The following is a 50,585-nucleotide window of genomic DNA, read 5'->3' as shown; positions in this document are numbered from 1 at the left end:
ACAGGAAAAACCGGATGTCATCATTTTGGATATCATGATGCCCGATATCTCCGGCCTTGAAGTTTTGCGTTATATGCGCCGCGAACCCGACCTCGCCTCCATTCCCGTGATCGTCGTCTCAGCCAAAAGTATGCCGGGCGATATCAAAAATGGGCTGGAAGCAGGCGCCTCCATGTATCTGACCAAGCCGGTTGGATTCCTCGATCTCAAACACGCCGTGGAACAAGTTCTCGAAAAGGCATAAGCACATCGCATGAGTCTGCTGCGCGCCTTCATCGCCATCGAACTTTCCCAAATAATCCTCGAAACGATCGAAAGACAAACTACACGTCTGCGGCAAACAGTGGGAGACGACATCATCCGCTGGGTTCCCCCGCAAAACATGCATCTGACCTTGAAATTTATCGGAGGAATCGCCGCCTCTCATCTGGATTTTCTAAAGCAGATGCTCACCCGTGAAGCATCCACCCACCCGCAATTTGACATGCAGATCGGCGGACTCGGATCTTTCCCAAGCTCACGCATGCCACGCATCCTATGGGTCGGACTCCACGCCCCGGCAGTTTTAACATCTCTGCATAAAAGCATTGAAACTGGCGCATCCCGTTTGGGTTATGAAAAAGAAGAACGCGCCTTCTCCCCGCATCTCACCATTGGCCGCGCCCGCCAAAACATTACACCCGCAGAATTGTCAAAAGTCCGCGCGGCGTTGGACACAATTCAACTTGGCAATATTGCCATAGCCAGAGTAGACTCTGTGCATCTTTTCAAAAGCGACTTACAATCCGGCGGATCTATATACACAAAATTATTTTCCGCACCATTATCCAAATCATGAGGTGAAACCTGAACGCACTAGAACTCGCACGTGAAATCGTAAACTCCCTTGAAGACAAAAAAGGCGAAGATATCGTCCTGATCGACCTGAAAGATATTGTCTCTTTTACCGACTACTTCATCATCTGCACCGGCACCAGTGACCGCATGTTAGATGCACTCGCCAAAGCCACCATCGAAGACATCCGCTCCAAACACGAAAAAAAAGGAAAACAGCAGGGACTCTCCCGTGACGGCTGGGTTATTGTTGATTATGGCGATGTGGTTCTACACCTCTTCTCCCCCGATCAGCGTGATTTTTACAATCTCGAAGAACTATGGGAAGACGGAAAAGTATTGTTGAGATTGCAATAGGCAGTGAAAAGTATGCAAGTGGACATGTAAACACGTAAAAATCCCGTGCGATATGCACGGGATTTTTTATATACGCACCTATTTACTTGTGTACCTATCTACACACTTACACTACTTTTCAAACACCCATTGATCTACAGCACGCTTCCATTCAACGAGTTCTTCTGTCTTGAACCAGAGAGCAACTTCACGTTCGCCGGTTTCAGGTTTGTCTGAAGCGTGGATCAGGTTGCGGCCCACTTCCAGAGCATAGTCATGACGAATGGTGCCGGGAGCAGATTCAACGGGCTTGGTGGAACCAACGGTCTGACGCACAGCCGCAACTGCATTGGGACCTTCCCAGACCATCGCCATCACAGGCGCAGAAGTAATGTATTGGATCAAGCCTTCATAAAACGGCTTGCCCTTATGTTCAGCATAATGTGTCTCAGCCAGAGAAGTGCTGACATGAATAAATTTTGCAGCCACCAAACGAAGTCCACGACGTTCAAAACGGGCAATTACTTCACCGATGAGTCCACGTTGTACACCATCAGGTTTTACGAGCACGAGCGTTCTTTCCACAGAAATTCCTCCAGAATAAAAATTATATAGGACAAACGATCTGTCTGACCTATGAATTAACGAATTAACTCTTCAGCCTTGTTATAGGCCTCAAGCGCTTCCTTCAAACGATTGGCGCGCATATAAGCATCGCCCAGAGTCTGCCAGATACCCACTTCCACCGGATAGCGGTAGATCGACTCTGTCAGATCGCGGATCGCTTCTTCGAGATGCTTACCCTTTTTGATAAGCTTCCCGTAATGTTCCAACGCAGCAGGAATATCACCGCGGTCCAATTCACCTTTGGCCTGATTCAGCGCAACAGTCACGTTCTGCGCTTCCGGTTGACGCTGGCGCGGCAAAGCAGATTTCTTCTTGGCAGGTGCTTCAACTTTCGCCACAGGTGGTGTCACTACGGGTTGAGCAGATACAGGCTCAGGCGGAGGCGGTACGAAAGGTTTGGCTTCCTGTTTTTTCACAACTTCCGAAACGGGTTGTTCGGCCTGTTTTGCAACTGGCTGTGATTCTTGTGTGGGAACTTTTGAAACAGATTCAGGCTTCGGCTCTATCGGATGCCAGTCTGAAGGGGAAGTAGGTGTGGGTTGTAATTGCTCGCCTGCTTCATAAGCTTCACGATGCATCCAGGGCGGCGTATCGTCATCATCCAGTTTAAGTGGGTTTTCATCATCCACGCCTTGCAGCCATTCGGGCAGATCAACTGGCAGACTAACAGGAGCAGGCTCCTCGGTCGGCAAAGAAGCGAGCGCATGCGGCTCTGCATCATTAATGGATTTCTTCCACTCATCCTCAAACTCGTTACTCTGAGGGTCAACGTCGCGCAACCAATCAGGTAGATCAGTTTTCTGTGCAACGGGTGTTTCAGATTTCGGTGCAGTTAAGATCGAATCGGGCGTTGGCATGGCATCAAACGGAAGCCCGGGTTCATCGTCCAGGCCGCTTAACCAATTGGAGAGATCATTTTGAGACATATCCTGATCCCCGAATGAATTTTGCGGTGTAGATTCTTCCTTTTCATCGAACCAATTGGGCAGGTCTGATTTTTGAGCAGTGGATTCTTCTGCGAATTCAAATTTTCCATCTGCATTATTAGGCTCGGCTGAATCTCTCAACCAATCAGGAATGTCGCCTCGTTGAAGATCTTCTTTCTGCGTTTCCTGTTCACCCAGTTCGCGCAGCCACATTCCGGTTTCATCGGTTGCAGATTCGGCGGGAGCGCCAGCAGATGGATTCTCAAATTCAGCAAAAATTGTTCGCCAATATTTTGAGCGCCTTCCACCCATTCAGATTTTTCAGCCTGGGGTTCGGGTTCTTGTTGATTTAGAGTCTGTGCTTGTGAAACCCATTCGGGTGGAGTGTCACTGCGTTTGTTCGGATCGGTGACCAGTTCTTCGGGTTTGGCTCCGTGTTTGGCAGCAAGTGATTCAAGCCATGCCACGGCATCATCCTGCTCTTGAGCAGATGCGCCCAAACTTTCAACGGTGGCGGCAGGCGTTTGTTGATTTAAGTTCTGTGCCTGTGATACCCATTCAGGTGGTGTTTCGTGCCGCTTGCTCGGATCAGTGACCAGTTCTTCAGGTTTGGCTCCATGTTTGGCAGCAAGTGATTCAAGCCAGGCCACAGCATCATCCTGCTCTTGAGCAGATGCGCCCAAACTTTCAACGGTGGCGGCAGGCGCTTGTTGATTTAAGTTCTGTGCCTGTGACACCCATTCAGGTGGTGTTTCGTGCCGTTTGCTCGGGTCAGTAACCAGTTCTTCAGGTTTGGCTCCGTGCTTGGCAGCAAGCGATTCAAGCCACGCCACGGCATCATCCTGCTCTTGAGCAGATGCGCCCAGACTGTCAATGGAGGATACGGGTTGATCTTTTTTGTCCATATCATTTAACCAATTTGGAATATCACTGGGTTGTGCGGCAGGCTCCAATTCAATGGATTGCGCATCATCAAGTCCGCTTAGCCAATCGGGGAGATCGGCGGCTTGAGCAGGTTCAATTTTTGTCATGGATTGAGAACTGCCAAGGTCATTCAACCAATCAGGAGAGTTGCTCTCCTGGGCAGATGATTGTTCATCTTTCGGTTCACTCAACCAATCAGGAGATTTCCAGCTTGAATAGGCTCGGCTTCGGAGGACTGCGCATCGTCAAGTCCACTTAGCCAATCGGGGGTGTCATTCGATGGAGCAGGGACATCGCCAAGTCCGCTTAACCAATCGGGGACATCGCTTGAATGCAGTTTTACATTTTTGGCAGCGTCTTCTGTTTCACCGCTTTGCGCATCACCAAGGCCGGTTAACCAATCGGGAGTATCTATTGATTGTTCAGAAGCAAGCTGAGGCTTCGTAGGAGCCGGGATATCCGTCGGCACTTGTCCTTTGAGCCAGTCTGGCATGTCGGCTGGAGTCAAGTCACCAGCAGCGGGTTCATCATCAAAAATTGAAGTAGGCTGCTCAATGCCGTCTGATTCACCCCATCCAGCGGCGCGCAGAAAATCTGGAATACCATCATCCACAGAAGCAGCGGGCTGCGAATCAGCCAGTCCGGCGGATTTTAACCAATCGGGTGTATCAGATGAAGCAGTCGCAGAAAATGCAGGGGCAGCCGCCGCGGCACCCAGCCCAAGTGAAGCACCCCATTCATTGCCCATTGGCACTTCTTCCCCGGTGTATTCAAGGCGCTCCAAATTAATAGCCGCATCAGCGACGTCATTCGATTGAAACACAGAACCTTTGGTAAATGTGGCGTACGGATCCAACTCACCCACACGCATCCGATAGACCTGGGTGCTTTCTGCCGCGCCGGCAGTAGACGGTAAAAGTTCAACCATTACGCGGTTTGCATCAAAAGTATATGTATATCGCTTTAACAATTGCACGCACATATCCGAAGCATCGGCTTTCTGTCCGCCGCGGAAATAGGCGCGCGCAAGTAGTACCTGCATATCGGCACGCTGCGCATCTTCAAGAAGCACGGCGCGGATTTCTGCAATAGCCTGCGGATATAACTCGCCCTGCACATACATGTGAGCGAGCGCACCGCGTGTCATGCGGATCTTGGGCGGCTCCATGCCATCGCGGCGGCCATACAATCTTTGCAATTCGCCTTGAATTGCAGCATTGGACGGCTGTGCTTCAAAAGCGCGTTCCATGTGCCAGATGGCATCATCCAGTTTGTTTTCTTCATCGCGAATGATGCTCATGCCAACATGCGAAACAAAATCATCAGGCACCGACATCAAGACACGACTGAATATATCCACCGCTTCGTTATAGCGTTTTGATTCAAGAAATGCCTTGCCAAGCAAACGATACGTTTCCAAATGTTTGGAAAATCTTTTCAAGATATGCTGGCAATGCGCAATTGCCTCATCAATACGTCCCTGATCAATGAGGCCTTCGATTTCTCGGTTATAAATTCTTAATGAAACTTTTGCCATTACCGTTTTCCTGGGGTGAAATATGCTGGATTCTTAAAAAAACTTACAAGACTATACGCTATTTTACTCGTAAAACAGGGGGAGTGGAGATACAAATTCATCACTAAAGCTGTGCGCCGAGAGTACTGCCTTGCGCGCTTCGATCAATTTTTGCTTCATCATTGGCATGAATCTCAAATAATGGCTCGCCAGCCTGCACTTTATCGCCAACTTTTTTGTGGATGAGGAAACCAACTGCGTGATCGACAGAATCGCTCTTTTTGGCACGACCCGCTCCAAGCACAACCGACGCCTCCCCCACGATTCTGGCATGTACCTGTGAGATGAATCCGCTGCGAGGAGCATTCAACACTTCCACATATTTTGCACGCGTGTACTTCGACATATCATCCACGTAGGAGACGTCGCCGCCCTGTGCCTGCACCAGCACGCGGAATGTTTCCAACGCACTGCCGTCATCAATTGATTTTTGAGCCATGGCACGGCCTTCTTCCAAATCTTTTGCACGCTGACCAAGCAGAAGAACATGCGCTGTAACATGCAGGCAGTGTTCGTAATAATCTTTGGGGGCACGTCCGCGCAAAAGTTCAATGGCTTCGATCACTTCTAATGAATTCCCAACTGCGGAACCTAAAGGTTGATTCATATCTGAAAGTAAAGCCACTGTTTTGCGGCCAGCAAGACGGCCAATATCCACCATTAAATTACCAAGTTCGCGGGCTTCCTCCAAAGTTTGCATGAATGCGCCGAGGCCTGTTTTGACATCCAGAACGATGGCGTTGGCGCCTGATGCAATTTTTTTGCACATGATCGAGGATGCGATTAATGGCATGGATGGTACTGTGCCGGTTACATCACGCAAGGCGTACATTTTCCCATCTGCCGGTGCGAGATCAAGGGACTGTCCTGTAAGGACGATGCCTTTTTCTTTTAATTGCTGTTTGAATTCATCAGTGGTTAAGTCTACGCGATACCCGGGGATGGATTCCAGTTTGTCGAGGGTACCGCCGCTGAAGCCAAGTCCACGGCCTGACATTTTGCCAACGGGCAATCCGCAGGCTGCGACCATCGGCATGACCGAGATGCTGGTCTTATCGCCCACACCGCCGGAGGAATGTTTATCGACTGCAATATCCACGACTTTGGAAAGGTCAAGCACCTGCCCTGAACGGGCCATCGCAAGGGTTAAATCCGCTGTTTCAAAGGGAGTCATTCCATTTAACAGAACTGCCATTGCAAAAGAGGAAGCCTGATAATCAGGGATTTCTCCATTGGTAAATCCTTTTATAAAAAACTCGATCTCCTGCGATGTTAATTCCTGCTTATCGCGTTTTTTGATGATGATGTCTACCGCGCGCATATAAAATCTCCTTGGTGGATTCTATTTTATCGCAAAGTGAAGGAAAGGACGGGGAATGAGGAGTGGAGAATGCAGAATAAAAAAGGCCATAAATGTTTTACATTCACGGCCTTACTTTTTACTTCTCACTTTTTACTTCTCACTTTTTACTTCTCACTTCTCACGCTTCACTTCCCACTATCTCTTGACCAGCTTCTGCCCTTCTTTGCTGTCTTGCACGGTCCAGCCAAGGGAGGCGATCTGGTCGCGCAGACGGTCTGATTCGGCGAAGTCTTTTCGGGTACGGGCATCTTTTCGTTGCTCGAGCAGGCTCAGGGCTTCGTCAGGAGGCGTTTCTTCATTCGAGTCGAGTTTGCTACTTGAGTGATAATTCCCGGGCTGCGGACTGAATCCCCTTATCCTAGATGAAGGGAGAGCAAGTTTGGCCAAGCTCACTTAATGGAATTTTGCGCCTGAGGGATAAATTTCCATACCGGTTTGTTTGAGGACGGTAACCGAGCTGACTCCGCTCACTTCGCAAATTGCCTTGTCAAAATCCACAATGATGCCGGAATGTTCATCGAGGCCAACCAGAATATTTTCTGCCGGTAATAATTTTCGCCATTGATTAAAACGTTCAATACCGAGAAAACAGCGGCTTGTATCCAGATCGATCCCGCCTTCGGCATTATTCCAATGCGGAACAAAAGACAGGCTCATGCCATAATCTGCAAACAGATCAAGACCTGATTTGGTATGGATATCTTCACCGGCTTTATATACCTCGTAAACAGGCAAAGCCCATGCGCCGACAGAGATCGTAGCCGCAGAGGAAAAGATTAACGTAGCGCCCAGTCTGTGCCGTGCGCGGATAATGTCCCAGGCCAGTGTGCCGCGCAATTGACGCGCCGCATACGTGGGACTGCCCGGCCCCATGAAGATCATGTTGGCGGATAACAGAGGTTTTAATATTTCGGGATTATCAGGGCTGAATTCAGTTCCCAATTTACGAGCAGGGATGATATCAATCACGGGTTTGTAATTCTGCAAACGTGTCTTGAGAAATTCAGCAACACGGCTTGCGACCTGAAATGAATTCAGTTCAAAGCCGGCGGTTGTTTCCATTACAGCAACACGCAAGGGGCGTTGACTGACCGACGGGTCAGAGATATTACGGGCAAGAGATTCAAAGATGCGGCCGCCCGCGAGGGAAGTTTCACCTGAACCAAGAAATGCAATTTTTCCAAGAGACATGTTTATCACCAGTAATGCGGATTATCAGTTATCAGTTTGATGTTTTGTTAAGTTCGTCTATTACGTTTAGGAATGTTTCGTTATCAGGAATATCGGTCATGTTCGCGCTGTAGTGGATGTAACGAATATGTCCGTGAATATCGATCACACAATTCAAGGGCATACGGCCGAGTTTAAACAGGTTGATCTGCTGACGATACATCTTCGACACACTGCGGTCAGGATCGGGCAGGCCGATATAGGGCATGGATTCCTTTTTCCAATATTCCTGAAAGACGCTCAAACTATCAGGGCCAACGGCAATGATCTGCGCACCGCGCTCAGTAAATTCAGAATAATGATCCCGCATACGCGCCAACTGCGCGCGGCAGTATGGTCAGAGAAAGCCGCGCAGGAAAGCAAGGATGACCGGTTGTTTATTTTGAAAACTTGAAAGCCTGATGAGGTTGCCATGAATATCAGTGAGTTCAAAATCAGGCGCGGGTGAGCTAAGGGCGATCAAAGGTGTGTTCATTGTTTATCCAAGTACTGTACCACAGCCTGCATAAACAGGCCGGGACATTCCTCCTGCGGCACGTGCCCACATTGCGGGATGAGACCAGTTTCGCATCAGGAATTTCGGTTGCGATCGCTTCAAAATACCAGGCGCGGATCAGGCGATCTTCCTGCCCGGCCACGATAAAGACAGGCACTGTCAACTGCGGCAACAGCGGACGTAACTCAGGGTACGCGGGCGCAAAGGTCAACTCATAAAAGGCGCGGTCCCAGTTTTCAATCTGAAATATCTTTAGATATTCCTGTTTGATTTCTTCAGTAAGTTTTGTTTGGTCGAACCATTCGCGCTGAATGGTATTGGGAAGTGTCTCCTGATAATCACGCACCATCAGCGGACCGAGATGCCGCATTTGCGGAGTCCACATGAGCGGCAATCCCCACGCCGGAAACTGCGGGCCTCTCCCTCCGCCCACGCCGGGGTCGACCAAAATGAGAGACTCTACTCTTTCAGGATACTCCAAACCAAAGGCAACGGAAACCCCGCCGCCGGCCGAGTTTCCAACCAAGACAGCCTTCTCAATTTCCAATGTGTCCATCAACCCGCGCAAGAGTTCAACATTGGCTTTCATGCCATATGGATTCTCCACCCAATCCTCGGGCATCGGGCGTTCGGTCAGACCGAATGCGGGGCGGTCATACATAATTACACGACCATATTGTGCAAAGTCATCGGCCACTTCGCGCCACGAATACACATTCGCGCCAAAACCATGCAGCAAAATAAAAGTTGTTTCACCTGAACCAACTTCCTTATAGTGGACCGTCACATCGTTCACTTCTATAAATTTGCTATCGGGTTCGGTAAATTCTTTTTCAGTGACCAATCCCCGTCAACTCTGGGGCAGGCACAAGAAAGGGTACTACTGTAACTATTAAAAAAATAGCTACAGTAATCCAGGCAACTATTTTTTGCCAATGTTTCATAATAGATTCTTTATTTACTTATTTCCTGCAAAAATTCAGAGGTAGCCTTAACAATTTGTGCCTGCTGCTCCCCGCTGGTTATTGTTGCGGCATTATCACCAGGCTGAGGGCCATAATTACCAAATTGCGCGTGATTGCCACCATCAATGACCACATACCCGGCATCGGCTGTAAGCAGCGGTTTCTTCTCGTCAAAAATCTCCATCCCTGCCATATCATTCGTCCCGTAAATGGACAGCATCTTCAAGTCACTATTATTGAGAGATTCGTCTGCCGGGTAAGAAGCCCAGAAAACCAAACCTTCTATTTCATCAAGATGATTCTTCGCAAACAAGGCAGAAGCCACTCCACCAAGAGAATGTCCGCCTGTTACCCAATGTTGAATTTCGGGATACATCGAAAAAACAAGATCTCCCGCATTGATATCAAAGAAAGCCAGATTCAAGCGGACCGGTACAAGCACAACCAAGTATCCCTGTTCAGCAATTGCGCGAAGAGGCGCCGCGTATGAACGATAGTCCACACGCCCGCCGGGGTAAAAGATAAAGCCTGTTGTCGGTTCCATATCCACAGGTTTAAATGTTATATATTTATCCACAGTTACGCTAACTTTTGAATCTGATTCAAGCGCAGATAATGCTTCAGACGCAGGTCCCAAAGGATTCTCTGCCCATACAACAAATCCCAGAACAAATACAACGACTACGATCAATAATCCCCAAAGAACACGTTTAAATATTTTCATTTATCAAATCTCTCGCTTTTTTCCAAATTTGGTCAAACATTTGAACAGTTAATTTGCCCGTCAACGTATTTTGCTGGCTGGGATGATAAGAACACAATACCCAAACCTTATTTTGCAATTGATAAGACGCACCGTGTGCGAATTTATATACCGAATTGCGCAGCGAATTTATTTTGAGAATCCTCTCAAATGCTATCCTCCCGAGGCAAACAATCACTTTGGGCTGGATGATTTGAATCTCACGCTCAAGATACGGCTGGCAATTATTCAACTCAACCGGACTCGGCTTATTATCTGGCGGGGCGCAGCGGCCAGACGCGGTGATATACATGTCTTTGAGGATGAGACCATCGCTTCGGGACTTAACCTCAGCCTGATTCGCGAACCCGGCACGGTGCAACGCTGGGAAAAGAGATCCGCCCGATGCATCGCCTGTAAATTGTCGCCCGGTGCGGTTGGAACCGTGCGCGCCGGGAGCGAGTCCCACCACCAGCACACGCGCCCGCGGATCACCAAACCCTGGGACAGGTTTTCCCCAATACTCTTCGTCTTTATAGGCCTTGCGTTTTACACGCGCAACTTCTTCACGCCATTCTACAAGGCGCGGACATTTACGGCATTGAATGATTTCGTTGTTTAATTTTTCGAGAGACATTTTTTTGAAAGAAGAAAGAGGGAAGAATTACTCAATGAACATGGCGTCGCCAAAGGAATAAAAGCGATATCCATTTTGAATGGCGAGTTTATAGGTTTCAAGAATCTTTTCACGCCCTGCAAAAGCGCTGACCAGCATGATCAGCGTGGACTTGGGCAAATGAAAATTTGTGATCATCGCATCAACAATTTTGTATTGATAACCGGGGAGGATGAAGATATTTGTGGGACCGATGAAGGGCGCAATTGACAATCGACGATTGACGATTGACGACTGGCTGGCGGCGCTTTCAAGTGTCCTCACGCTGGTTGTCCCCACAGCCACCACCCGCCCACCGTTTTGTTTGGTTTGGTTAATTAAGTCTGCGGTTTCCTGTGGGAGTTCGCACCACTCGGTGTGGATCTTATGTTCTTCGGGGTGATCTTCTGTGACGGGGGCGAAAGTGTCCAAGCCAACATGCAAAGTCACATAAGCGATCTGCACACCTTTTTCTTTTAGTTGATTTAATAATTCTGGGGTAAATGGTTTGATAGCGTTCGGGGTCATTCAGTTTTTCGTGAATATAGGGCGGGAGCGGAACGTTGCCCACGTTTGAAAAATACGGCTCGATGGGTTCTGTGAATTTAATCAGCCGTTCGGAGCCTTCGAGAATTTCAAGTATTTCCGCCTGCGGACCATCGTTCACCTGCACCTTCTTGCCTACGCGCAGACCCTTGCCACCCACCAGCGCTTCCCAGGTCAACTCGTCACGGCGGCGCAGGAGGAGCAACTCGACGTGTCCGCCGGTTTCTTTTTTGGCGAAAATTCTGGCAGGGATGACCCGAGTCCGGTTGAGGATAAGGATATCTTTGGGTCGCAGAAGCAGGCTGAGGTCACGAAAGATGCGGTGTTCTACATCCCCCGAATCACGATGCAAAACCAACAGCCGCGATGAATCACGCGGTTCAGCAGGAGTCTGCCCAATGGAAGATTCGGGGAGGTGATAATCGAAGTCGGAAGTTTTCATGAGTCTTTTACTTGAGGCGCGAGGGCAATGGCGATGTAGAACATCCAAATGATGAGGCCGATGTGAAGCACGTCATTTTCTGAGAACCAAAACCCTTTGGCCCAAAGTGCGGCGGTGTTGCCGGAAATAAGATAAAGAAAATAGGCGGCGATGGTGATGCCGAGCCAGATCCATGTGCCTAATAATACAAGGTCTTGGTTAATTTTATATTTGTAATAGCGCCAGCCGTTGATGACGAAAAAGGCGATGATGCCCGGCGCGGCAACAACCAAAAGTAATTCAAATGAGATCAAGAATTTGATCGGGATAAATGCGCCGATCATGACGATGATGAAATATAGAACGGCGTTTGCTATGGCGTATATTGAAAGTGACTTGCGTAGTTTGCCCGTAGTGCTAGAATATGCGACGGCAAGAGTCATTGCGTCTATGCTCCAGACGGAGGCGATGAGGTAGAGGACTTCCCACCAGCTTGTCCAGAGGCAGGTTTCGCGGCCGGCGCATTTGATGGCGTAACTAAAGGCTTCGTAACTTGTGCCGGCGAGCAGTGCGCCGATGCCCCATAAAAGCAGGGCGATGCCCCACCAGAAACGGGAGTGCTGATCGCTGCGGATTTTTAGAAAATACAAACCGACGGCAATCGTTAAGATGCCGAGAAAATAGACAATGATCGATGTACTTGGCTGAACAAAAATAATATTCTGCGAAGCAAATTGAAATTCGGCGAATGGCTGAATTTGCAGCCATGTTTCGGGAGTCTGCGCGGGGGTATATGGGATGGAGTCTAATTGTCCGCAGGCGGCGAGGAGGAAAGAGGTAAGAAGAAAGAGGAGGAGGGAGATGCGTTTCATGTGGTTTTATTTTTGGAAAAAAAGAGTCTGTGCAAAGCAGACTTATTTATGAAATATTTGACCTCTTGCAAAAGTTTATTTTTTACCACAAAAACATAAAGTCTCGAAGACTCAAAGGGAAAAACTTAGTGACGTAATGCCTTGGTGGCTTTGTGGTTTACAACACGTTACTTGTATAAGAGGTTTACTTTTGTACGTTCTTTCAGATGTTATTTTTTGAGAAGACGAAGAATTATATTTAACAAGATGGTTAAAACCACCGATACCAAAATTGAACTTGTAACCGGGAAATAGAATCCGCCGTGCTCCCCTTCGATGCGGATGTCACCGGGCAGTCTGCCGAGTGGGATTCCAAATTTGGCGGCGAGATATACTCCCCCGCCGATGAGAAATAAGGTGATACCAGCGAGCATGAGGGTGCAGGCAAGGGATTCCATTCTCTTTTATCTGACTTCTGCCTCATCAAGATATTTGTACTGTCTCTCAAGCAAACGCATAGAGGCAAGTTCCATATTCCAGTCCAGGACATCCAGTGTATCTTCTATTTCCCGTTCCAGTAATTTTTTTTCAAATTCTGCTGAAGACATGCCTGTTATTTTTTCAAATTCGGCGATACGTTCCCGCGAATGGTCAATTCCCTGCTGTAAAATCTTTAACTGGTTGCGGATCGCCGCTTGTACCAAAGGCCTTAAAGCTTCGTGTGCATTTGCTTTAACAATTACTTCTTGAATCATAGATCACAACCTTTCGTAGAACAGCCCCATATTTTAGGGACATGCGTTACAACAGCCTCTGCTGTCCTTCACCTGTGTAGGTGTATCCCAAATGCTCATAAGCAGATTTGGTAGCCACGCGGCCTTGCGGGGTGCGGTCGAGGAAACCGAGTTGTAAAGATACGGCTCAACTACGTCCATGATGGTGTCTTGTTCTTCGCTGATGGATGCGGCGATGGTGTTTAAACCGACAGGTCCGCCGTTATATTTTTCGATGATGGTTTTGAGTACGCGACGATCCACGTCATCGAGGCCGAGGGGATCAACTTGCAGTAAGTCCAAGGCTTCTTTGGCGACAGTTTTTGTGATGACCCCATTCGCGCGGACTTGGGCAAAATCACGCACGCGGCGTAATAAACGCAATGCCACACGTGGAGTCCCACGGGCTGCGCCGAAGCGGGCACGTAAGGGAGCGGTGACCAATGCCAGACGAGTGGTAGCACCGACAATCGTAAAGCGTGGAAGTTTCAAACGAATGGAGCGGGCAGATGGTCCCTTGCCGATGACGATATCCAGCGCGAAATCTTCCATGGCGGGATAGAGCACTTCTTCGACAGCACGGCCGAGACGATGGACTTCGTCAATAAAGAGCACGTCACCGGCGCGGAGATTTGTCAAAATGGCGGCGAGGTCACCGGCACGTTCAATGACGGGGCCGGCAGTAACTTTCACGTTGACTTCCATCTCATTGGCAAGCACATGCGCGAGCGTGGTCTTTCCCAACCCGGGAGGCCCATAAAAAAGGACGTGATCCAATGCTTCACCGCGTTTGCGTGCTGCCGCGATCAAAATAGACAAGTTCTCTTTAACCTGATCCTGACCGATCAGGTCATTTAGTTTTTCGGGACGAAGGGCATTATCTACACGGTCATCGGGTTTGGCTTCAGGGTCAAGAGGCTTTCCTGACGCGGAGCTTGTCGAAGGGCGGGGAGGTTTAGTCATAGCGGAGATTATACCCCGCAGGAGTTCGATGACAATAAACCGCGTCCCAGTTTTCAGTTAAGAGCGAAGCGGGGTTTACATCCCCCCAAAAAATTAGTTGGGCGGCATGGCGGTGGTCTCAAAACGAATCTCGCCCATTTCAAGGGTGGTGGCAGTGGTGACTTGAATGGAAAAATCACGGCCTATTAATTCATCTGCAACAATGAGGATCTGCTCACCGGAAGGGACACGGCGCAATTCAAAGTTTCCATTTGCATCAGTTTGCGTTTTAAGTTCAGTGCCGAGAATAAATATTTCGCCGATAAATGGTTGACCGTCTTCATCTACGACGCGGCCTTGCACAACGGCGGTGCCTGTCAGAGTGGCGAGCGTGCGATTTTCTTTTAATAAAAGCGCTACACCAAAGAGAGAGACGACGATAAATGTTAGCAACAAGATCACGCGGAATTTTTTGCGGCCTGCATCAGGTGCGGGGGTGTTTTCAGGCATGCCATCTTTAAATTGATCAAGCTCGGGGGATTCGTCGAATTGCATGGCTGCTCCTTTTAGGGTGTTTCAAAAACAGAGAAGTCGCCGATACAGGCAGAGGTACCAAACCAGGAACGAAGTCCTGTTCCACCTGTGGTGTAGGTGCTGTCTTGGGCTGAGAGGACTTCCTTCCCATCCATTACTACTGTGTAGGTGTCACCTGAGACGTTAATTTCAAAATCATGCGGGGTGTTATATACATTTTCTCCGATTGGAGTAACTGCAATGGGGGTTGAAATTTCACGACCATTGATCCATTGACGAATGAGAAGTGCCCCGTTTGGGTATTTAGATGATTTCCAGCCTGGATCATATTGAAAGACATACCCATCCAGCCCATTACTGTCAACAGTCGAACGGAAAAACACACCATATCCATTACCGCTTGAGATGCTAACATCATCCATCTTAATGACATAATCTGATTCAGGCAATTTCATGGAACATTTATTCATGGCCTGCAACCCGCTGCCAAAACACATCTGACCATCGTTCAAAGACACCGTATTATTCAAGGGTTGCCACGCGCTTAGATCGCCGTCAAAAGAATCCTGACAGTACATCTTCTGTTCATTGCAAGACTCTCCACCGCCTATACCGCTTGCCACTGTGCAATAAAGATCAGACAGGGAAACGCCGCCAAGGCTTAATGCGAGAATCAAACCGACAACAATCAATGCGAGTAAGAGTCCATATTCAACAAGACCCTGTCCATTTTGGATATTAATCCGCGAAATTTTTTCATGTTTTTCTCCCAATTTTCAATTGATCGTCTGGCATGGGAAATATCCCTGTATTATCAGCCGGCGATCACGATTTTTCCTGACGGGCCTGCGCGCGTACTTTTACACGCTTAAGCCCTTCCCCTGCACTCTCGGGCGGATTTTGTTTATGATCTTCCTTGCTGTAAAGATACGCCAGATCTTCCAAAAATGCACCCAAAGGATCAAGCGGCATCTGCAAGGCGGAAGGTTTCCCGTATAAGATCGAAGAGACAACCGCTTCGCCGGCGTAAGGAATCACAACGCCCAATTCCCTTTTCAATGCGCCTTCAATTCCGGCGCGCGGTAACCCTTTCCCCTTAAAAGGCCAATTCAAGATCAAGGTTGTCCGGTCGGGCGGATAGTGAAGCTGCCCAAAAGTTTCCAGGGCATTCGCGGCGCAGCGGACAGATGCCGTTTCAGGCGAGAGCATGAGCAGTATTTGGTCAGCCATATCCAGACCTGCCAGCGTGGTTTCTGAAAAATCATGGGGCAGATCCAGAATAATATAATGATAATGGGCGCGGAGCAATCCGATGGCAGACTGGACATGGTCGGCTGTAATGACTTCCGCTTCCTGCGGACGGCGCGGAGATGCAAGGACATGCACACCTGAATCGTGATGAAGCAAAACAGAGTTAATCAGATCCATGTCCATTTCTTTTGCGGGAGAGCGCCCCAGATCGGCCCAGGAATTACGAAGGGGAAGATCAAGGAGCAGCGCACTCTGTCCATTCATAAACGCCAGGTCCACCAGCACTGTAGGCGTGCCCCAAATTTGTGATAATGATGCGGCCAGATTTGACGAAAGCATGGACACCCCAATTCCCCCGCGCAATGAAAATACCGCAATCACCTTCCCCGATACTTCTTCATTTGTTTGAACAGATTCCCGCTCTGAAAACCGCCTTAACAACACCTTGACCCTGGCGCGCAATTCCTGCGACTCAAATGGCTTTGCTAAAAAATCATCCGCGCCAGAGTCAAAAGCCTTGATCTTATCTTCAACACCACTGAGCGCGGTCAAAATAATGATCGGAATTTTCGCGGTGGACGGAATTTGACGCAGACGCTCACAAAGAGTGTATCCATCCATGTCCGGCATCATGACGTCCAGAATCGCCAATGCCGGAGGCTTGGATTTGATCACCTCCAGGGCCTCAATGCCGTTTCGAGCCGTTATGATTTCATAACCATCTTTTAGAAGAATAGAACCCACCATCTTCAAATTTAATTCAGTATCATCTACAATGAGAATTCGCTCAGACATAAGGTCTCCTTTTGCCTGCGTAGAGTATAGCATGGGGAAGAATTCAAAGTGTAAAAAACATATTACAGTTTATTTACAGATAAATGACAAAAGCAAACAGGGATGACGCGCGTTCGGTCATCCCTGTGAAAAGATTTGCTCTTCGGCAGCCTGGCAATCATGATCACGAAAAATAATTTTGTGATTGTAGACCCATGACTTTGTGCCATCAGGTTTCCCTGATTTTACCTTTCGGAAGTCGGTCAATCCTGACCAGAAACTTATACTGGTTTTAGATTCCTGACTTTGCGTCGCCGTCTTTTGGCGGTTTTGCTTTTATCGGCAGTCTGGCGGTCGTGACTCAGTTCAGCGTTAGACCCATGACTTTGCGTCGCCGGGTTTTCCCGGTTTTGCTCTTTCTCGGAGCAACTTTATTATTGCACGAGAAAATGTTTTTTTCAATCACTCAGATGTTCTAATAAAAAAATCTCCGCCAGTTGACGGAGATTTTTTTATTATTGTTGTACAACTTCCCTGAAGGTAGCTTCCACGGTCATGCCCCACTTCAAACGCGGATCGTTTTCCGCCACCGCAATGCGGACTGTATAAAGAATGTCACCGCCTTGTTGGGTGTAGGCCTGGCTGATCTCTGTGACCGTGCCGCTGAGAGCCAAATCAGAAAGAGCATCAGGGATGAGCGTAACAGTTTGTCCTTTACTGATTTTTACCACTTCGAGTTCAGTTACATCTGTGGTTTCAACAACCCAGGTATTAAAATTGGCAATGCTAATCACACGCGTTTCAGCTGTCACCTGCTCACCCACTTTCACATTGACATCCGCCACAGTGCCGCCAAACGGTGCAGTTATGATGTAATTGGAAAGCGTATCTTTTGCAGCATCAAGATTTGCTTTTGCCAATGAGAGCTGATCTGAATTCGGGCCGTCAAGGCTGATCTCATATTGATATTTCGCTTCGGCTTCAAGACCAAGTGCGGCATCATAATCCGCGCGTACTTCATCACGTTTGCGAATAGTGGCTTCCAGATCGCGGATGGCTTGATTCAGATCGTCCTGTGCCTGTTCAAGATCATCCTCGGCATTCTTGCGTTTGGAGTTATCGACATCAAGGTCTTTATATTTATCGAAGTCTTCCTGCGCATCGGCCACATCTTGTTGACGATCTTCTATTGTCGCCTTGTCATCTTCGATGCTGTCTTCGATGCTGTCAACATTCAAATCTTCCCATTTATTTTCGGCCTTGCCGCGCGCAATTTGCGCATCCATATAAGCCTGCCAGAGTTTGGCGCGGTCACTGCTTTCATTGCGGAGGAGGACATCATAGGCATTTTGGGCGACGACAACCTGCGCTTCAGCCCCGCCCGCATTTGCGAGGCGGACGAGGACATCCCCTTCGCTGACGGTATCTCCGGCGCTCACCAGAACTTCCTCAACGACACCGCGTGCCTGAAAAAATAGGTTCGCACCCTGAATCGGTTCGAGGCGGCCTTCCGCGACAACATCACTGGACGAGACAATTTCCGCTGGGGCGGGTGTGGCCTCAGGTTGATTTCCACACGCGGCGAGCGCGAGTGAAAGGATGGTTAGTATTGCGATCATAGTTAGTGTTTGTTTTTTCATTTTATACCTTCTTGTCATTTCATTGTTTATGTGATTATTTTCTACTCTATACACAAACCCTAAAGGTCTGCCTTGCTTGGTAAAATCCCGAATAACAAAAGACCTTTAGGTTTTTTACCAAAACAAATATTTTTATTCGTAAGCCAATACTTCACGAATGGTCAAACGCGCGGCATTACGGGCCGGCAAAATGGAACCCAACACCGAAAGAACCAGCACCAGCGCAAACCAGATGGCGTAGCCCAAATACGTGAAGACCACTTGAATGGGTGTTTCAAACACAGCCAGACTGACAATATAGGAAAGTCCGTATGTAATTGGTATGGAAACCACGATCGCCAGAATAAATGAAATCGTGCCGATCACAAAGCCTTCTGCGATGATCGTGCGCATGACGGCGCGGTCATCAGCGCCGATGGCGCGCATGATGCCGATTTCACGCGTGCGCTCAAGGACGTTCATGCCCATGGTGCCGGTCAACCCCATTGCGCCTACCACGGCTGTCAGAATAGCCATGATGAGCAAAAAGACCACCAGAATATCCAAACTCTCCGAAGCAGTATCAAGCGAGGCCAGGCCTGATTCGGATTTACGAACTTTGAATCCTTCGTCGCGGAAGAAATGATCCAGCTTCTCGGCCATCAAATCCTGATAGACGCGGTCATGTTGATTTGTGACCATACGAAAAGAGAAGGAACGATTTGCAAGGTTTGATATCTGCGAAATATATTCATAAGGCGCATAGGCCAGAATGCCTTCATTACCGACAAATTTAAAGATACCAACAACTTCCCAGGATTCTTCCCTGCCTTGAATCTTGAGCAGTAAATGGTCGCCGGGCTGCAAGTTGGGATAAAACTCAAGTACTGCTTCACTGATCGCCAGCTTGCGAACATCATCCTTGCGAATCCAGCGGCCGGATGCGATCAACGGATTGACCAGCTCACTTTCAGCAGGTGGAGCCAGTAAATTTACATTATCAGCCACCAAACCATCGGCATATAACAATTCAGTGTTGAGAAATTGCCAGCCTTCCACACGTTCCACGCCTTCCACTTGCAAGGCGTACTGCTCCACTTCATTTAGACGATATGCTTTATCAAAATCAAGAGTTACATCCGCGCGGAAGTAACTTCCGATCTGGTCGATGTAATCATGCAAAGTAACACGCACATTGAACACGGCAATAAAGATCGCACCGCCCATGGTCAGCGTGAAGAGGGTCAACACAAACGTCCACGGCGGCGGAATGTATTCCGTAGCGAAATAATGAACGGGCGTGGAAAATGAATGCCCCGGGAAGAAAGGATTCGCGTAAACTGAACCAGCATATAGTCAAACCACGGCACACGGTCTTCACCGGCTTTGTGCGGTTTGTTTTCATCCCCAGCAAGGTCACCGCTGAGCGCGCGCAACACGGTAATGCGTGAGCCGCTCAACACAGGCATAAGCCCAGCCACAAGCGGAACCAGCAAACCAACTGCAACCTGAATAATCATTGCCATTGGCACAATGCGATAGCCCAGCAGGTTAAAGCGCATCTCACTTGAAATGAACAAGGCCAATCCATACGCGCCCTGTCCGCCGAGCGGAATCGCGATCAACAATGCCAGTACACCAAAAGCCATGATGAGCGTGAAATACATGGCAAAGACCTGCTTGTTTCTTCCGCCCACCAATTTGATGACGCCAATATGCCGCAAATGCTGACTTAACAATGCGCTCAATGTGTTTGCGATCAATGAACTTGAAAGAAAAACGATCAGAATTCCAAGCGCCAACAGAATACCGAGAATCGCGTTCACCGTATCAGCCAGCGGATGTTTGTGCTTTTCAGAAAAACGGGTACGCACCACCACGGTGCCGTTCTTTTCGAGCTTATCCTTTAAGTCCGCGCCCACTTCACGGATGTAGGAAATGTCATCTTCGCCTTCTGTAACGGTCACATACGCACGGTTGAACAACTCAGGCTGACGCAGCGTGGGGAATGTATTCATCTCAATGTAGGCAAAGGGCGGGGCGAGAAAGTCACCCGCACCTGTGCTGACATCCTGCACAATGCCCACAATCTTTAATTCCTTGAGCGTGCCATCGGGCAATTCAAAAACAAGATAATCACCCACTGTGACTTTTAACTTCTTAAGCGCATCCTTCTCCAACAGGATCTCATCTTTATTCGCTTCGACCGCACCCAAAACTGGCACTAATAAATTAACTTGATTCTCGCTGAAACTTTCCAGCGCAACCACATCCAGGGCCACCCACTGGTCACTGTCCTGCGTTCGCACGCGGAAATTGATCACGCGGCGCCCTTCTGCATCTTTCACACTGTGAGAATTACGAATGGATGCGAGTACATCATCGTTGTAATTCGCCGTGCGGATCTCAATATTCGAAGGGTTGTTTGCCGCGTAGGAAACACTCATGTCATTTGAAATGATCTGATATGCGCCCGAAATTACCCCAATGGAAAATACACCCACTGCAATGGAAAAAACCACCAGCAGGGTACGGGCTTTGTTATCCCATAGATCATGTAAAACTTTACGCCATCTTGGTCGCATAATTACCTTATCAGACCTGACAGACTTAAGAAAAACCTGTCAGGTCTTAACTTCCTATTCTTTCTACTTCAACAATTCGCTGATCTCGCTGCCGGAATAAGGCTTCACGGTGACATCCTTCACACCGTCACGCAGGAATTGGGTGACGCGTTCAGGGTTGATCGCCGCGGTGAGGATGACCGTCTTCGAGGTGAGTCCTGCCTTTGAAAGCGCAGACAGGACATCGGTCAAGGAAACAGATGCGATGTGTTCATCCACAAGGATCAAATCAGCATCAGCAAATTTCTTCAAGTCTGCAGATTGAGTCAATTTAACTTTTGTATCCTTAAGTAATTTAGCGAACAGGTTCGCCCAATCATCGTTATCATCGATCAATAAAATATTTTTAACACTGCCCGCTTCAATGGCTTCGTCGTTCGCATGTCCGCGCGGCATGAAAAAGGCAACGGTTGTGCCTTTGCCTTTTTCGCTGACAAGGGCAATACGTCCCTGCGCCTGCGAGATGACATGCATGGCTGCGGGCAGACCGAGTCCGTGGTGTTCAACGCCGCGGGTCGAGAAGAATGGAGACCACGCTTTCTGCATGACATCTTCATCCATGCCGGAGCCGTCATCTTCGATGTCGATCTCAAGCACACCGCGCTCTTCGGTGGGATGAACGCTGACGGTCACAGACTTGGCGCCGGCCTCTGCGGCATTTTGCAAAATATTACCAACCGCACGTGTGAGTTGTGTGCTGTCTGCGATCACGTATGCAGCAGCAGGGTCAATTTTCACTTTCAAGGCATTTGCTGAAAAATCGCGTTGATGAGCGGCGGTCTGCAATACATCCGCAAACAGGACAGCGCGTGGTCGTTGTTCACGCACCGCGCCAATCAATTGTTCTTTAACCTGCGTGATCTGTGCCGCGCTTTCAGCGATCATATCCAGGTCTTCCTTGAGTGACTCAAGGTCAACTTTTCCTTCTGCAATTTCTTCGCGCAAACGCGCAATGGTCAATGAAATTGGCAGAGTCTTATTACCGATCCAATGAATGGCTTCGGTGGAGGCGGTGGTCAGCGCTTCGAAGACTTTGTTACGCAAAATTTCACTGTGTGCTTCCTTGAGTTCATCAACCAGATGCGCGTTATTGATCGCGACAGCCAGATGCTCTGCCATGGTCAACAACGTGGTGATGTCATCTTCGCTGAAAGCGCGTTCTTCAGAGCTTTGAATGGTCACAGCGCCGAGGGCTCTGCCGCCGTAGACCAGAGGCAACGCCATTTCGGAACGGGTATGCGGTAAATGTGGATTCTTGAAATGCACACGCTCTTCACCAACGTCCAACGCGATGCGGGCTTCATTCATGGCGATACAGGCGCCGATCATCGAGTCTGTGCCAACTTTAAGTTTGTGACCATCCGCGACCATGGCTTTGCCAGCCTTGCCATAACCGGAACGCAAAATAGCGTACTCGCCAGCTGAGTCCAAAAGGAAGACGCCCGCGTAGTACAAACCATAAGATTCACAGATAATATTTACAGTTTGTGAAAGCAATTGCTCAATATCCAAAATGGATGTGACTTCCTTGCCCACGCGGTTCGCGGCTTTCAACAAACGGGAACGGCGCTCTGCCTGGCGATGCAGATTGGAATTTTGAATGGCGATCGCAAGCTGATCCGCCATGGTTTGCAAGGCGGCAATATCTTCATCGTGAAACGCGGCTTCTTCAGTGGATTGAACTGTGACCGCGCCAATAATATCCTCGCCGACAATGAGCGGAAGCGCCATCTCGGAGCGGGTCTTCGGAAGGTGGGGATTCTCAAAGAAAACTGCCTCAGCTCCCACGTCCAGAGCGATGCGCCCCTGACGATTTGCAATGGATGCACCGATCATCGAGTTCCCGCCAACGGCGAGTTTATGTCCCGCGTTGATCATTTCCCGGCCTGCTTCACCGCGTCCGGCTTTTAAGACAGCGTACTGTTTCGCATCATCCAGAAAAAATACACCGGCGTAATAAAAGCCGAATTCATCACAGATGATGTCAACCGTGCGTTGCAACAATTCATACGGATCGAGAATGGTGGTGATGTTCTTGGCTGCGCGTGCCGAGGCCTTTAATAAAGTTGCGTGTCTTTGAATATCGTTTGTCATAATTTCCTCTTTAGATTAATGACGTTGAACGTTTGGCGTTAAACGTTTAAGATTTTCTGGATCAATTCAACCAGGCCCTGTTCGCGGCCTTTTACGAAAAATGCGCTCGCGCCGCCAGAGACTGCATCCTTGGCTTTGGTCACTTCATCATACGCAGTAAGGATGACCACCGGCAGCGATGATTTTTGCTGCTTGAGGTCTGCGAGCAGATCAAGCCCCGCGCCTGTTTTGGGTGTGCCGTCAAAACTTGGCATGTTCAAATCAAGCACCGCAATATTGACCGTCTCTGAATTTTGCGCGAAGATCTCACTTCCGCTTTTACAATCTGATGCAGTGATCACATCAAAGCCTGCGCGCAAAAGCGTTTTTTCAAGACTTCGCAGAATTAACTTTTCATCATCCACCAAAAGAACCGTTGTCATTCATCCTCCAAAAAATAATTTATATATGTAGATCAGACCTGTGAGGTCTTAAACTTTTTTTCAACAGGCAGGCGTACCGAAAACATAGCGCCCTTGCCAACTTCACTCTCCAGCGAAATACTTCCGCCGTGTTGATTCACAATTTGCATTACAGAGGAAAGCCCAAGCCCGGTACCGCCGCTGCCACCTTTGGTGGTAAAAAACGAAACCCAGATCTTTTCCTGTATCTCTTTCGGAATGCCCGGCCCGTTATCTTTCACGCTCACCAAAACAAACTTCGGATTTGAATCACGCATTCCACTTACATAAATCTTTGGCGCAGAGGTCTTCGCCATTGCTTCCCATGAATTCTTGATCAAATTATTAAAAACCTGCTCCACCTGCCGCGCGTCCACAAATGCATTCGGCATATCAGCCGCCCACTCCAACTCCACTACCCCATCGGGCAGTCCCATATTCGCAACCGTGTCCGCGATCATTTCGCTTAAAGACACCACAGCATCGTTTCGTTGACGCGCAGGTCCGATCAGACCTTCCTTGATACTTAAGATCGTCACCGCGCTATTCTCGGCGATCTCCAGATCTTCCATTAATGATTCGACGCTGACCAACGCCTGAAGACGATTCTTCTTCATGGCAGACATATCAGCCAGGACCTGGTCCAGATCAATATTCATTGCCTGCGCTTCTTCCCTGACCGTTTGAACTGCTCCCGTTAAAGATGCATTTTCAGCATCTGAATCATTTGGCACGAACTGCGCCGCGAGCGCCAGAATGTACAGCATATCTTCACGCACACGCTTGATACTGCCCGGGATCGGAGCCGCCTTATTGCCCACCCAGTGGATGGCTTCGCCTGTGGCAGTGGCGATCGCTTCAAATGTTTTCGTGCGGACGATCTCCGCGGTGGCAGCTTCCAACTTAAACATCAACTGCGCATTATTAATTGCAATCGCGATCTGATCGGCCATGGCTTGCAGAGATGTAACCTGAGATTGAACGATCAGCGGCAGCGCCATCTCAGAGCGTGTGTTCGGCAAAAACGGATTCATAAAGCGTGACTCTTCGCCAGCCACATCCAGCGCGATCTGCGCCTGTTGTTTAATGATCGAATTCCCGATCATGGATTTTTCATCCACGTGCAGCCGGTAATTTTCAGACATCATTTTGCGCCCCGCAGCAGCATATCCCGCGCGCAGAACCGCCCATTCTTCATCTTCAGAAACTAAAAATATGCCTGAGTAATATAAATTGAATTCACTGCAAATAATATTGACCGTGTGCTTCAACAGATCGTCTATCGCCAAAATGGATGTAACCATCTGCCCTACACGTGCGGCGGTTTCAAGCAGTTTATGTCTGCGCTCCAACATTGAAAACATGCGTTCATTCTGTTGCAGCAAATGTTTATTCTTTTCAACCGTGGTGCTCAACTGGCGGATATTACCTTCGAGGCGTTCCACCAATTCCTGTTGATAGGCTTGCAGGGATTTTTCGGCATCTTCCAAAATTTCCACTTTGCCGTCCAAATATGCATCCACTTGTTCGATAAAATCAGCATCGATCGGCTTGGAGATAAATCCCACCGCGCCTGCAGCCAACGCCCGCTCCCGCGCCCCAACGGACAAGTCACCTGAAACAATGACGATGGGTGTATCAGGCAGCATCTTCTTCAAGCGTGTGGCGGCTTCATTACCCGTCATGTGCGGCAGACTATAGTCCACCAGGATCAGGCTGGGCTGGGTTTCTTCGGCAAGCTGCAACCCGTTCAATGGATCTATGGCTTCCAGCACTACATATTTATGAGAAAGCAAACGCCGCACCAGCGAACGGGCTTCGTCGCTGTCTTCTATATAGAGTATCTGCGGGAGTTTACGTGGATCAGTCATTTTTAAAAGTATGAAGTATGAAGGATGAAACGTGAAACGTAATAAATGAACATATTTACCTGTTTACTTTTCTACGTGTTTACCAACTACCAACCTACCGGCTCACCGATCTGCGGTCTGCGACACGTTGCTCATCAAGTCGTTTTTGGACGATCTCGCCCAGTGCTTCTGCCGTGATCGGGGATTCATGAATCACACGCAGAAAATCTTCGCGCGGAAGAGTCAACACTTCCACCGGGTTGTTGCTGGCCGCGCGTACATTCGCAATTGATTTACCGCCGCGCAGAAGTTCGATCTCGCCAAAGAATTCTCCCGGCTTGAGACGTGAGATCACCGTCTCCTGATTTTTCTCATCCTGTAAAACCACTTCCACTTCACCTTTGCGGATCATAAAGAAATGGTCCACGTGCTGATCACGTGAAAGGATGGTTTCGTTTGGCTGATAAACATGCCCTTCGACAATGCGTGTAAATTCAAGCATGTGACGGTGACGCAGTTTCGGCAACGCACGTGAGACGGTTTCATTGATCAACTCACCATCAGAAATGATGATGTTGCGATTGGTGCGGGATGTAAGTGACGGGTCGTGAGTCACCATGACAATGGTCTTGCCTTGTGCGACAAATCCTTCAAAGAGTTGAATGATCTTATCGGCTGAGCGTGTGTCAAGGTTGCCAGTCGGTTCATCAGCCACCAGCAAGGGCGGATCACAAGCCATGGCTCTTGCAATGGCGGCGAGTTGCTGCTGACCGGTGGAAACCAAAACCGGAAGTTTATTCGCGAATTGTTCCAGACCGACCAAAGTTAATAATTCCATGGCGCGCGCGGGGCGTTCGTCGAAATCGTATAAGTCCACGTAGTCCATGGGGAGCATGACATTTTCGAGAAGTGTAAGCATGGGCAATAATTGAAAGAATTGGAAGACAATGCCAAGGTTCTTTCCACGCCATTTTGAGCGCTGACTTTCCGTGACGCCGGTATAAATATCTGTGGCGTTCACCACCACCAGACCTTCGGTAGGATGGTCGATGCCGGTGATCATATTCAACAGCGTGGATTTTCCGCTGCCTGATTTGCCAACGATGGAAACGAATTCGCCGCGATTAATGGTTAAGTCCACGCCTTTGAGGACGGTGAATTCCCCTGCCGCATTGCTGAATCTTTTGATGACGCCGCGTAGTTCGATCATGGATTCAGGCGCAAAGTCTGCTACTTGAGCAGGACCAGTTTTCGGCTTGGTGCGAAGCGGGGCTTTGTTCATCTCCGCCTCATGAATGTTTTATCCAAATTGGAATCCGGCTGCGAGTCGACCAGTTCTCCATCCGCAATGACCAGACTGCGTGAGAAGCGGCTCGCGAGACCGATATCGTGTGTGACCATGACAATGGTTTTTCCCTGTTCTGAAACGAGATGTTCAAAGACATCAAAGATATGATCGGCGGTGATGGAATCAAGACTGCCGGTTGGCTCATCGGCGACGAGGATCGAAGGGTCATTGGCGAGCGCACGCGCAATGGCAACCCGCTGCTGCTGTCCGCCGGAGATGAAGGCTGGCAGTTTGTTGGCATGCTCTTCAAGCTCAACGAGTGTAAGCAATTCGAGCGCGCGTTCCTTCGATTTGCGCGGATTGAAATTATCGGAAAGGTCCATCGGCAGCATGATATTTTCAACGAGAGTCAACATGGGCAAAAGTTGGAACGATTGATAAACAACGCCCATGTTTTTTCCGCGCCATTGGGCGCGCCCGTCTTCGCTCATTTCATGCACCGACAGTTTTTTGCCATCAGTATGCACAAATACTTCGCCGCTGGAGAGTTGATCCACACCGTTGATCATATTTAATAAAGTGGATTTCCCAGCGCCGGATTTTCCGACAATGCCCACAAACTCGCCAGCGTTGATTTGTAAATTCACATCTTTCAATGCAACAAAATCGCCAGCGGCCGTGGAATAGGTTTTATTTACTTCGAGTAATTCAATAATAGTAGATGTCATAATTAGTCAACTTGATTTTACCGCCTTTGTGTAATTCATTACGTCATAGCGGTTTGCAGATGGTTTTCATTTACTGAACAGGGAAAACCAGTGGAATAGCTCCGAAAATAGTGTCTCGTTTCGAACTGAGTTTGGCGTGATCAACTTGTCTTTTTCATAAAATCCTGTAATTGCTGACGATATTTCGCCAGCGCCTTCTGGCCTGCGGCGGTCAGTTTACACACGGTCAACGGTAATTTTCCTTTAAATGTTTTTTCGATCTTCACATAACCGGCTTCTTCAAGCTTCGAGAGATGAGCAGACAAATTTCCCTTCGTTAACCCTGTTTCACGTTGCAGGAAAAGAAAGTCGGCGCTGATCACACCCGAAAGGATGGTGGCGATCAACAACCGCGCGGGTTCATGGATGATCCGATCCAGATCGGTGAGGGCGCGCAAGTCATCGCTCATCTGTGCCCTCGTCGACCAAAGGATTTTCATGCAGATATTTTGCAAGTGTGGCGCCGCCCCAGATCATGAGAACAATTCCAAATAAGGCGTAAAAAAGACTGATGCTGTAATGCGCCGGCAAACCGCTAAAAGAGGAAGCCAACCCCAAAAATAAAGAGGCTGCCGCGAGATAATAAAACCGGTTCAGGTCAATTGCACGGGTTCGGATGACGATCAGGATGATGCTGATCAGAGCGCCAATGAAACCGGGCAGCCAGATAAACGAACCCACCCACTTCCCAAAAACCACCAGCAAAAATATAAATCCGATCGCTATAAAAAAGATGAATATCTGCGTGGGGAGAAGACCCTCTTTATCGGGATAGTATTCAACATACCCAGTGCGCGGATACGTGATATGCATCTTGAAAATATTGATCAACCTGCGAGTCGTAAATATGCCCAGAATCAAGATCAGCAGCAGGCTGCCATCCAACATCATGGGCGCATTTGAATCCGCCGGCAGCCAGCGATGCCCCGCGAAATACAAGGCGAGCAAAAGGAACAGACTCCCGACGACAATTTCGCCGATGCCATCCTTAAACCAGTAACGCCTGACACGCTGCTGTATTTCACGAAAGTTCTGATCCATTAAAAACTCCACTCGTAAACTGGTTTGCATTGCAAACTGGTTTACATAATACAAGCAAAGGCATACTCTGTCAAGTGGACAAAAATGGGCTTAATTGGATAAACAGGCTAAAAGAGTTTTGGCTTGCCCGGCAGCGTTCTCTTTGACAACCGCCAGCACAGGCACCTTCCCCACTGAGTAAACCGCGCGCAGATCATCCGTCAGCATTTGGCGCGGCAGGATTCCGATTGCGGCGGGTTCGGACTTTAACACATCAATCATATTCTGCACGCTGAAAGCGACTCTCACAGATGAAGAAACGCTTCTCTCTTCCATCACAAACTGGTCAAACACAATTTGCATATCCGTACCTGAGGCATATCCCCAAACCTGCGCGGACGGATTCCCATCGGTGAATAATTTCCGCACTTCCGCGAGAGTCAAATCCTGCACGGCACTCTCACGCTGCGCGACTACTAAAATTTCCTCTTCGGCAATTTGATAGACAGGGGAAACAAATATCTCAGGCTCACCCAAGCGCAAATAAATATCCGGCGACTCTGCGCTGACTTTCAACGTAAGCGAAAGATCAGCGGCGCAGACAAATAATCCGCGCAACCACGGCTCGGCGGCAGATGTGGCATACACAGCAATTGTTTGTGTTGGAGTCTGTCGTGCAGGTACGCAGGAAAACAGCAGGAAAGAGCAAAGAAGAAAGAAGGTGATTTTTCTCATTAATAACAAGAACTGTTAACTCAGGGAAATTACCAATTCATCAACAATGTGATCAACAGATCCCTGCGCTGTTCGAGGCTGTCGGCGAAAATATATTCACGTTCAGAATGATAGCCTTCGCCAATGGCACCCATGCCATCCAAAACGGGAATCCCAAATGGGGCAACAAAATTCCCATCAGAAGCACCGCCTGTGCCGCCCGCTTTTAATTCCATGCCGATGCCTGCCGCAATTGATTTAGCCTTCTCGAACGTGGCTTTCATCGTCTCATCAAACGGCATTGGCGGACGATTCAATCCGCCAGTGATCTTAAGCGTTGTGCCATCCAAAACAGGTTTGAGAGTTTTCATCTCTGCTTCGATGCGTTCCCATTCACCGGGCTGCATGACACGAATATCCACTTCGGCAAAAGCTTCCTCAGGGATCACATTGGAAACCGTGCCGCCATTTATCACACCAACATTGAGCGTAGTCTGTCTTTTGTAGTCGGTCATTTTTTGGATCGCGAGTACCTGATGCGCCATTTCTTCAATGGCGTTTCTGCCCTTTTCATGGTCGCCGCCCGCATGTGCAGCAACACCCTTCACATGGACTCGGAATCCGCCTACACCTTTGCGCCATGTTTTCAACGAGCCATCCAAAAGCGCGGCTTCCATCACCAGCACCAGCGCGGATTCTTTGGCATATTCTTCGATATATTTGCGCGAAGTACTGCTCCCGATTTCTTCATCAGATGTACACAGCAAAGTCACCGGGCGATTCAACCTGCCGCTTTTTTGTAATTCTTCCAGCGCAGCGAGACAGATGACAATCCCAGCTTTCATATCCAATGTGCCGGGGCCGTAGATCTTTCCATCCGCTTCACGATACGGCATGGACTTTAACGTCCCAAGCGGAAAGACTGTGTCCATGTGGCACAACAGGAGAATGCCATTCTCTCCGCTCCCCCATCTTGCGACCACATGATCGCCTGTCGTTCGATTTGAGATCACTTCAACATCCGCGCCATATTTCAGCGCTTCGTCTGCCACGAAGATACCAACGCGGTCTACAGCCGCTTTATCATGCGAAGGAGATTCGATTTCAACAAGTTGTTTGAGAAGAGATTTCATGTCCATGGGAATCATATATCCAATACTTAAATGAATTGCGTAAACAAAAGAAGTACGCCAACCAGCGCGCAATATACGGCAAAAATATACAAGGAACGCCTGCCTAAATAACCGATCAGCCATTTGATGGACAGCCAGCCAACCACGGCCGCGGTGACAAATCCCACGACAAGATTCGGCAAAAATTCTGTTAACCCGCTCATATTAAAAACCTGTATAGATTGATAGATCCCTGCCGCGAGCAAAATCGGCCCGGACATAAGAAAGGAAAACCGCGCAGCAGAGGGACGGTCAAAGCCGCGCAACATGCCGCCCGCGATCGTTGTCCCTGAACGTGACGCGCCAGGAAAAACAGCGATGACTTCCATCAGTCCAATAATAAGCGCATCCAGCCAGGACATGGAATCAAGCTCTCGATCTTTTTTGGAGAAACACTCTGCCAGAGCCAGCAATACGGCGGCAGTTAATAAACGGATCGAGGCTTCAAGCATCGGTTGACGAAACAAGGCCTCAACGGCATCCTGTAATAAATATCCGGCGATCAAGGCTGGTATGGAAGCCACGATCACCAGCCAGCCCAATCGTGAATATAAATCTTCAAATGGCTTTTTATTTTTTATGCCCAGAAAAAACGCGGACGTAATTTGCCAGATATCCTTCCAGAAAAAAGCCAGCATGGCAACGACGGTGCCTAGCTGAATAATAACCGAGAAGGAAAAGGTTTTTTCGTCTGCGGGAAGACCGAGCAAATTGCTGAAGATCAACAAATGTGCAGTGGATGAAACCGGAATGAATTCTGTCAATCCTTGTACGATACCGAGGAGAAAAGCCTGAAAAAGAGTCATGAAACTAAATACACCTGTATGGGTTGATCTTTGCCTTTTACTGTCACTTGCTTTTGATCATTTACTACTTTGTTCGCAAGATTGATGCGGGTTTCTTCCGAGATCCATATTTCACCCGCATTGGCGACCTTCTCGATGCGCTCGGCTGTATTCACTGTATCGCCGATAACATCATAAAAGCGCACATTCTGTCCGCCAAGCAGACCTTCCACCAGCAGGCCGGTGTGAATGCCTATGCCCACCCCCAGTTCCCTCTTGAACAATACTCTGCCAAGCGTTTCCTGTAAATCACGCGCGGCGCGCAAGGCTTCGTCTGCTTCAATGAAAACCACCATCACTTCATCCGCTGTGAATTTATATTTAATGTTACCTGATAATTATTTAGCAACCCCTCAACAGTTAGATAATATCTATTAAGCAGGGATGCCACTTCCTCGGGGGTGCGCTTTTCGCTCCAGCTGGTAAACCCGCGTACGTCGACAAACATCATTGTGCGCTTCTGGCGCGAGAGGCGCATGGAATTCGGATCATTAATGGCGCGTCCGAGCAGGTTTCGTCCCAGCAGCCATTCAGAATAGATCTTCAATTGGTCAGCTGTCTGGCGCAAAAGCAGGGAATAACGATGACTGGAAACATTCGCCACACCGGCCGAGATCCCCAATAACAAGACCGCAAGTCCGAGGTACTGATGCGCGCCATCTGCAAAGAACTCATTTAATGAAACCGTCTGCGTCGGGTTGGAATATATTTCGAATGCAATGTAAAGCGCAAATAAAATTTCAGCGCGTACCAGGTTCTCAAGCAAGAGCAGAAAATCAGACCATAAATTCTTTTGATTCAATTGAGCGGCTTGCAACACAGCGATGACAAGCGCGAAGGCCAAATACATTACATGGTACGGGGACTCGAAAAACTTCAATCCCTCGAAAGCCATCTCGCCCATGGTGTATAAAGCAGGAGCGATCAGACTGCCAAACAATCGCTTCCAGACAATGGACGAGGGCCAACGTGTAAGGACATAAGTTTGCACAAATACGGCAGGGATCAATAAATACAGGTCTGGCTTGCCAAAGAACTCCAATCCCTCGATCAGAAATTCCAGCAAAATCAGGGCGAGTGGAAAGTACCCCGTATTCCGAAAAAGTTCCTGCCAAAAACGGCTAAAGAAGGAACCGGAGATACGCTGTTCAATTGAATATTCAGGTAATGCAGTTGTCATTTCTTTGTCTCAGTTAGCGGTGCGCGTGAAGCGTTATTTTTCCATTGTACAAGCAGCTCAGCGGATTTTGTTTCAAAGGTATTATCCAAAATGGACGCTCGCAGGGATTCTACTAGACGGATCAGCGCCCTGAGATTGTGAATGGATAACAAAGTCCCCGCAAGTAATTCCTTTGCCACGATCAAATGGCGGATATAAGCACGAGTAAAGGTTTGGCAGGCGTAGCAGTCACAGGTTTCATCAATGGGACGTGTATCGCGCGCAAAGGCAGCATTCATCATATTCAAACGTCCTTCGGGTGCAAATGCTGAATGATGACGCGCCAATCTTGTAGGCAGCACGCAATCGAAAATGTCCACACCGCGTAACACCCCGTTGATCAGATCTTCAGGTGTGCCAACTCCCATAAGATAGCGTGGTTTATTTTCAGGCAATAAGGGAAGCACAACATCCAACGTGTTATGCATTTCCTCCTTGGTTTCGCCAACAGACAATCCACCGATGGCGATGCCGGGCGTATCGAGAGAAGATATAAATTGCGCTGATTCAGCTCGCAGGTCCGCATTGACCCCGCCCTGCACGATGCCGAATAATGCCTGATCGGGCCGCGTCTTCGCTTTGAGTGAACGTTCCGCCCAGCGATGAGTCCGGTCCATGGCAATTTTTGAATAGGCCAGATCATTCGGATCGGAACATTCATCAAAAGCCATGATGATATCTGCGCCGAGGTTTTCCTGAATGGCAATCGATTTTTCAGGTGTAAAACGATGTGTGGAACCATCAATGTGACTTTTAAAGGTTACGCCTTCATCGTCAATTTTACGTGTGCCTGAAAGCGAGAAAACCTGAAAGCCGCCCGAATCAGTCAGCATGGGATTCGGCCACTGCATAAATTTATGCAGTCCGCCCATATCACGCACAAGCTCATCACCCGGGCGCAAATAAAGATGATAGGTATTGCTCAAGACCAGCGAGGCGTTGATGCTCTTGAGATGTTCAGGGGTGAGTGTCTTGACGGTGGCCTGTGTCCCCACAGGCGCGAAGACTGGCGTTTGTAAATCACCATGAGGTGTGGTGAAGATCCCGGTGCGGGCGCGGTTATTTTTAGCAGTGATGGAAAATTGAAACATATAGTGAATTATACAGTAGGCAGGAACGTAAAATGCCCATCGTAATATTTTGCCGAAGATTCCCCGTATTTCCAAAATTAAATAAAAAGTGCTCCAGTCAGGGTGAGGGGGGCACCCTAGCTGGAGCAACATTATTTTTACACAAATTCCCATCTTTGGCAAGGGGGAAATTTTTAGATCTTTCTTTCCTCATCTTCCAATTCCATTAATAACAGATCCAGCGCGCCCACTGAAACCATCAGCTCGCGCAAAGAGATCAACATCGAAATGATCATCAAGATCAGAGCAAGTGCAAAACTCCACTGCCCGCCCGCGACCCAGCCCGCAAAAAGCGCGAACATACTGATCACACAAAACAGCAGGCTGAGCACACCTGCGATTTGCATATTACGGATCAAATAGATGCGGTAGCGTAAATTCGCGATCTGCCCCAGCAAATGTTCATCATCATCGTTGTCCTTATATCGGGCATGAAGATTACGGATGATCGAAGCCAGAGTCAGAAAACGGTTGGTATACGCCAGCATCAACAGGGATACTGTGGGAAATAACAAAGCGGGAGTGGTAAGGGGAAATATCCATGCGGCTAAAAATATAATTACGCCATCCCAAAACTGACATGGCTCGGATTCACCAGCAGCATCGGCACACGCACATTGAACTGCGGCAAATACGGATTGCTAATATCCGCATCATAAACAGACAACCACGAAACACGGGAGACATCGAGGCTGGTTGCCACATCTGTTTGCATCGAGATGCGTATCCTGGCCTTCGCCAAAAATGAACCGATCATCACCTCCATCGGCTGCATCATGCGATTCGTCTCCGTTGTATCGTAATCCATCGGATCCTGTTCGGGCGGCGCAAGATGAAAACCGATCACCTCGGCTGTGGGAATAAATATTTCAGAATACGAAAGGGATTTAGGAGGTGTGCCGCCAAGCAAAATCACCTGAGGCTTGATCAAGTGAATATAATTTGGCACTCCCTGCGTGCGGAGCCAGATACTCACACGCAAATTTTCCTTGGTAACAACTTCTCCCCGTACCAGCATGTTGGGGGTATACAACATCACCATTGCGATCTTTTCATCAGCGGCAAGCGGCTTCATGGTTCACTCCTTTAAGATGACAAATTATACAACACCCTTCCAGATGAAACCGTCAACGCTTATACTCCAACAATCACATTTTAAAGATGACACTTGACATGACACCTACCAAACGCTGGAACGTCCCGCCTCTTATCACACCCGAAGCTGATTCTGCCCTCATCGCATTCCCGCCCATTTTGCGGCAGATCCTTTTTAACCGCGGTTATGCCACAGATGCCGAGGCGCGTGCCTACCTTAACGCAAAACCAAACGTCAGCACGGACCCGTTTGAAATGACGGGCATGCGTGCCGCCATTGACCGAATCCAATACGCGGTTGCGCATCACGAGCCCATCGCCATCTACGGCGATTATGACGTGGACGGAGTCACGGCCACTGCACTGCTTGTGCAAACGCTTCAATTCCTAAACGCAAATGTACGCGGATATATTCCCAACCGTTTTGAAGAAGGCTATGGACTCAACAACAATGCGCTGGATGAACTCAAAGCGGAAGGCGTCAAACTGGTCATCACCGTGGATTGCGGCATCCGCTCGCCAAATGAAGCACTTCATTCCCGTACCATCGGCCTGGACCTGATTATCAGTGACCACCATCACCCTGCCGAAGGTGACCTGCCCCCTGCCCTTGCGGTCATCAATCCCAAACAACATGGCGATATTTATCCAGACAAAGATCTGGCCGGTGTGGGGATCGCATACAAAATCGCTGAAGCACTTCTTAGCAATCCGCTTTCAGATTTAAGCGCTCAGCCTTTTGATAACGCTCAAGACAAAACATCAGCCGCTTTCCTTGATTCACTGCTTGATCTGGTCGCGCTCGGCACCGTTGCAGACCTTGCGCCCTTGGTCGGCGAGAATCGGGTGCTGGTTCGCAAGGGACTTAAGCAAATGAAACAAACCACGCGGCAGGGACTTTTCTCACTGGCGGCGGTTTCCGAGATCACACTGGCAAAGGTTAACGCCGGGGAATATCGGCTTTTCACTCGGTCCGCGCTTGAATGCGGCGGGACGATTAAAAGAAGCGCTGGCCGCTTTTGAATTATTGACCACCAATGATGTCTTCCGCGCGGGCGAACTGGCACAGGTGCTCGATATGCAAAATCGTGAACGTCAACGCATTACACGTGACATGCAAAAACGCGCCGAAGAGATCGCCATCGGTGAAGACCCCGATGCCTTTCTGCTTTTTGCCGCGCAGGAAGATTTCAACTCTGGTGTTGTTGGCCTCGCCGCTTCACGCTTAACAGAGACCTATTACCGCCCGGCGATCGTTGCGTCAAAAGGGGAAGAAGAGACTCGCGGCTCGTGCCGATCCATTCCAGAGTTCCATATTACAGAGGCGCTCGATCAATGCGCAGATCTACTTGTGCGCCACGGCGGCCATGCGGCAGCGGCGGGCTTCACTGTCAAAAACGAGAATTTGTCAGCGTTGGTATTGCGATTAAAAGCCATCGCGGCGGATCAACTGTCGAATGTAGACCTCAGGCCCACAGTTACGGCAGATGCGGTGGTGTCTCTTGTCGACATCCGCCCTGATCTATTTGAAAAATGTCTGAAGTATCTTGAACCGACCGGGTATGGGAATCCGAATGCGGCTTTTGTGGCGCGCAATGTGAAAGTGAAAAACGCGCGGACAGTGGGCGCGGATGCGAAACATTTGAAGCTGTCACTTGAAGATGAAAAAGGCTATGCTCACGATGCGATCGGATTCAGACTCGGGGAGTGGCAGAAGAAAATGCCGCCGCGCGTGGATATTTTATTTACCTATGAAGTCAACGAATTCAACGGGCGTGTCAATTATCGATTAAATTTAAAGGATATCAAGGAAGCGGGATCAGCGGAATAAATAAAAATGGCGCAACCCGGGTTGCGCCATTTTTTGTTTAACCTTTTTGCATTGGCAATTTTGCGTGACGCCATGCGTGCATACCGCCCTGCATATCAAATACAGTGTAACCCTCTTTGAGCAAAGTCTTTGCGGCGGAACTACTGCGGCTGCCCGAAGCGCAGACGCAAATGATCTCCCGCCCTTTTGGCAATTCGCCCATGCGTTTATGAATCTCACCCAGCGGAATTAACTTCGCTCCGGCGATGTGACCCTGACGAAATTCCTCAGGCTGACGCACATCGATCACCATCGGGTGTTTGCCAAATTTTAGTTTTTCACTTAATTCAGTTGCGCTGATCACGGGCGCAGACGGCCCAAACAAACTAGAAAAGAAACCCATTATTTTTTCTCCATGATTTGATTTCAGGAATTTTTATATTTCCTGTGTAGTACATTTTATTTGATATTCAATTCTTCTGCACGCTCGGGAATGGTAAAGCGTTTGATGGTGGTGTAATCCACCAGGCCGGGAAATAATTTATTCATGAGGACGGTCACATTCCACAGCCAGGGGATGACCAACATGCGCCGCGGACGACGTACCAGCCGGACCACCGCCGCTCCAACCTGTTCGGCGGTTAACAGCATGAACTTCGGCGTTTTGGCGCTGGTCTTGCGTTTGATGCCCGCGTGTTGGGTGAATTCGGTCACTACGCCGCCTGGGTAAATCAGAGAGACATCGATGCCCCACGGTTTGACCTCGCGCCGCAGGGCTTCGGAGAATCCATGCACGGCGTGTTTGGTGGCGGCATAAATGGAATAGGTGGGCGTACCCACCAACCCGGCCATGGAACACATGTTGATAATGCTGCCGGCGCGCTGTTTCATCATGATCGGCAAAACCTGGCGCGTGGTTTGGATGACGCCCATTATATTCACATCCATTTGCGCTTGAATATCTTTAATCGGGTCAAGATTTTCGAGCCAGTCCAGGCGGCCAAAGCCGGCGTTGTTGACCAGCACATCGATGCGCCCAAATCTTTCGAGGGTTTGTGCGATCATGGATTGAATATCTTCAAGTTTCGACAAGTCGGCCTGCACGACCAGAGTCTGCGCGCTGGTGTTCATCGCGTTGACTTCCTTTGCGAGAGCTTGTAATTTATCAACACGGCGGGCAGCGAGAACAACGGTTGCGCCTTCGCGTCCGAATTCACGGGCGGCAGCTTCGCCAATTCCAGAAGAAGCGCCGGTGACAATCACGACTTTACCTTTAATGTCCATTCAAATACTCCTGTTTATGCCATGTAAAAAATAAGTTAAGTAAATAGTCTTTTCATATGGGTGCGCTCAGAGACCATTTAATAACTCACCTTACGCATCATTACTCCGAAACGAGTGAAATGACTCTAAAATCAACGCAAAGATTCGTCCAACCCTGATGGGGTGTCATGTGTTTATTGTCCCCAGCGAGGCTGATAATCACAATAATCATTACTGGTTAAGCGGCGCAGGTCTGTGCCGTCGACACGCATGATGTAAATTTCACAGCCGTGGTCATCGCCGGGGTGATCGAAGTAGGCGGTGAAAGCCACCCACTGACCATCCGGTGAAATGGACGGGCCTTGTGAATTTCCGCCGGTTGGTGAAAGTATGCGCGCGCCTGAGCCATCAAAATTCATAATATACACTTCGCGGTTCCACGGCTCACCGGAGTAGGTGACGATGAATTGTCCGTCAGGTGACCAGTCGCTTCGTCCGCGGATTGCAGGTAGATTGCTGATCTTTTTTAGCTCCTTACCATTGACGCGGATGGTGTACAACTGGATCGAGCCATCCATATCGGAAGCGAAGAGAATATATTTTCCATCAGGCGACCAGGTTGGGTCCCAGCCAAAGGCTCTGGGAATGTTGCCCGCGTTTTCGCCATTCCGATCCATGATCCAGATCGCGTTCTTGTTTGAGGCGCCGGTGGAATGTTTGAAAACAATATATTTCCCATCGGGTGAAATTTCCGGCGCGTTCAGGATGCCAAGTTTGTTGGTCAACTGTTTGACATTGCCTGAGGCGATGTTCATTTCATAGATCTCGTAAACGTTTGATTCACGAAAGGCCGCGTATACCACACTGTATCCATCGGGAGATAATGACGGATAGTAATGCTGGACGTTGCTGTCTGTGGTCAGGCGGCGGAAACCTGTGCCATCGGCATTGATGATACAGATCTGATTGCTGGCTTGCACTTTGAATATCTGACAGGTAAAAACGATCTTTCCTCTGGGCTGAATGGTGGAAGAGGATGTCGGGACAGATACGGTGGATAAAAATAAAGCGGTGGGAACAGGGGTGGCCGCATTGAACATGGGCGTTGAAACAACACCGGCTGTGGCGGCGGGATTCCCTGACAGCGGCGTGGATGCCGCCAGTGTGGCGAGCAGGTTCGAGGTCGGGGTGGGCGCGGATGAACCCATATTACAAGCGAGGATCGTCAGCAAAAGTCCGATCCAAAGAAAAAGTCGTTTATGCATTTTCTTCCTCAATTGATTCAAAATAAAACTCCTCCCCCGCGATGATCTTTGCGCCGACACTTCCACACTGTGGACATGAGACTTCAACGCGGGCGGGTTGATATTTTTCAAAACAGACCATGCATTGCTGTTGGGCAGGCACGCGGCGAATCGTTAATGTGGTTTGCGCAAGGGGTGATTCATTCCATTGCGCGTGGATCTGCTGATCATCAAATGAAATGAGCGTGCCAGCCGCAAGATGCACTGACTTATAGCGTTTCGATTGTCGAAGCAGATGATCGATCATGGAAGATAAACGTGGATTTTTTTGCATGGGGAATATGATTATAGCCGTAAAAAAATTTGAGACGCAATGGCTATCCGCCAGCGATCTTCACTTTATATCCCAGCTTCTGCAAAACGCCGGCGATCTTTTCACGCTGTTCGCCCTGGATTTCGATGATGCCATCCTTGACCGTTCCACCTGTGCCGCATTCCTGTTTTAATTTTTTCGCCAATGCTTTCAGATCATCTTCAGACAGGACAAGCTTTTTGACCAACGTCACGGCCTTGCCGCCGCGTCCGCTGGAATCGCGATGCAGGTAAATGGTCTGCTGTTGCGGCGGCAGTGATTTAAGATTGGCAGAAGTTTGCGTTTGCTTGCGCAGGTCTCCCTGCTCTGAAGACCAGACGGTATTGCTTTCATTTTTGGGCATATGAGTTTCCTTTTTATGGCTTTATTTTTTTAACGGAAAAGCCAAAACCGTAGCCACGAATTTCTCGAATTCATGAATCGTGGGTGTTGGTAATCAGCGAAATTCGCGGCAGATATTCTTTTGAATATATCGTCATCCCGCCAAAAACAGGAGAGACATTTTATTTTATATTCCCTTTATACCCTCCAGCCATAATTTTTGAAAGAGAGAAAAAGAGATCAGCGGTAAAATACTTTTGAGAACCGGCGGAGTAAATTCCGCAATCCAAATAAAAAGGAAACATCATGACTCAATCTCACGATGCCATTATTATCGGTGCGGGCGTGATCGGCGTCAGCATTGCTTTTCATCTTGCCGAGCGCGGACTGAAGCCGCTGATCCTCGAACGCAAAACGGTTGCGTCCGGTGCCACCGGTCACTCCAGCGGACTTGTCCGTATGCATTACGATCTCAAGGCTGAGTCTGAACTGGCATTTGTAAGCTTTAGCAAATATTTTATCAACTGGCGTGAACGGGTGGGCGGCGAATGCGGTTTCAAGCAAACCGGTTTTTTGCAGATCGCAAAACGCGAACATGAAGACCGACTGCGCGGCAACGTCGGCAATCAACAGCGCATTGGCATCAACACGTCCATCATTTCTGCGGCGGATGTTAAAAAACTCGCCCCCGATTTTTTAACTGATCAATTTGACTTTGCCGCCTACGAGCCTGACTCTGGCTATGCAGACGCGACTCTGACTACAAACTCGATGCTTGATTCTGCGAAACGAAATGGTGCCACGCTGATGCAGAATTGTGAAGTCACGGCCATCCACATCGCCAGCGGACGTGTGAGCGGTGTCACTACCAATCAGGGTGACTTCTCCGCGCCGATCGTCATCAACGCCGCCGGAACCTGGGCCGCAGAAGTTGCGAAAATGGCCGATGTAAATATTCCGCTCGAAACCTGGACGCACGACGTGGCCTTTCTGCATCGTCCGCCTATGCTGGGGAACTTCCCCGCTGTGATCGATGACACGGTCAATTGTTATTTCCGTCCTGAAGGCGGCGCGTTGATCCTCGCTGCGGGTGAAGATGAGTCTATGCGTAACGAGCCGCCCGACGCGGAAGATCAAACGCCGACGAAAAACTTCCTTAATAACTTGATCGATAACATGGTCAAGCGCATGCCCAAAATAGAAGAGAGCGGACTGCACTCGATCCATGTCGGGAGGGATGGTCTCTCACAGGACCAGCGACCCATTCTCGGCGCGGCAGGACCCGCTGGTTTTTACGTCGCCTGCGGATTAAGCGGCACAGGCTTCAAGATCTCCCCGGCTGTCGGCGCGAGCATGTCCGAATTAATTCTTGATGGAAAATCCAAAACTGTGGATATCAGTTCGTTCAGGCTCGAACGTTTTGCCGAGGGTCAACCGCTCAAAGGTGAGTTTGAATACGGACATATCTGGAAATAAAAAGGAGCAACTTCATGGCTCATAAAAAGATCCCAATGGAACATGACAAAAAAATAGCGCTCGTGGCGCATGATAATAAAAAACGTGACCTGCTTGAGTGGGCGAAATTCAACCGTGATCTGTTGGCACATCATCAAATTTTTGCAACGGGCACAACGGGCAGAATTCTGGAACAGCAGCTTGGTTTTAAAGTTGTCAAACTCAAAAGCGGACCGCTCGGCGGCGACCAACAGATCGGCGCGAAGATCGTGGAGGGGAAAATTGATTTCCTCATTTTTTTCTGGGATCCGTTGGAACCGCAGCCGCACGACCCGGATGTCAAAGCATTGCTGCGCATGGCGGTGGTATGGAATATTCCCATTGCCAACAATCGCGCCTCAGCAGATTTTATGATCTCATCGCCATTGATGGATAGCGCCTACGACCGCCTTGTGCCTGATTATGAAAATTATGTTGCGAGAAAAATAGACCTGGGCGAGAAATCAAGTTAGGCGGCGGTATAGAATAAGTCTGGTTTTTTGACCACAAGGACTCTAAGATTCTCTAAGAGAGCGTTTCTTAGAGTTATTTTGTACACGGATTTGACAGATTGCACGGGCAATCACGGATAAATCCTAAAAAAATCCGTTCTTTTCCGTGCGCGAAGCGTCAGTGCGCTCCGCGTCCGTGTACTTAAGAAACAGTCTCTAAGGAAAAAACTTCGTGACTTAGTGTCTTTACCCACAAATGCCAAAACCTTTGCCACGAATTTCGCGAATTGGCACGGATTTTTTCTCGGATTCGCGAAATTCGTGCAACACCGCACTGGCGCTCGGGCAAGTGTTCGCGGCCAAAGGGTTTTCATGGAGTGGCCGCAATTCAAGATCGCAGCTTGGATTAAGTTATTAAACAGTCTCTTAATCCCGTCTGACAAAATCATGGCAGATATGGGCGGATATTACTCCTGCGTTTTTTCTACAAAAGACTGTGGTTTAATCCATAAGCCAGCCAAAATATAATGATCGGCTTCAGGCTTTGTCTTTTCTGCGGACAGGGCAGACGCCAGCTTTTCAATCTCCTGCGGATCTTCGCTCTGCACAAAGCCGTACCGCCCTTCCTCCCAGCCCCATTTTGCAGGGACGGGGATATTCGCTTCGCGCGCGGCGTTGGCAAGGGTTTCAATGATCTCGTGCTGCTTCTCCGCCCACAAACAGATGACCGCCTCAGCCAGCAGAGTGTTGACCTTGAATTCTTTAACCACCTGCATTTTCACCATGTGCAGCGGAATGCTCTGGAATGAGCGAAACCCGTTGACATGGATCGTATTCTTGAAGACGGCCAATGCAAATTTATTCAATTCCGGCGAGGCCTTGGGATAATACCCCAGCGCATCTGCTACCACCTGTTGACGGTATTCCTCGTCCATCATTTCGTTAACTTCGATCCAGGGTAGGACATTTGTTTCTGTCATGGTTTTTTCCTTTATGTTTCATAGAATTGGGGCACGCCTTTTGGCCTGTCCCGTGTCGATCATAACTTATTTTAAAGACAAGGCTCAAGCCTGCAACATGCAAATTACTTCAATACACGCCGGATCATCCACCGACCAGCCAGCATTAATGCAGATATACCCAGCAGGGCGTTCACCATCAGTGCAGACATACGAAAAATAATGCCAATGAGTTCGGGCGTTGTGCCGGTAATTACCATTGAGATTTGAAACAATCCACCAAAGATCAGTCCCAACATGTCCAATCGGCAATTTTCTCCTTGCTAACGCTTGAGAGGCGCTTTGGAAAATGCACCAAACAATAAGATGGTACTGCCCACGATACTGAAGATTGCCATCAGGTCGTTGATGACCATGCCGACCATGGCAAAGACGTTAAGTAGTTCCATTTATGTAATACTCCCTTGTTACAGTGTGTGATGTACTGGCCGACGTTACTTTTTCTTTGCCCTATTTTTTATCAAATTTATTGTATTAAACCCAAAGACCCTGTCCCAAATAATAAATTGTCCCAAGTTTGTCCACACTTCAAATTCCTCGCTGACTCTTTGGGATGTTTTAGCGAAACTGATGAAGTAAATCCAGCCGGAATAAGTCGTATGCACTGCGGATCATCGCGCCAAAAGCACCAACAGAAAACAATGCAGCCCTATTAAAAAACCAAATCGATGCAAGTGACAAGACGCCTGCTGTAACGTAGCGAAGCGAATTCAAAAGCACGCTCATTAAATCCGATGTACCCGGCGATGGGGCGTTACCAAGGATTGCAAGTAAACACAGAACAAAAAGGACAAAGGAAAGCGAAGACATATTTACCAGAAAAGAAAGTTCATTCCGGGCTTCTTCTATGGATTGTCTGTACGTGGGAGGAATTACTTGCAGCAAACGCGGCCAAAACTCAACAGCATCAATCCATAGCGTGTCACTGAGCATGCTTCCGGAGGCTTGAGTATATTGCCAAATTTCGTTGGCATAATGCCGGTTGTGAGAGGCGGATAATTTTGTCGTATCTATTAACCTTTGCGAAGTGCTCAACTTTCCTGAGGCATCCAGCAAATCTTCATCCATTCTGACTTTCTTTTTTTTTGATTTCCCAATCTTCTTTTTAAGAGTGGTAATTTCTCAAATAATTTTTTTGGCTTTCGGAATATCCATCTTTTTAGCAAAGGCAGGCGGTGTATAAACACATACCCTTCAAACACTTTTGAGAATAAAATGTATTAAGATCTGTTAAGGTAAAACCGATAATAACTGTTGAATCAAAATCAAAAAGCCAATACCAATAATGGAATAAATCCCATCCTTGACTTGAAAAGACTCGGATAGTCGGAGTATGGGATCAAAGACCACCATGCACGCAATCACCAACCCCATGGACGGGATCATGGCAGCAACAAGGAAGTTACTGCCAAATTTTTCAAGGTAACCGGTGAAGGCATTCACGTCTTGGTTTATTTATTCCATCGGGCTGTGCATCGAGAAAATGACCTAAGCTTTAGGCTGCTTTTTGACTGTTGTCTTTTTTACTGTCTTCTTCTTTACCGACTTGTTTCCCGTTGGCTTTCTTTTTGCCGGCTTATTATTCGGTGCGGGTTTTTTTCTCTTCCCCGCCCCCGGAGCGGATTTGGGTGGACGAATAACCACACCAGGAATTGAAACAGGAGCCATATGTAACATCATAATTTCCTCCATATATCGTATTACTCCGATTATATATCAATCATAAGGGACAACCAAGCACAATTTTCAACCAGCTTCGTGGACAATGCGACACCCGTAATGGTTTTAAGCAAACTTTACTTATATGCTTCCCTTTGTTTTCATAGCTTTGATAATTTATCAATGATCTGCTTTCTCTGAGTCTGGAATCAGAGCGCCATGCCACATTTCCCAAGTTCATCCTGCAATCGATCCAGTGACCATACTGCCGTGGATGGGTTTTCCACGGTGAGCGGGTTTTCCTGATTGGCCCAGACAACGCACTATTAACCCATTGCGAGATGTTATCAGCTTTAAAGAAATCAGATAACCGCACTGCATTATTCTTTGCCTGACGGCTTGGGCTTTTCTTGTATAAGTTCCAGCGATTCCCAATACGATACTCCCACTGTTCGCCAATATTTCTGTACTCTCCGGTAAATGCCTTGACCTCCAATACCCAAACGCCAGAGGGTCCAACCAATACCGCATCAAGGTCGGTCTTTCCTGCGCCCAGGAGAACGACATTCCGAAACAGTGACCAATTACCGTCCAACGCCTGCCCCATAATTTCAACAGTTTTATTCTCCCCTTCTTCCCCCTTGCGATAGTTGCGTTTTTCTTTATCTATTTTGTTCATGATTTTATCAATTACAAATAGAGTTAACGCCATCAAACCAATAAACAACACTATGACAACAACCAATGCAATAATCCCTGCGGAAGTTGATATTACACTTGAGATTGTAGTACTTGTTCGATTTGTCTCCCGTACAACAAAAATCCATACAAGCCATGCAAAAGACAAAGCCAGGAGCCCGCCAAACAACATCCCTTGAAGCAGGGTTAGCTGATCCTGCTTATATTCCGCGTAGCTTCTTCCTCCAGAAACCACATGCAGAAGACCCGCAGGTTCTTCCGGCGCTTTTATTACCTGATCCAGCCGAACAAGCATCAATACCATCGCCGCCTTACGAGCCCGTTCATCCCATGCGTTTTCTATCGCAAACCCCAGGTCTTTAATGGATATCTGCTTGGTTTCAACCAGCATCCCCATCGGTTGACCTTTGAATGGCGAAAAAGGCCAGGGTTGCGCGAGCCTGATCAAGACTTGCTCCGCTCGGTAGTTGAATCCCGAAGGCAGAGACGATTTCTTATCACCTGCAACCTGAGATGCTGCCTGCTTCTCCAATTCAATAGAAGTTTAGCGGCCTCTTTAAGCGCAGGGTCGTATGCTTTCTGCTGCCCATTCCAGCCGAGATTGATTCAGATACCCTTCATTCAACAACTCCCCAATCGGACGGGGATTGCTTTTCAGCCATAAAACTTTCTTTGCTTCTTCAATGTTCACTGCGATTGCTCCAACATATTGAGTTTACTGTCTTACGAACCGAACCCACTTCTGGGCGAAATTAACCGTATCAACCAACCAGCCTGCATCCATCCACGCAAATGCTTCAACGTGCGATCCTTCTTTTTGATTTGCCCACCATGCCTGATATTGATAGGCTGACGGTGGCAGTTTGTCATTTAATATTCTTTCTGATCTGCTCAAAAGACAAAGGTACTTCCTTTTGAGATGCAGGGAAGGTCACGCAGGTAATTTTCAAGAGGGGTATATTTTCCAGTCATTACTTACTCCTTAAAAGGCTTGAACCACAGGCTGCGGATGTCCTTCCGGCACGATCAGCGTTTTCAAGCGCTTCGGGTTTGCAAGTATCCAGTGGAACTCTCCCCAGCTTTCCTTTGCAATCAACGATTTTCAACCGTACCCACCAATACACCAACCGGAAAAGTACCCGGCTCCACTTTCATTTTCTCGTAGGCTTCAAGCTTTGGCGTTTTACTGGCGTATATATAAACTGTGCCGCGTATTCTCGTCAGCATATTACGGTATTCTATTTTCTTTGTGCCTTGCATGATCTGGTCTGCAAACGGCTGGCGGACACTGAGCGCCAGATTTTGGATGATTTGTTTTCCATCGAGTTTCTTAAAGATGTAACTTTCTTTATTTCTCTCCAAATGCTGTCTTGTCGCCATTTGAGAAAGCCTTCATAGTCATCTGTAAAAAAGTAGTTGTCTTCTTGAGTAGGAAGAATATGCGAATTGAGCAATTCGTCAAATTTCTCTTCTTTGCGTTCGTTCATTATTTCTTGCATGTAATCAGAAGGCGCACGGTCTTTAATGCGGATATTTGTTTTACGATCAATAAACGTATGGTTCAGGACACAATCCCACTTTCTGCTTTGCTTCCACGCCTTTTCCTTCAAGATATTTGTAGGAAAGATATGATGATCATCAACTCATTTTGTCTGATTACTTGTGCGTTGAGAATATTGTGGCTATAGAAGTCTCTAGCGTGATTTTTCATAATCAAACCAAGAGCTCCGCGATAAACTGCCCGCTGGCGTGGTGTAATAAATATTGTTGGCGGGATCAAACAGGAAGTTTTCAATAGTTTCTGGAGTTTTATCGCCATCGACCCATTTAGTTACTTCCTGAAAGTCAATTGCCGCCTGCGAATTGGGTGAGCTTTCGTATTTTTGTCCAAACACAGCGCACCAGTACCATTTTTCGATTTTATCTTTTGCTGCCCCAATTTTAGGACCTTTCAGGACGCTTATTCTCGAAAACATACCTGCCAGCGGAATTACAATTGTGGTGTAGGGCAATAAACTTGGTATCACTATGCCACATTGATTCTGTAGAAAAGACAGGGCTTTTTGCAACCCATCAATAGCATCATCCCAGTACTTCTCAACAACTTCCTTGTCCAGATTCATAACCTCTGAAACGTTTTAGGAGTGGCTTTCCTTGGAAATCATTGAAATAACTTGAAGGACGTAATACGGGTCAACCTCAAAGTCTTCTATGATTGGGTAAGTTTCAATTGCACTTGCCCATTTTTCCCCCGCAAGTTTTAATTGCCGATGCCAGAAACGAGCAGTTAGCAATTCAAAAGGACTCAACTTAACACCAGTGCGATTTAGCGTTTCGAAGATGGTACACACCTGCCTCGGCACTGGTACTATCGGAAAGTGTAACTACAGGGAATTTATAATCGTCAAAAACCTGTACCCAATGATCTACGCCGTACAGGCTATCTTCAAGACGAATTCTTTCTCCATCGTCCACCAAAGCACGGGAAATTTCCCTTACCCATTTATTATATTCACCACCACCTCCCTTGAGTATTTCAGGGGGCATGACAAGTTCTTTGATTTGCACTTCCATGTTTTCGTAGCTTTTGCTTTTTGTGATTATATCTAAAGTAGAAAATACAATCTTCGAAGTCTTGTCCACTCATCATTTTCTTTAGGTTTAGAAAGAATTTTTTCTCCAACGCCATAGAATGCTTGGTATAAAGATGTAAGTCTTTGTTGTCCATCTAAAACCAAATAAACTGGTTTTGTTTCATCAAGCTGGGTGCTCCATAAACTCCTCGGTACGCAAATAGGTTTTGTGTATTTCGATTCGTAAGAGACTTCCCGCAGGGTAATTTTCTGCAATGGAAATAATCAATTCCATTGTCATATAAGGGTCCCAAACAAAATTACGCTGGAAGTCTGGCAAAACGGCTTCCCCTTTATGGATTTGTCGTAATAAATCTTTTAATTCTCGCGGGTTTGTATCTTCATATATATTCATTTTTTATTTCCTCATTTCATCTTCGCTAAAATGACATCATGTTTTCGATCCGTCGGCATCACGAACAGACATTGACCTTTGCTTCTCTTCTCCCATAACTCGCCAATTTGGCGATTTTCTTCGGCGGCTTTGTAGAGATGAGCGCCTTTATATTCAACGACCAGATAGCGCCCGTCTTTTAGTTTGCAGACAAAGTCAGGGTAGAAGCGGTCTGTGGGGTTTGATACCAGAAGGAGCGCGAGGGTTGGTTGCTGATGTTTCTCACCCAGCAATCAACTTCATCCAAAGTATCAATAAATTCGGCGCATTGCTTTTCTTCGTTGCTGTCGAATTTGCCAACATCGGGATAGTAATGTTTCTTGAAGTCGTGTTGACCACGATATAGCGAGGTTGACAGGTATTGGGTATTCAAGCGGTCAAAGGAAAATGCTGTTCAGGCGTCACTTCCACTTTGCTTTTGGTATCGAAGAAGGATTTGAATGCCTGTTCATGCGCGGAGTTGCGATACTCATCTATCTTTCTCATCACTGCATCACGCAGACGGTATTTTTCGCGGACAAGGGTATTCAATGAAATCTTGCGCTTCTCGATCAGGTTATTAACAAGTGCAGTGAGATACACGCCTGTTTCATTGGCGGTCAGGTCATGATGCAGAAAGTTTCTATCCAGCCAGTGGACAAGGTCGGGGACTTCCAGCCTAAATCCACTTTGAGCAGGGACAATTGATCTTTCAGGTTTTGCAGGACTTGCTTAACCTTGCCTTCATCACTTACATCCACTTCGCCTTGTTTGGGGGCGGGACGGTCTGTGCTGAATTCGGCTTCGGTTAAGTTGGCGTCTTTCCTAGGGAGTTCCCATTCGTAATCATGGAAATGGGTTTCTTCGAGTTGTTCAAGGTATTTGCCTTGACGATACGCAAGCACTGGAATTGAAAAGACTTCGCCGCGTTCGGATGGCGTGGTTTTGGTTACGACATAACGCGCCTTACTATCTTTCACATTTTGAGCGAAAGCCAATCGGGATTCTTTATTTTTGAAGGCAGGTTTAATGGCTTCGATTTCTTCTGCCGTAATGCCAGCAGGAAGTTCCAGCGTGTGTGTCTTGGCGTCATATCTGACTTTGCTTGCCAGTTCATCGGAAAGCTTTTCGAGTGCGGGGCTTCGGCGATTTTGAAGGCTATTGTTTCGCCGCCTGTTGCACGATAGCCAAACAGCGGGCCAAAGTCTTTGGGCGTACCTTGTGTGACCAGTTGTGCAGCTTCCTGTTTTTCAAAGCCGTTTTCAACCAGTGCGTCGGCAAGGGTGTTGAGCGTTTCAATAAAGTTGGACGAGGCAATATAGGCATACGCCATGTTCAATTCAGGCGTTTGTTTGCGCGTGGCTTTTGGCATACGCAATACACGCCCAACAATTTGTTCAACGGCGGTTGCGCTGTGTTGCTCGGCTACGGAGCAAAGTACATAGGCAAAGGAACAGTCCCAGCCTTCACGCAGTTTTTGCACGGTGATGATGTAACGCACGGGACAATTCGTTGCAGTCAAATCCATATCGCCAAGTTCATCGTCCTTACCTGTGGCGCGGATAATTTGTTCGGCGGGAATGTTGTAATCCTCTATCAGACAGGGATTCAACCACTTCAACAGAAACAGTTTGCTTTCCAGTGCGAAGCGGTTGTGCTTGCAGGAGCATGATCGGGCGGAGGTAGTCGCCTGTTTGGGCGCGTTCGGCTTCGGCGTAGCCTCTTCCAATTCCTTGAGTTTGAGAATGGCGTCGCCGATGAGTTCCTTCCAGTCTGTGCGGGTTTCAAGGCGCAAGGGCAGCTTGATCATGGACTCGGCTTTGAGTTCACGCGCGGATATGCTGTACAGCACATTGCTGGGATGATCTTCGCGGTGCGGTGTGGCAGTGAATTCCAAAATGCAGGAGGGATTGAAACGGGCGAGGGTTTCAAACGAAAGCTGCGAGCGGACGTTTTGCGCTTCATCCACAATCACAACGGGACGATGCAGGCGCAGAAGATTGGCAAGTGAGGGAATGGGTTTGCCGTTCTCATAACGATCCACTTCCGCCGAAGCAGGGACGGTATCGAAATGACTCCATCAATGCGCCCGAGGCTTCAAGACTTTGCGTAATTCAGTTTCACCAATACGGAAGGCTTGCGTGGTGGTGACCAAAATCACGGTCTCGGTACTGAGCGTGGACGGTGACAGATACAAGGCTTCACTCCAGTTCCAAGACGGTAACGCTGCCCAAGGTGCTTTCGAGCGCGCTGCGGTAAGGATGCTTGCGGTCTTTCAGGGCTTTGAGGGTTTGGTCGCGAATGGGTGTAGACGGGGTCAGCCACAACACAAAGGAATGATCGAGCCCGAGAAAATCACGAATTGCCACACTGACTGCATGAGACGCCATGGAGCGCTTTTGCCGCCGTCCGTTGGCAGTACGCAGACAAACGTAAGGTAAGCCAGGCAATTCTTCCACTTCATGATAGTTAATGCCTGCCTAAGACATCCAGTGTGGTGGCATAAAAACGCAAGGCTGGCATTCCCCATTTGCTTGCAGTTCTGGAAATACTTGCCTAATACATCTAAAGAGCGTTGTTGGTAGGTTTTTTTAGCTGCATG

Annotated in this window: 64 protein-coding genes, 3 pseudogenes and 2 riboswitches; of the genes and pseudogenes, 7 read left to right on the top strand and 60 right to left on the bottom strand. The window is 48.2% G+C overall.

Annotation, left to right across the window (positions count from 1 at the left end; translation table 11 throughout):
* The 3 genes from IPL71_RS22820 to rsfS form a co-directional block, all read left to right on the top strand.
* A partial coding sequence (locus tag IPL71_RS22820) for a response regulator (protein WP_345325625.1) occupies positions 1-244 on the top strand: 244 nt, incomplete at its 5' end.
* A gap of 9 nt (positions 245-253) precedes the next feature.
* Positions 254-838, top strand: a complete 585-nt coding sequence (gene thpR / locus IPL71_RS22815) for an RNA 2',3'-cyclic phosphodiesterase (protein WP_345325623.1) — start codon at positions 254-256, stop codon at positions 836-838.
* A gap of 8 nt (positions 839-846) precedes the next feature.
* A complete protein-coding gene (gene rsfS, locus IPL71_RS22810) occupies positions 847-1,191 on the top strand; it encodes a ribosome silencing factor (protein WP_345325629.1) in 345 nt (114 codons plus the stop codon).
* Between the two features lie 111 nt (positions 1,192-1,302).
* Here rsfS and ndk read toward each other — a convergent pair whose 3' ends face one another.
* The 38 genes and pseudogenes from ndk to IPL71_RS22625 all read right to left on the bottom strand — a co-directional run bounded on the left by ndk (position 1,303) and on the right by IPL71_RS22625 (position 34,623).
* Complete coding sequence (ndk, locus tag IPL71_RS22805) at positions 1,303-1,755, bottom strand: nucleoside-diphosphate kinase (protein WP_345325621.1); 453 nt, start codon at positions 1,753-1,755, stop codon at positions 1,303-1,305.
* A gap of 56 nt (positions 1,756-1,811) precedes the next feature.
* Positions 1,812-2,936 carry a tetratricopeptide repeat protein gene (locus IPL71_RS22800; RefSeq protein ID WP_345325619.1) on the bottom strand — a complete coding sequence of 375 codons (1,125 nt, stop codon included), beginning with the start codon at positions 2,934-2,936 and terminating at the stop codon, positions 1,812-1,814.
* Positions 2,861-3,838: a hypothetical protein gene (locus IPL71_RS22795; RefSeq protein WP_345325618.1), complete on the bottom strand. Its 978-nt coding sequence runs from the start codon at positions 3,836-3,838 to the stop codon at positions 2,861-2,863. Before IPL71_RS22795 ends, IPL71_RS22800 begins: the two co-directional genes overlap by 76 nt.
* Positions 3,835-5,184 carry a tetratricopeptide repeat protein gene (locus IPL71_RS22790; RefSeq protein ID WP_345325616.1) on the bottom strand — a complete coding sequence of 450 codons (1,350 nt, stop codon included), beginning with the start codon at positions 5,182-5,184 and terminating at the stop codon, positions 3,835-3,837. Before IPL71_RS22790 ends, IPL71_RS22795 begins: the two co-directional genes overlap by 4 nt.
* A gap of 103 nt (positions 5,185-5,287) precedes the next feature.
* A complete protein-coding gene (locus tag IPL71_RS22785) occupies positions 5,288-6,544 on the bottom strand; it encodes a thymidine phosphorylase (protein ID WP_345325614.1) in 1,257 nt (418 codons plus the stop codon).
* A 177-nt stretch (positions 6,545-6,721) separates the two neighbouring features.
* Entirely contained in the window at positions 6,722-6,979 is a 258-nt protein-coding gene (locus tag IPL71_RS26275) for a CysS/YqeB C-terminal domain-containing protein (RefSeq protein ID WP_514130847.1), read from the bottom strand.
* Positions 6,980-7,777, bottom strand: coding sequence for a type 1 glutamine amidotransferase family protein (locus IPL71_RS22780; protein WP_345325612.1), 798 nt, complete (start codon positions 7,775-7,777; stop codon positions 6,980-6,982).
* A gap of 31 nt (positions 7,778-7,808) precedes the next feature.
* Positions 7,809-8,141, bottom strand: a pseudogene (locus tag IPL71_RS22775) (peroxiredoxin family protein); the annotation flags it as partial.
* A 12-nt stretch (positions 8,142-8,153) separates the two neighbouring features.
* Entirely contained in the window at positions 8,154-8,291 is a 138-nt protein-coding gene (locus IPL71_RS22770) for a hypothetical protein (RefSeq protein ID WP_514130846.1), read from the bottom strand.
* A complete protein-coding gene (locus IPL71_RS22765) occupies positions 8,266-9,156 on the bottom strand; it encodes an alpha/beta fold hydrolase (RefSeq protein ID WP_345325610.1) in 891 nt (296 codons plus the stop codon). Before IPL71_RS22765 ends, IPL71_RS22770 begins: the two co-directional genes overlap by 26 nt.
* Before the next feature lie 110 nt (positions 9,157-9,266).
* On the bottom strand, positions 9,267-10,001 hold the full coding sequence (locus tag IPL71_RS22760) for an alpha/beta hydrolase (RefSeq protein WP_345325608.1): 735 nt from the start codon (positions 9,999-10,001) through the stop codon (positions 9,267-9,269).
* Positions 9,988-10,656, bottom strand: coding sequence for a uracil-DNA glycosylase (locus IPL71_RS22755; RefSeq protein ID WP_345325606.1), 669 nt, complete (start codon positions 10,654-10,656; stop codon positions 9,988-9,990). The genes IPL71_RS22760 and IPL71_RS22755 overlap by 14 nt, the downstream gene beginning before the upstream one ends.
* Positions 10,657-10,683: 27 nt before the next feature.
* Positions 10,684-11,662: pseudogene (locus tag IPL71_RS22750) on the bottom strand (S-adenosylmethionine:tRNA ribosyltransferase-isomerase).
* Positions 11,659-12,513 carry a hypothetical protein gene (locus IPL71_RS22745; protein ID WP_345325604.1) on the bottom strand — a complete coding sequence of 285 codons (855 nt, stop codon included), beginning with the start codon at positions 12,511-12,513 and terminating at the stop codon, positions 11,659-11,661. Before IPL71_RS22745 ends, IPL71_RS22750 begins: the two are co-directional and overlap by 4 nt.
* Positions 12,514-12,722: 209 nt before the next feature.
* Entirely contained in the window at positions 12,723-12,950 is a 228-nt protein-coding gene (locus tag IPL71_RS22740; protein ID WP_345325602.1) for a DUF2905 domain-containing protein, read from the bottom strand.
* A 6-nt stretch (positions 12,951-12,956) separates the two neighbouring features.
* Positions 12,957-13,247 carry a hypothetical protein gene (locus tag IPL71_RS22735; RefSeq protein ID WP_345325600.1) on the bottom strand — a complete coding sequence of 97 codons (291 nt, stop codon included), beginning with the start codon at positions 13,245-13,247 and terminating at the stop codon, positions 12,957-12,959.
* Positions 13,248-13,293: 46 nt separating this feature from the next.
* Positions 13,294-14,228, bottom strand: a pseudogene (gene ruvB, locus IPL71_RS22730) (Holliday junction branch migration DNA helicase RuvB).
* A gap of 93 nt (positions 14,229-14,321) precedes the next feature.
* Positions 14,322-14,762, bottom strand: coding sequence for a carboxypeptidase-like regulatory domain-containing protein (locus tag IPL71_RS22725; RefSeq protein WP_345325598.1), 441 nt, complete (start codon positions 14,760-14,762; stop codon positions 14,322-14,324).
* Positions 14,763-14,773: 11 nt separating this feature from the next.
* Positions 14,774-15,514 (bottom strand): 3-keto-alpha-glucoside-1,2-lyase-like domain-containing protein, encoded by a 741-nt coding sequence (locus IPL71_RS22720; RefSeq protein WP_345325596.1) that lies wholly within the window; start codon positions 15,512-15,514, stop codon positions 14,774-14,776.
* 52 nt (positions 15,515-15,566) lie between these two features.
* Entirely contained in the window at positions 15,567-16,787 is a 1,221-nt protein-coding gene (locus IPL71_RS22715) for a CpaE/TadZ family protein (RefSeq protein ID WP_345325594.1), read from the bottom strand.
* Positions 16,788-16,928: 141 nt separating this feature from the next.
* Positions 16,929-17,026, bottom strand: a riboswitch (cyclic di-GMP riboswitch).
* A gap of 78 nt (positions 17,027-17,104) precedes the next feature.
* Positions 17,105-17,191, bottom strand: a riboswitch (cyclic di-GMP riboswitch).
* Between the two features lie 90 nt (positions 17,192-17,281).
* On the bottom strand, positions 17,282-18,406 hold the full coding sequence (locus IPL71_RS22710; protein ID WP_345325593.1) for an HlyD family secretion protein: 1,125 nt from the start codon (positions 18,404-18,406) through the stop codon (positions 17,282-17,284).
* A gap of 132 nt (positions 18,407-18,538) precedes the next feature.
* A complete protein-coding gene (locus IPL71_RS22705) occupies positions 18,539-19,633 on the bottom strand; it encodes an ABC transporter permease (protein ID WP_345325591.1) in 1,095 nt (364 codons plus the stop codon).
* Positions 19,630-20,970, bottom strand: coding sequence for an ABC transporter permease (locus IPL71_RS22700; RefSeq protein WP_345325590.1), 1,341 nt, complete (start codon positions 20,968-20,970; stop codon positions 19,630-19,632). Before IPL71_RS22700 ends, IPL71_RS22705 begins: the two co-directional genes overlap by 4 nt.
* Before the next feature lie 63 nt (positions 20,971-21,033).
* The gene (locus IPL71_RS22695) at positions 21,034-23,103 is read right to left on the bottom strand and encodes a GAF domain-containing protein (RefSeq protein ID WP_345325588.1); all 2,070 of its coding nucleotides are present in this window, start codon (positions 23,101-23,103) and stop codon (positions 21,034-21,036) included.
* A gap of 38 nt (positions 23,104-23,141) precedes the next feature.
* Positions 23,142-23,525: a response regulator gene (locus tag IPL71_RS22690; RefSeq protein ID WP_345325586.1), complete on the bottom strand. Its 384-nt coding sequence runs from the start codon at positions 23,523-23,525 to the stop codon at positions 23,142-23,144.
* A gap of 32 nt (positions 23,526-23,557) precedes the next feature.
* Positions 23,558-25,414, bottom strand: a complete 1,857-nt coding sequence (locus IPL71_RS22685) for an ATP-binding protein (protein WP_345325584.1) — start codon at positions 25,412-25,414, stop codon at positions 23,558-23,560.
* A gap of 94 nt (positions 25,415-25,508) precedes the next feature.
* Positions 25,509-26,675, bottom strand: a complete 1,167-nt coding sequence (locus IPL71_RS22680; protein WP_345325583.1) for an ABC transporter ATP-binding protein — start codon at positions 26,673-26,675, stop codon at positions 25,509-25,511.
* On the bottom strand, positions 26,672-27,409 hold the full coding sequence (locus tag IPL71_RS22675; protein ID WP_345325581.1) for an ABC transporter ATP-binding protein: 738 nt from the start codon (positions 27,407-27,409) through the stop codon (positions 26,672-26,674). Before IPL71_RS22675 ends, IPL71_RS22680 begins: the two co-directional genes overlap by 4 nt.
* A gap of 140 nt (positions 27,410-27,549) precedes the next feature.
* Positions 27,550-27,858: a transcriptional regulator gene (locus tag IPL71_RS22670; protein WP_345325579.1), complete on the bottom strand. Its 309-nt coding sequence runs from the start codon at positions 27,856-27,858 to the stop codon at positions 27,550-27,552.
* Entirely contained in the window at positions 27,848-28,489 is a 642-nt protein-coding gene (locus tag IPL71_RS22665; protein WP_345325577.1) for a hypothetical protein, read from the bottom strand. Before IPL71_RS22665 ends, IPL71_RS22670 begins: the two co-directional genes overlap by 11 nt.
* Positions 28,490-28,579: 90 nt before the next feature.
* Positions 28,580-29,203, bottom strand: coding sequence for a hypothetical protein (locus tag IPL71_RS22660; RefSeq protein WP_345325575.1), 624 nt, complete (start codon positions 29,201-29,203; stop codon positions 28,580-28,582).
* Positions 29,204-29,232: 29 nt separating this feature from the next.
* Positions 29,233-30,321, bottom strand: a complete 1,089-nt coding sequence (locus IPL71_RS22655) for a M20 family metallopeptidase (protein ID WP_345325573.1) — start codon at positions 30,319-30,321, stop codon at positions 29,233-29,235.
* Positions 30,322-30,341: 20 nt separating this feature from the next.
* Complete coding sequence (gene uppP / locus IPL71_RS22650) at positions 30,342-31,160, bottom strand: undecaprenyl-diphosphatase UppP (RefSeq protein ID WP_345325572.1); 819 nt, start codon at positions 31,158-31,160, stop codon at positions 30,342-30,344.
* On the bottom strand, positions 31,157-31,495 hold the full coding sequence (locus IPL71_RS22645; RefSeq protein ID WP_345325570.1) for an adenylate/guanylate cyclase domain-containing protein: 339 nt from the start codon (positions 31,493-31,495) through the stop codon (positions 31,157-31,159). The genes uppP and IPL71_RS22645 overlap by 4 nt, the downstream gene beginning before the upstream one ends.
* Complete coding sequence (locus IPL71_RS22640) at positions 31,495-32,379, bottom strand: adenylate/guanylate cyclase domain-containing protein (protein ID WP_345325568.1); 885 nt, start codon at positions 32,377-32,379, stop codon at positions 31,495-31,497. Before IPL71_RS22640 ends, IPL71_RS22645 begins: the two co-directional genes overlap by 1 nt.
* Positions 32,376-33,509, bottom strand: a complete 1,134-nt coding sequence (gene tgt, locus IPL71_RS22635) for a tRNA guanosine(34) transglycosylase Tgt (protein ID WP_345325566.1) — start codon at positions 33,507-33,509, stop codon at positions 32,376-32,378. The genes IPL71_RS22640 and tgt overlap by 4 nt, the downstream gene beginning before the upstream one ends.
* Positions 33,510-33,682: 173 nt before the next feature.
* Complete coding sequence (locus tag IPL71_RS22630; protein WP_345325627.1) at positions 33,683-34,087, bottom strand: DUF2721 domain-containing protein; 405 nt, start codon at positions 34,085-34,087, stop codon at positions 33,683-33,685.
* 20 nt (positions 34,088-34,107) lie between these two features.
* A complete protein-coding gene (locus tag IPL71_RS22625; protein ID WP_345325564.1) occupies positions 34,108-34,623 on the bottom strand; it encodes a hypothetical protein in 516 nt (171 codons plus the stop codon).
* Positions 34,624-34,721: 98 nt separating this feature from the next.
* Here IPL71_RS22625 and IPL71_RS22620 point away from each other — a divergent pair, with 98 nt between their 5' ends.
* Both IPL71_RS22620 and IPL71_RS22615 read left to right on the top strand, forming a co-directional pair.
* Positions 34,722-35,666 carry a single-stranded-DNA-specific exonuclease RecJ gene (locus tag IPL71_RS22620; protein ID WP_345325562.1) on the top strand — a complete coding sequence of 315 codons (945 nt, stop codon included), beginning with the start codon at positions 34,722-34,724 and terminating at the stop codon, positions 35,664-35,666.
* On the top strand, positions 35,623-36,474 hold the full coding sequence (locus IPL71_RS22615) for a DHHA1 domain-containing protein (RefSeq protein WP_345325560.1): 852 nt from the start codon (positions 35,623-35,625) through the stop codon (positions 36,472-36,474). The genes IPL71_RS22620 and IPL71_RS22615 overlap by 44 nt, the downstream gene beginning before the upstream one ends.
* A 37-nt stretch (positions 36,475-36,511) precedes the next feature.
* Here the strand turns inward: IPL71_RS22615 and IPL71_RS22610 are convergent, their stop codons facing one another.
* The 5 genes from IPL71_RS22610 to IPL71_RS22590 form a co-directional block, all read right to left on the bottom strand.
* On the bottom strand, positions 36,512-36,856 hold the full coding sequence (locus IPL71_RS22610) for a rhodanese-like domain-containing protein (protein ID WP_345325559.1): 345 nt from the start codon (positions 36,854-36,856) through the stop codon (positions 36,512-36,514).
* Positions 36,857-36,912: 56 nt separating this feature from the next.
* On the bottom strand, positions 36,913-37,737 hold the full coding sequence (locus IPL71_RS22605; protein ID WP_345325557.1) for an SDR family NAD(P)-dependent oxidoreductase: 825 nt from the start codon (positions 37,735-37,737) through the stop codon (positions 36,913-36,915).
* A gap of 173 nt (positions 37,738-37,910) precedes the next feature.
* A complete protein-coding gene (locus IPL71_RS22600; protein WP_345325556.1) occupies positions 37,911-38,981 on the bottom strand; it encodes an eIF2A-related protein in 1,071 nt (356 codons plus the stop codon).
* Positions 38,974-39,294 carry a hydrogenase maturation nickel metallochaperone HypA gene (locus IPL71_RS22595; RefSeq protein ID WP_345325554.1) on the bottom strand — a complete coding sequence of 107 codons (321 nt, stop codon included), beginning with the start codon at positions 39,292-39,294 and terminating at the stop codon, positions 38,974-38,976. Before IPL71_RS22595 ends, IPL71_RS22600 begins: the two co-directional genes overlap by 8 nt.
* A 43-nt stretch (positions 39,295-39,337) precedes the next feature.
* A complete protein-coding gene (locus tag IPL71_RS22590; protein WP_345325551.1) occupies positions 39,338-39,676 on the bottom strand; it encodes a translation initiation factor in 339 nt (112 codons plus the stop codon).
* A gap of 284 nt (positions 39,677-39,960) precedes the next feature.
* Between IPL71_RS22590 and IPL71_RS22585 the strand changes: the two genes are divergently transcribed.
* Entirely contained in the window at positions 39,961-41,130 is a 1,170-nt protein-coding gene (locus IPL71_RS22585) for an NAD(P)/FAD-dependent oxidoreductase (RefSeq protein WP_345325549.1), read from the top strand.
* Positions 41,131-41,144: 14 nt separating this feature from the next.
* Positions 41,145-41,621 (top strand): methylglyoxal synthase, encoded by a 477-nt coding sequence (locus IPL71_RS22580; protein WP_345325547.1) that lies wholly within the window; start codon positions 41,145-41,147, stop codon positions 41,619-41,621.
* A gap of 446 nt (positions 41,622-42,067) precedes the next feature.
* Here IPL71_RS22580 and IPL71_RS22575 read toward each other — a convergent pair whose 3' ends face one another.
* From IPL71_RS22575 to IPL71_RS22495, 17 genes are all read right to left on the bottom strand, one after another.
* Complete coding sequence (locus IPL71_RS22575) at positions 42,068-42,580, bottom strand: hypothetical protein (protein ID WP_345325545.1); 513 nt, start codon at positions 42,578-42,580, stop codon at positions 42,068-42,070.
* Positions 42,581-42,684: 104 nt separating this feature from the next.
* Positions 42,685-42,864 (bottom strand): hypothetical protein, encoded by a 180-nt coding sequence (locus tag IPL71_RS22570; protein WP_345325543.1) that lies wholly within the window; start codon positions 42,862-42,864, stop codon positions 42,685-42,687.
* A gap of 18 nt (positions 42,865-42,882) precedes the next feature.
* A complete protein-coding gene (locus IPL71_RS22565) occupies positions 42,883-43,008 on the bottom strand; it encodes a hypothetical protein (RefSeq protein ID WP_345325541.1) in 126 nt (41 codons plus the stop codon).
* A gap of 169 nt (positions 43,009-43,177) precedes the next feature.
* Positions 43,178-43,687, bottom strand: coding sequence for a hypothetical protein (locus IPL71_RS22560; RefSeq protein WP_345325539.1), 510 nt, complete (start codon positions 43,685-43,687; stop codon positions 43,178-43,180).
* Positions 43,688-43,849: 162 nt separating this feature from the next.
* Complete coding sequence (locus IPL71_RS22555) at positions 43,850-44,062, bottom strand: hypothetical protein (RefSeq protein WP_345325537.1); 213 nt, start codon at positions 44,060-44,062, stop codon at positions 43,850-43,852.
* Between the two features lie 45 nt (positions 44,063-44,107).
* Entirely contained in the window at positions 44,108-44,311 is a 204-nt protein-coding gene (locus tag IPL71_RS22550; protein ID WP_345325535.1) for a hypothetical protein, read from the bottom strand.
* 28 nt (positions 44,312-44,339) lie between these two features.
* Entirely contained in the window at positions 44,340-45,425 is a 1,086-nt protein-coding gene (locus tag IPL71_RS22545) for a nuclease-related domain-containing protein (RefSeq protein WP_345325533.1), read from the bottom strand.
* Between the two features lie 267 nt (positions 45,426-45,692).
* Positions 45,693-45,872, bottom strand: coding sequence for a DUF7662 domain-containing protein (locus tag IPL71_RS22540; protein ID WP_345325531.1), 180 nt, complete (start codon positions 45,870-45,872; stop codon positions 45,693-45,695).
* A gap of 197 nt (positions 45,873-46,069) precedes the next feature.
* Complete coding sequence (locus tag IPL71_RS22535) at positions 46,070-46,357, bottom strand: ASCH domain-containing protein (RefSeq protein ID WP_345325529.1); 288 nt, start codon at positions 46,355-46,357, stop codon at positions 46,070-46,072.
* A 314-nt stretch (positions 46,358-46,671) separates the two neighbouring features.
* Positions 46,672-47,100 (bottom strand): hypothetical protein, encoded by a 429-nt coding sequence (locus tag IPL71_RS22530; RefSeq protein WP_345325528.1) that lies wholly within the window; start codon positions 47,098-47,100, stop codon positions 46,672-46,674.
* Positions 47,101-47,287: 187 nt separating this feature from the next.
* Positions 47,288-47,620, bottom strand: coding sequence for a hypothetical protein (locus IPL71_RS22525; RefSeq protein ID WP_345325526.1), 333 nt, complete (start codon positions 47,618-47,620; stop codon positions 47,288-47,290).
* A gap of 114 nt (positions 47,621-47,734) precedes the next feature.
* A complete protein-coding gene (locus IPL71_RS22520) occupies positions 47,735-47,965 on the bottom strand; it encodes a DUF262 domain-containing protein (protein ID WP_345325524.1) in 231 nt (76 codons plus the stop codon).
* 11 nt (positions 47,966-47,976) lie between these two features.
* The gene (locus tag IPL71_RS22515) at positions 47,977-48,237 is read right to left on the bottom strand and encodes a hypothetical protein (protein ID WP_345325522.1); all 261 of its coding nucleotides are present in this window, start codon (positions 48,235-48,237) and stop codon (positions 47,977-47,979) included.
* A gap of 136 nt (positions 48,238-48,373) precedes the next feature.
* The gene (locus tag IPL71_RS22510) at positions 48,374-48,586 is read right to left on the bottom strand and encodes a hypothetical protein (RefSeq protein WP_345325520.1); all 213 of its coding nucleotides are present in this window, start codon (positions 48,584-48,586) and stop codon (positions 48,374-48,376) included.
* A 17-nt stretch (positions 48,587-48,603) separates the two neighbouring features.
* On the bottom strand, positions 48,604-48,981 hold the full coding sequence (locus IPL71_RS22505) for a hypothetical protein (protein WP_345325518.1): 378 nt from the start codon (positions 48,979-48,981) through the stop codon (positions 48,604-48,606).
* Positions 48,960-50,027 carry a DEAD/DEAH box helicase gene (locus IPL71_RS22500; RefSeq protein WP_345325516.1) on the bottom strand — a complete coding sequence of 356 codons (1,068 nt, stop codon included), beginning with the start codon at positions 50,025-50,027 and terminating at the stop codon, positions 48,960-48,962. The genes IPL71_RS22505 and IPL71_RS22500 overlap by 22 nt, the downstream gene beginning before the upstream one ends.
* Positions 50,028-50,184: 157 nt before the next feature.
* Entirely contained in the window at positions 50,185-50,373 is a 189-nt protein-coding gene (locus IPL71_RS22495) for a hypothetical protein (protein ID WP_345325514.1), read from the bottom strand.
* Positions 50,374-50,585 lie beyond the last annotated feature (212 nt).

It is taken from the genome of Candidatus Villigracilis proximus (assembly GCF_016717045.1).
Classification (GTDB): Bacteria; Chloroflexota; Anaerolineae; order Anaerolineales; family Villigracilaceae; genus Villigracilis; species Villigracilis proximus.
Note: the sequence above shows the minus strand (reverse complement) of the source record. Positions and strands in the feature narration are given on the sequence as shown.

Bases quoted from the DNA above. Each gene is read 5' to 3' on its own strand.
- thpR (WP_345325623.1), top strand. From the start codon at position 254: ATGAGTCTGCTGCGCGCCTTCATCGCCATCGAACTTTCCCAAATAATC.
- IPL71_RS22800 (WP_345325619.1), bottom strand. From the start codon at position 2,936: ATGTGGCTGCGCGAACTGGGTGAACAGGAAACGCAGAAAGAAGATCTT.
- IPL71_RS22790 (WP_345325616.1), bottom strand. From the start codon at position 5,184: ATGGCAAAAGTTTCATTAAGAATTTATAACCGAGAAATCGAAGGCCTC.
- IPL71_RS22785 (WP_345325614.1), bottom strand. From the start codon at position 6,544: ATGCGCGCGGTAGACATCATCATCAAAAAACGCGATAAGCAGGAATTA.
- IPL71_RS22780 (WP_345325612.1), bottom strand. From the start codon at position 7,777: ATGTCTCTTGGAAAAATTGCATTTCTTGGTTCAGGTGAAACTTCCCTC.
- IPL71_RS22770 (WP_514130846.1), bottom strand. From the start codon at position 8,291: ATGAACACACCTTTGATCGCCCTTAGCTCACCCGCGCCTGATTTTGAA.
- IPL71_RS22760 (WP_345325608.1), bottom strand. From the start codon at position 10,001: ATGAAAATATTTAAACGTGTTCTTTGGGGATTATTGATCGTAGTCGTT.
- IPL71_RS22755 (WP_345325606.1), bottom strand. From the start codon at position 10,656: ATGTCTCTCGAAAAATTAAACAACGAAATCATTCAATGCCGTAAATGT.
- IPL71_RS22745 (WP_345325604.1), bottom strand. From the start codon at position 12,513: ATGAAACGCATCTCCCTCCTCCTCTTTCTTCTTACCTCTTTCCTCCTC.
- IPL71_RS22740 (WP_345325602.1), bottom strand. From the start codon at position 12,950: ATGGAATCCCTTGCCTGCACCCTCATGCTCGCTGGTATCACCTTATTT.
- IPL71_RS22735 (WP_345325600.1), bottom strand. From the start codon at position 13,247: ATGATTCAAGAAGTAATTGTTAAAGCAAATGCACACGAAGCTTTAAGG.
- IPL71_RS22725 (WP_345325598.1), bottom strand. From the start codon at position 14,762: ATGCAATTCGACGAATCCCCCGAGCTTGATCAATTTAAAGATGGCATG.
- IPL71_RS22715 (WP_345325594.1), bottom strand. From the start codon at position 16,787: ATGTCTGAGCGAATTCTCATTGTAGATGATACTGAATTAAATTTGAAG.
- IPL71_RS22710 (WP_345325593.1), bottom strand. From the start codon at position 18,406: ATGAAAAAACAAACACTAACTATGATCGCAATACTAACCATCCTTTCA.
- IPL71_RS22700 (WP_345325590.1), bottom strand. From the start codon at position 20,970: ATGCGACCAAGATGGCGTAAAGTTTTACATGATCTATGGGATAACAAA.
- IPL71_RS22695 (WP_345325588.1), bottom strand. From the start codon at position 23,103: ATGACAAACGATATTCAAAGACACGCAACTTTATTAAAGGCCTCGGCA.
- IPL71_RS22690 (WP_345325586.1), bottom strand. From the start codon at position 23,525: ATGACAACGGTTCTTTTGGTGGATGATGAAAAGTTAATTCTGCGAAGT.
- IPL71_RS22685 (WP_345325584.1), bottom strand. From the start codon at position 25,414: ATGACTGATCCACGTAAACTCCCGCAGATACTCTATATAGAAGACAGC.
- IPL71_RS22680 (WP_345325583.1), bottom strand. From the start codon at position 26,675: ATGAACAAAGCCCCGCTTCGCACCAAGCCGAAAACTGGTCCTGCTCAA.
- IPL71_RS22675 (WP_345325581.1), bottom strand. From the start codon at position 27,409: ATGACATCTACTATTATTGAATTACTCGAAGTAAATAAAACCTATTCC.
- IPL71_RS22670 (WP_345325579.1), bottom strand. From the start codon at position 27,858: ATGAGCGATGACTTGCGCGCCCTCACCGATCTGGATCGGATCATCCAT.
- IPL71_RS22665 (WP_345325577.1), bottom strand. From the start codon at position 28,489: ATGGATCAGAACTTTCGTGAAATACAGCAGCGTGTCAGGCGTTACTGG.
- IPL71_RS22660 (WP_345325575.1), bottom strand. From the start codon at position 29,203: ATGAGAAAAATCACCTTCTTTCTTCTTTGCTCTTTCCTGCTGTTTTCC.
- IPL71_RS22655 (WP_345325573.1), bottom strand. From the start codon at position 30,321: ATGGACATGAAATCTCTTCTCAAACAACTTGTTGAAATCGAATCTCCT.
- uppP (WP_345325572.1), bottom strand. From the start codon at position 31,160: ATGACTCTTTTTCAGGCTTTTCTCCTCGGTATCGTACAAGGATTGACA.
- IPL71_RS22645 (WP_345325570.1), bottom strand. From the start codon at position 31,495: ATGGTGGTTTTCATTGAAGCAGACGAAGCCTTGCGCGCCGCGCGTGAT.
- IPL71_RS22640 (WP_345325568.1), bottom strand. From the start codon at position 32,379: ATGACAACTGCATTACCTGAATATTCAATTGAACAGCGTATCTCCGGT.
- tgt (WP_345325566.1), bottom strand. From the start codon at position 33,509: ATGTTTCAATTTTCCATCACTGCTAAAAATAACCGCGCCCGCACCGGG.
- IPL71_RS22625 (WP_345325564.1), bottom strand. From the start codon at position 34,623: ATGAAGCCGCTTGCCGCTGATGAAAAGATCGCAATGGTGATGTTGTAT.
- IPL71_RS22620 (WP_345325562.1), top strand. From the start codon at position 34,722: ATGACACCTACCAAACGCTGGAACGTCCCGCCTCTTATCACACCCGAA.
- IPL71_RS22610 (WP_345325559.1), bottom strand. From the start codon at position 36,856: ATGGGTTTCTTTTCTAGTTTGTTTGGGCCGTCTGCGCCCGTGATCAGC.
- IPL71_RS22605 (WP_345325557.1), bottom strand. From the start codon at position 37,737: ATGGACATTAAAGGTAAAGTCGTGATTGTCACCGGCGCTTCTTCTGGA.
- IPL71_RS22600 (WP_345325556.1), bottom strand. From the start codon at position 38,981: ATGCATAAACGACTTTTTCTTTGGATCGGACTTTTGCTGACGATCCTC.
- IPL71_RS22595 (WP_345325554.1), bottom strand. From the start codon at position 39,294: ATGCAAAAAAATCCACGTTTATCTTCCATGATCGATCATCTGCTTCGA.
- IPL71_RS22590 (WP_345325551.1), bottom strand. From the start codon at position 39,676: ATGCCCAAAAATGAAAGCAATACCGTCTGGTCTTCAGAGCAGGGAGAC.
- IPL71_RS22585 (WP_345325549.1), top strand. From the start codon at position 39,961: ATGACTCAATCTCACGATGCCATTATTATCGGTGCGGGCGTGATCGGC.
- IPL71_RS22580 (WP_345325547.1), top strand. From the start codon at position 41,145: ATGGCTCATAAAAAGATCCCAATGGAACATGACAAAAAAATAGCGCTC.
- IPL71_RS22575 (WP_345325545.1), bottom strand. From the start codon at position 42,580: ATGACAGAAACAAATGTCCTACCCTGGATCGAAGTTAACGAAATGATG.
- IPL71_RS22565 (WP_345325541.1), bottom strand. From the start codon at position 43,008: ATGGAACTACTTAACGTCTTTGCCATGGTCGGCATGGTCATCAACGAC.
- IPL71_RS22560 (WP_345325539.1), bottom strand. From the start codon at position 43,687: ATGGATGAAGATTTGCTGGATGCCTCAGGAAAGTTGAGCACTTCGCAA.
- IPL71_RS22550 (WP_345325535.1), bottom strand. From the start codon at position 44,311: ATGGAGGAAATTATGATGTTACATATGGCTCCTGTTTCAATTCCTGGT.
- IPL71_RS22535 (WP_345325529.1), bottom strand. From the start codon at position 46,357: ATGGCGACAAGACAGCATTTGGAGAGAAATAAAGAAAGTTACATCTTT.
- IPL71_RS22530 (WP_345325528.1), bottom strand. From the start codon at position 47,100: ATGAATCTGGACAAGGAAGTTGTTGAGAAGTACTGGGATGATGCTATT.
- IPL71_RS22520 (WP_345325524.1), bottom strand. From the start codon at position 47,965: ATGAATATATATGAAGATACAAACCCGCGAGAATTAAAAGATTTATTA.
- IPL71_RS22495 (WP_345325514.1), bottom strand. From the start codon at position 50,373: ATGGCGTCTCATGCAGTCAGTGTGGCAATTCGTGATTTTCTCGGGCTC.